This is a genomic window from Flavobacterium sp. (assembly GCF_029945805.1).
Classification (GTDB): Bacteria; Bacteroidota; Bacteroidia; order Flavobacteriales; family Flavobacteriaceae; genus Flavobacterium.
In genome coordinates this window covers 114,945-168,397 of the sequence record NZ_JAQSDH010000044.1, presented here as the reverse complement: position 1 = coordinate 168,397, position 53,453 = coordinate 114,945, and the positions used below count along the sequence as shown (strand labels likewise).

The window sequence follows — 53,453 nt, the reverse complement described above, 5'->3', positions numbered from 1 at the left end:
TTAAAATTAAGATTTTATTCTTAACTCCAACTGGAAGCTAAATTAGTATATCCAATTCCATTAGATAAACCAAAAAAATTAAATTTTATTGGTAGAATTTTTTATCATTTGAGTGACTATTTAGTACTTCACTATAAAGAAAATGCTTTCCAATTTATAAAATCAAAGTTTTTAATTGGTGAACTGCATGTTACAGATAGTTTTAAAAATAATCACATGAAGCCTAATTATAATAAAAATGATGATCCAGAATTAGTTACAGTAGATGACTTTTTTGAAAAACAGAAGAAAATATACCTTAAAATCTAAAACGCAATAAATAATTATTAGATTTTTTATAGATTTAATTACAATATAAATAATTAACTTATTGTTAGTCAATATATTGATATGTATCTAGTATAAGAATATATTAGATATTTAATATTCTAAAATTTAGAAGTGCTTGTAGATTTACATAATCAAAAACAAGCAAATCGACCTAAGTGCACAAGGTTAGTTTGCATAATTTAAAATTTAAAATTATGAAACTAGTTATTACAACTCCAGAAATGTTAGAAGATATTGTAAGATCTTCTCCAGACTCCGCTATCCAAGAATTCTATTCGAAAAAAGAATTAGCAAAAACAAAAAAGAAACATTATACCATCAAAGAAACTGCCTTAGAATTAAAGGTAAGTACCTTAACTGTTAGAAATTATATTGACAGAGGAATATTGAAAGCTTTCAAGATTGGAAATCGAATTTTAATTACCAACGAAAGCTTAGAGAAAGCCATGAACGAAGTTAAATCTTCACGTTATAAAAGGTAATTCAATTAATTATCTTTAATTTAAACGTAAAACTAACGTATAATTTACGCACCATGGACAACTATTTTTATTTCTGCCAATATTGCGGCAAAGATTATATTCCCAAAAGGAGAAACTTTCAAAAGTATTGCAGTAACAGTTGCAGAACAAATGCATTTATCAAAAGAAGCAAAGGTTCCAACTTGTCACTACCTGTAGTAAATGAAAAAGCAATAAGTAAATCTGAACCAACTAAGATCGATAAAATGAGTTTATCTGGTGTAGGAAATTCTGTCGCAGGAATTGCAATTGTTAAAATTGCTGAAAGTTTACTCACTCCCGAAATTAACAAACCAGCGACTAAAGGAGATTTAAAGAAATTGGAAGATAAAATTGTAAATAGGTATTATCCTGTAAATAATTTAGCGATGAATAATTTTGGTCAAAAGCCTTATTTTGATGCTCATCAAAATCGTATAGTTTATTTTTAATTAAATATTATGGAAAATTTATCTATAAAAAATGGCTTTGTAAAGCTGCCGAGAGCCATTTTAGAATGGGAATGGTATGACCACCCTGATGTTTTTCGAGTGTATATACATTTACTGATCAAAGTAAATTATGCTCCCGCAAAGTGGCGTGGAATAGAGATACTAGTGGATGAACATATCACTTCAGTTAATAAACTAAGTAATGAACTAATGATGTCCGAATTTAAAATTCGTGAATCGTTATCTAAACTAGAAAAAACTGGAATTTTAAAAAAGACTTCCACAAACAAATTCACAAAGTTGAAGTTAATAAATTTAGGGTTTCACGATAAAAGTATAGATCCAAACCTCAAACAAATTCAACATCCAATAGCAGACCAGTCGCAAACAAATCGAAAACAAACCACAACAAACAATAATAATAAAGAAAAAAAAGAAATTGAAGAAAGAATAGAAATTTTTAAAAACAAAGTTTTAGAATTTTCAAATAATTATTCTTTAGAACATTTAAATTCATTTATTGATTATTGGACGGTTGAAAGTATTCAAACTGGGCGGCTGCGATTTGAAGAGGAAAATTACTGGAACATTCAAATCAAAGTGAAAAACTGGAAAACCTTTGGATCTAAAATTGAAAAACAAAAATTAACTAAAAATAGACCATAATGGAAACGAACAACAATGATTCCGTTTCAAATTATTTGGAAAACCTAGCTAAAAATTATTTATTGAGATCTAATTTAAATCGAATTGATCCGAAACGCTTTCCAATGTTTGAGAAAACACTGATTGCTCCTGACTTTTGGAAATTGTTTTTGATTGAATATGAAGTTCTAAATCAAAAAAGATTTATAATCACAATTGAATCAAAAAGATTTGTTTTTACTCTACTATATTACTTTTTACGAGAGCCAAATTTTACAAATTCACCATGTATATATAAAGTTGATAAATGTAATAATTCATTAGATAAAGGTTTGCTAATCGTGGGAGGTTTTGGAGTAGGTAAAACAACGATTTTTAGAACAATAGTTTCGTTGATTAAAAAATTGAGTTTGAATTTTGATGGATGCCCAGTTAGAATGCATAACACTGCTGATATAGTTGAAGAATTTGAGAGCAGTTTGAATAATTTCAAAAGCGAAACTATAACTAAATATAGTAAGAGTTTTAGAATTTTCGATGATGTTAAAAATGAAAGAGTAGCATCAAATTTTGGGAAAGTCGATTTATTCAAAGAGATTCTTTATCAACGCTGCGAAAGTAAAAACTTTAGAACTTTAATTTTATGTAATTATGATTCTGATTACCCGAATGACATGAGTTCAGCAATAGAAAGCTTTGATCGTTACGGTGATAGAAATTACGACCGATTATTTGAAGCATTTAATTTTATTGAGTTTAAAGGAATGAGCAATAGAATGTAGTTAAATAAAATTGTTAAAGTCAATTTATTTCAATAGGTTTGGTAAGTTAACTAAGACTATTCTTTATTTATGAAAGAATAAAATAATAAGTAACTAATCTCATGCACTTCAACGAAGACTCTCGCGTAAAAATTCCAACTATACTTCATTTGATGCGTTTAGGATATACCTATCTTTCGTTGAAAGACGCTAAATGGGATGAGTCAACCAATATATTTACGGATATCTTTAATGAAAGTATTCAACAATTAAATCCTGAATTAAGTTCTAACGATATTTCACGTTTTTACAATGAAGTAGCTTTGACTTTAGAAAATGAAGATTTGGGAAAAGCATTTTATGAAAAACTTACAGACCAATCTGGAATTCGTTTACTTGACTTTGAAAATTTCGATAATAATTCATTTCATGTAGTAACGGAACTCAAGTATAAAAAAGATGACGATGAATTTCGGCCAGACGTAATCTTATTAATCAATGGAATGCCTTTGGTTTTTATAGAAGTTAAGAAACCAAATAATCTTGACGGAATTCAAGCCGAGCACAAGCGCATTGAAACTCGCTTTAAAAATAAAAAATTCCGTCAGTTTGTGAATATTACGCAATTGATGGTATTTTCTAATAATATGGAATATGATTCTGAATCAACATCTATATTGCAAGGCGCTTTTTATGCAACCGCACCCTATCAAAAACCTAGTTTTAATTTTTTTAGAGAAGAAGCTACTTTCGATTTACATCAATTGCTTTCTTCCGTAGATGATGAAACAGAAACAACTGTTTTAAAAGATAATAATTTAGTTGGAATTAAATACTCAGCTGAATTTATTACCAATAAAAACCCAACTTCTTCTCCAACCAATAGAATTTGTACTTCTTTATTACAAAGAGAGCGCTTGCAATTTGTATTGCAATACGGAATCGCTTATGTAAAAAGTAATTCAGGATTGCAGAAGCACATCATGCGTTATCCGCAACTGTTTGCCACCAAAGCCATTGCAAGTAAACTTGATGATGGAATAAAAAAAGGTATTATCTGGCATACGCAAGGAAGCGGAAAAACGGCCTTAGCCTATTATAACGTAAAATACTTGACAAATTATTTTCAACAGAAAAATATCATTCCAAAATTCTATTTTATTGTGGATCGTATTGATCTATTAATTCAATCAGCTAAAGAATTCAAAAGTAGAGGTTTGGTAGTGCATGAAATTAGTAGCAGAGAAGCTTTTGCAAAGGATATTAAATCAATTAGCGTAATTCATAACCATTCTGGTAAAGCAGAAATTACGGTTGTAAACATTCAAAAATTTCAAGACGATCCCGATGTGGTTCGCAATACCGATTATAATTTAAACATTCAACGTGTTTACTTTTTAGATGAAGTACATCGAAGTTATAATCCAAAAGGAAGTTTTTTAGCCAATCTAAATGAATCCGATCCTAACGCGATAAAAATTGGTTTGACAGGAACGCCACTTTTAGGAACCGATTACAATTCAAAATCATTATTTGGAGGTTATTTTCATAAATACTATTACAATTCGTCTATTGCTGACGGTTATACCTTGCGATTGATTCGGGAAGAAATCGAAACCAATTACCAACTTACTTTAAAAGCAGCTTTAGAAGAAATTGATATTCTAAAAGGCAACGGTGATAAAAAACTGGTTTATGCACACCACAAGTTTGTAGAACCAATGTTGGATTATATTGTTCAAGATTTTGAAAAAGCTCGAATTGCAATGAATGATAATTCTATAGGTGCAATGGTAGTTTGTGATTCTTCTGAACAGGCGAAAATGTTATTTGAAATTTTTCAATCTAAATATGCTTGCAATACTACTAGTGAAAATGGTTTGCTCATGGCAGCCGAACCACCAGAAAGTTATGGCAATAAAAAGAAAACAGAAAGTAAAGTAACAACTGCTGCTGTAATTTTACATGATATTGGAACTAAAGACGAACGTAAAAACCAAATCGATCAATTTAAAGATGGTAACATCGATTTATTGTTTGTTTTCAATATGTTATTGACTGGTTTTGATGCGCCACGATTGAAAAAACTATACATAGGTAGAGTGATTAAATCACATAACTTATTGCAAACGTTAACGCGTGTCAACCGAACATACAAAGATTTTAAATACGGTTATGTAGTTGATTTTGCTGATATTCAAAAAGAGTTTGATAAAACCAATCAAGACTATTTCAACGAATTGCAAGCGGAACTGGGTGATGAAATGGAACATTATTCCAACCTCTTCAAATCGAAAGAAGAAATCAATGCCGAGATTCAGGAAATAAAAGAAGTTTTATTTCATTTTAATACTCAAAATGCTGAAATCTTTTCGCAACAGATTACTCAAATTCAAGATCGAAATGTGATGTTGCAAATAGCAAAAGCGTTAAATAATGCCAAGAGTTTATATAATCTTATTCGTTTGTCTGGGAATTATGATTTGTTAGATAAATTGGATTTTCATAAACTAACTAAATTATCAACGGAAGCTAATAATCATCTAGCATTAATTAATACCAAAGAAGCCTTAGAGAGTAATGTAGATACTTCAAATTTGTTGAATATTGCACTAGAAGACGTGTTGTTTGCTTTTGTAAAAGTCAAAGAAGAAGAAATGGTTTTAGCTGACCAATTGAAAACTACCTTGCAAAAAACACGTGAAATGTTGGCAAGCAATTTCGATCAAAAAGATCTTGTTTTTATTTCGTTAAAAGAAGAATTGGAACGGTTGTTCAAAAAGAAAAATTTGAGTGAAGTTACCAAAGAAGAAATGGAAGCCAATATTTCTGCACTTGAAAAAATTTACCAAGAAGCGAAAGAGTTGGAACGTAAAAATCAATTGCTGCGTGCCAAATATGATAATGACGAAAAATACGCTCGTTTACACAAACGATTGATGGAAAAAGATCCACTAACCGATAGCGAAAGTAAACTTTTTGAAGCCTTGCAAGGATTGAAAAGAGAAGTTGATTTACAAATATTACAAAACTCAAAAATGTTAGAAAACGAGAGTTTTGTGGATAGAATGATGATGCGATTGGTAATTGATCAATTTAAGAATAAAAACAACATTCCGCTTGATGCTGCCACAACCAAACGAATTAACGGAATGATTGTAAAAGAATATATGAATGAATTTTATGGTAGAGTAGCATAATTATGGACACAGGAGAAATACTTATTTATCAAAACCCAGAAGGCAATATCAAAATTGATGTTCGCCTTGAAGAAGAAACTGTTTGGCTTACCCAAGCGCAAATGGCTTTGTTGTTTGGTAAAGCAAGAACCACAATAACAGAACACATTCAAAACATTTTTAAAGAAGGTGAATTAGATGAAAAAGTGGTATGTCGGGATTTCCGACTAACCAGTGCACACGGAGCAATACCTGATAAAAGTCAAGAAAGTAATGTAAAGTTATACAACCTCGACGTAATAATTTCAGTTGGTTATCGAGTAAAATCACTACAAGGAACTCAGTTTAGAATTTGGGCAACGCAAAGATTGAGAGAGTACATTGTAAAAGGATTTGCATTGAATGATGACCGATTCAAGTCGGGAACTTCTATGAATTATTTTAACGAATTGCAACAACGCATTCGTGAAATTCGACTGTCTGAAAAATTCTTCTATCAGAAAATCAAAGACATTTATACAACGAGTATTGACTATGATCCGAAGGATGTAAAAACAATTGAATTCTTCAAAATCGTACAAAATAAATTGCTTTGGGCTATTTCTCAAAATACTGCAGCCGAATTAGTATATCGCAGAGTTGATGCCTCATTACCACTTTTGGGAATGCAATCGTATGATAAAAAAGATACTAAATCAATTGCAAAGAATGAAGTCAGCATTGCTAAAAACTATCTCAATGAAGACGAAATGAAACTTTTGGGTTTACTTGTCGAACAATATTTAGCCTTTGCAGAAACCATGGCGCAACAACAAACGCCAATGTATATGAAAGATTGGACGGCACGATTAGACAGTATTTTGCAACTCAACGGAAGAGAATTGCTTACGCATGCAGGACAAATTTCACATCAAATGGCGTTAGATAAATCAAGTGATGAATTTCAAAAATATAAAAGCGTTTTAAAAACCAATGAAATCGAACAGAGTTTAAAAGAAATCGAAGCCGATATTAAAAAATTAAAGAAATAATAAGAATTAATTATGAAAGGTAGTACATCATTCAGCTCAGAAACTCTTGAAGTACTCAGACTGTTAGTTAAAAAATACAGTCAAGCAAATAGCGCAGCTGATCAAAAGGCTGTCAGAGTATTGATGCGAAAGCTTAATTTTTATGTATCCGATTTTGGAATAACAAGTATTACACCAAGTGTGTTTGAAGGTTTACTTGACAAAGGCTTTATTACTTGTAATGATAGTACTTCCTTAAGAAGAAAATTTGTTGTTCCTGTAGTTAAAAAAGAAACAACATCAACTATAACTAAAAACAGAAGTACAGGTTTAAAGGATACTGTTGAAAAACAATTAATTCATGGCGTTTTCAAAAAAGCAGAATTAATTACTAATTCAGTACCTGATCAAACAGGTTTTTATTGTATTAAGTTAATCAAAGGTTCTAAGTTGCCACCAAAATATCAAATGCATTTAAATCAAAGAGAACATCTAATTATTTACATTGGTAAAGCAGAAGGACAAACTTTAAAAAAACGATTTCTAGGACAAGAACTTAGAGCAAAAGGGCATGGTACTTTTTTTAGAAGTATTGGTGCCGTTTTAGGTTTTTTGCCTGAATTAGGTTCGTTAAAAGATGCTTTAAATAAAAATAATTATAAATTTAAAGTGCATGATGAACAAAAAATAATCCAATGGATTAATCGAAATCTTGAAGTTAATTGCTTAGTTTTTCAAGGCGATTTTTCAGTTGAATCTCAGTGGATAAAAAAACATTGTCCCTTGTTAAACGATACTCACAATCCGTTAAAGTTACAAGAGTTAAGAACAGATAAAGCGCATTGCAGAAAAATAGCAACACAATAAATCATGAAAACAAAACATCCATTTTATAAAATATCCATCTCCTACTTTAATTTAAATGAGAGTACTGAAGATAAAAGACACACTGAAAAAGTAATTATTTTCAAAGAAGATATACCGATAGAGTCGCGTAAAAAAGCAATTGATCATTTTCGTTCTCTTGAAGATGTTTTTATTCAAGCTAAAAAAAATGGAAATGTACTGACTACAATAACTGAAATTTTGGACAAACCAGTAACAGCTGAAATTATACCTTCACTAAACCTATATATATGTGAAAATGATAATTCTGATGATGATTTGGTTTTGTTTGGTTCTTTGCTTGAAACTTTAGAGGAAAGACTAATTGAGCTTGCAGATGAAAGCCTGTTATACCATGAAAATAATATAGATAACGAAGGATTCGATTTGATTACTGATTCTGAAGGTACAGTATATACCATTTTAAAAAATAGTTTGTTTAAAGACGAAGATAATAACATAATAAATAAATAATATAGTCGAATGACCACTACATTACAATTTGAAAAGCAAACCAAAACCTTAATCGACGACCTAAAAAGCGTTTGTGCCAATTACGGTTTGGGAAATGACGGAAACGAATTCAAGATTATCACCCAAGTATTTCTATACAAATTCCTGAACGACAAATTTGTTCATGAAGTAAAACAAATAGATTCAAAAATCGCTAACTCTAAAAATTGGGAAGAAACTCTTTCTAAATACAGTGCCGACGATTACGAAATGTTGTTAATGCAACTAAGCGAAAGCACGGCACGATTACAAACCAACCAATTCATCTCTAGTTTATTTGAACGTCAAAACGAACCTAAGTTTGCTGATATTTTTGATAACACGCTTTTAGACATTGCCAAAGAAAACAGCGACATCTTTTCGGTATTGACCGAAGGTGGCGAAAAGATTGTGTTGTTTGAAAACATCAGTAAGTATGTAACCGACAAACGCGATGAGTTTTGCAAAGCCATCATCAACAAATTAATCAACTTTAGTTTTGAAAATATCTTTCACGAAAAGTTTGATTTTTATGCTACGATTTTCGAATATTTAATCAAAGATTACAACACCAATAGTGGCGGAAAATATGCCGAATATTTCACACCTCATGCGGTTGCCAAAATTATGGCGCGTTGCTTGGTGCACGAAAACGTGACCAATGTAACCTGTTACGATCCTTCGGCTGGCTCGGGAACTTTGTTGATGAACTTGGCACACCAAATTGGTGAAGATAAATGTACGGTGTATTCACAAGACATTTCGCAAAAATCGTCTAACTTGTTGCGATTGAATTTGATTTTGAACGATTTGGTGCATTCGATTCCCAATATTGTAAAAGGAAATACCATACTCGAACCGTATCACAAAGACAATAACGGACGTTTGCAACAGTTTGATTATATCGTTTCCAATCCACCATTTAAATTGGATTTCTCCGATTTTAGTGCCGATTTAGACAGTAAAGAAAACCATGACCGCTTTTTTGCAGGAATTCCTAATATTCCGAAAGCCAAAAAAGAAAGCATGGCGATTTACTTGCTGTTTTTGCAACACATTATGTACACGCTAAAACCCAACGGAAAAGCAGCAATCGTTGTACCAACAGGTTTTATAACCGCACAAAGTGGCATTGATAGAAAAATTAGAGAACGTATGGTAGAAAGCAAAATGTTAGCAGGTGTCGTAAGTATGCCGAGTAATATTTTTGCTACGACTGGAACCAACGTTTCTATTTTGTTTTTAGACAAGCAAAACAAAGGCGATGTGGTTTTGATTGATGCTTCAAATTTAGGAACTACCGTAAAAGACGGCAAGAACCAAAAAACGGTGTTAAGCCACGATGAAGAAGACAAAATTATTGACACGTTTAATACCAAAACAGCTATAGATGATTTCTCGGTAGTAGTAAGCTATGATGAGATTAAAGCCAAAAACTACAGCTTGAGTGCAGGACAATATTTTGAAGTAAAAATTGAATATACAGATATTTCTGCTGCGGAATTTGATGCTAAAATGAAAAGTTTTACTTCTAATTTAGATGTTCTTTTTGCTGAAAGTAAAACGTTGGAATTGGAAATTCAGAATAATTTGAAAAGTATTAAAATATGAAAGAATACTTTTTAGAAGAATTACTTCAAATTAAAAATGGTCGAGATCATAAACATTTACCAGATGGAGAAATTCCTATTTATGGAAGTGGAGGTATTATGCGTTATGGAAATCAGTCAATTTATAATGAAGAAAGCATTCTATTACCAAGAAAAGGAACTTTAAGTAATATTCAATTTGTAAATGAACCTTTTTGGACAGTTGATACAATTTACTATTCAATCGTAAATAAAGAAAAAGCCAACCCACTATACTTATATCATTATTTAAAACAATTAGATTTAAGTTATTTAAATTCTGGAACTGGAGTTCCTAGTATGACTTTTGGAGCATATTATGGTGTGAAAGTAAATTTACCATCATTACATATTCAACAAAAAATCGCCAAAGTTCTTTCTGATTTAGATGCCAAAATCGAGCTCAACAACAAAATCAACAACGAGTTAGAAGCAATGGCAAAAACGCTTTATGATTATTGGTTTGTGCAGTTTGATTTTCCAGATGCAGATGGTAAACCTTACAAAACCAGTGGTGGTAAAATGGTTTGGAATGAAGAGTTGAAAAGAGAAATTCCTGAAGGGTGGGAAGTGAAAGAGTTAAAAAGAATTGCAAAAAATATTATGGGTCAATCTCCAAAGGGTGAATCTTATAATAAAGAAGGAATTGGAACCCCTTTATTAAATGGACCTGCGGATTATGAAAATAGTTCTTTACTTGGTAGAACTTATACAACTGAACCTACAAGACTTTGTAAAAAAGATGATATGGTTTTATGTATCAGAGCAACAATTGGAAACTTAACTTATGCAGAAAAGGAATTTTGTTTAGGACGAGGTGTTGCAGCAGTTAGACCAAATGAAAAAAGATTATCTGAATATTTGTTTTACTGTCTAATTCAAGAGATTGAAAGGTTTAAAAGACAAGCAACAGGAAGTATTATTGTTGGAATTACAAAAGATGACTTAACAGATTCAAAATGCTTGATTCCTAATGGGAATCTCATAGATAAATTTCACGAAATTGCAAATCCAATTTTTACAAAGCAAAGAATAAACAAGATAGAAAATCTAAAACTTTCGTCGTTACGTGATTGGTTATTGCCTATGTTGATGAATGGGCAGGTTAGGGTTGGTAATAATACAGAATATAAACAAGAAGACGACATTTTAAGAATGGCTGCAGAGCCTAATGCTCACTATAAAAAATAATACTATGCAAGTGTATAATAGAAGTGCCATAACAGTACGACCCAAACAACCATTTGTAGATTGGATTAATGCGTTAACTCCAGAATCGCCTTTGACCATGGATAAGTTTCAAGTATCGAACACCTATTTAACCAATCCCGATTTTGACAATCCCGACAAACACATCAAAAAATACTTTATAGAAATCTTTGAAGAACAACTAGAAGGCATGTGGACGGATGAAAATGATTGGCCTCAAACTATTGATTTTACTACTTTTTGTGAATGGTTTCATTACGAAATTAGTGATTGGGTGCAAGATTTAAGTAAGAAGAAATTGAAAAGCGATTTCTAATTGCCAATGTTGATGAATGGTCAGGTTAGAGTTGGTGAGGTTGAGGAATTGGGTATGGTTGCGGAGGAAAGAGAAAGTTACGGTAAATAAAATAAGAAATGAAAAATCAAGAGTATAAAGAAATTATAGTTGAGAGTTTTATAATTAATAATTCATCTGGTAAGCATGGTTTAATTCACATTAGACCTTTACCAAATCAATTTCCATTTGAAGAGCACATGCTTGTTGAATGTTCTAAAGTTTTGATTACTGATTTTCCTGTAGGAACGAAATTTAGTATTAAAGCAAAAATTACATCAAGAGAAGGAGGTAAAGAATTTATTTACAGTCATTATTCTTGGAGTTATAAAGTTTTAAAGGAATAAAAAAACATACTGTTTTCATAATATTTCAACACCAACTTTTGTCTTTTCGCGATTGGTTGTAACCAATGTTAATGAATGGTCAGGTTAGGGTTGGAGATGATGAGGAAGAGAAAATTATAAAAAGAAGTAGTTATGGAATTGCTATATTTGAAGATATTTGACACTAAAACCAATTATAATTTGGCATTTGCCAATAAAGATCTCAATTTTGGTGGCAGGCATTATTTCAGCTTTGATGAAAAATCAGGAAAAATAAAATATTCGGAAAACGAAAATTATAATCAACATTTATATGGTGAAAACACATTCGTAACAGGATTGATAGGAAGCAATGGTGTCGGGAAAACTACTTTTTTAAAATTTCTACAATACTTGATTGCAAAACTTGAGGATTTTGAGAAAAATCATCCTTATCAATATTTTGATAGTTGGGAATGGATGGCTATTGTAAATACTAAAGATGGCCTTGCAATAACTTATGGACAAGAATATAAAACTTTACCTGATGAATTTGAAAGGGAGTTTGATCCGATGAACTTCTCTCCGTTTATATTTGAGCCAATTTCTTTTGACAACTTGATTATAGAAAAAAATATCGGTTTATCAAGTTCCATTTTTTACTCTCCTCACATTGATTGGGAAGAACCAAATTTTGATTCTCCAGATTATATAAATGTTAGCTCCGATTTCATTCTTTACCAAGAAAATAGCGATAAAGAAGAGAATAATCAAAATGTTTCTCAAGTAATAAATTTCAGAAAAAGTGAAATTAAAAGACAAATTGCTTTTATGCAATTTGCAGAATCAAAGCAAAATGAGAATATTCAATTTTATAAATCATTCAATCGGGAAAAAATCAGTATCGAGTTTAATCAGTTTGTAAAGAAATTTGACTCCGAGCCCAGGTATATTGACTTTGAGGATGTCGAGTTATATAAAAACATAGATGAACAATTTCTAAAATATAGCAATGATTTAAATTACAGACTTAGAAGAAAAAAAAGCGGAACTGATGAAGAATTAGCTAAACTTTGGTTTTACAAAAGGTTATTTGAAATTTTATTTTATAACGTAGAATATAGAGGAGAAGCAGAAATTGATACTTCAAATTTCAGGGTTAAAATCACTAACAATTTTGAATTAGGTGATAGTGTCTATGAAACGTTAAGATTATTTTTAAGAAATCTTATTATTATCGAGGAAGGTGAAAATTTGAAACTTTTATTTATTTTAGATAAGGTCGAGGCAATTTTCGAAACAAATTTCGAATATGCTGAGGATAACAGAAGTTTTACTTGTCCTTTAGATGCTGCAAAGATGTTAATGACTCTTGAAAATCAAATATTAAATCTACTACCTTATAATTCAAAACTTCCTCTCTTTGTATTTGATTGGCAAGGTATGAGTACGGGTGAAAAAGCGTATTTAAACTTATTTTCAAGATTGCATCATGGCATTAACTTAATGTATAGTCATCCTAAAATTAAAGAGTCAAAAAAAATATATTTCCTAATTGACGAGCCTTCTACAGGTTTTCATCCTCAATGGCAAAAAGAATATTTAAGTAAATTACTTTCTTTTTTAGAAATAAGATATGAGGGCGAAAAACATTTAATTATTTCTTCTCACTCGCCTTTCTTAGTAAGTGATTTACAAAAAGAAGACGTTATTGCCTTATCGATTAAAAACAAGCTAAACTCTACTGCTGATAACACCTTTGGAGCTAATATCCATGAATTGCTAGCGGATAATTTCTTTTTACAAGATGGCTTTATGGGAGATTTTGCCAAAAACAAAATACAAGACCTAATTAAATATTTAAACTTTAATACTGAAGACCCAGAAACTGAAAAGAATATAAAGCCAAATGAAAATTGGTCTGAGGACTCTGCTTTAAAACTTATTTTAATTGTTGGAGAGCCACTCATTAAAGAAAGACTTTTAGAACTATTTGAAAAAAAATCTCCTTCTAAAATTAGAGAAGTAATTTATGCTCAGATAGATGAATTAAACAGAAAGTTAAAAAATATCGAAAAATGAGAAGGATATTAGTTGATATTGATTTAGAAAAAAAAGTTGCTCTATACTATACCAATTTGTTTAGCGGGCGAAATGCTAATTTCGTTAAACCATTAGATGGACTTAAAAATTTGTACAATAAGTTAGGAAAAATAAAACACAAAAAACACCGCGAATATATTGATACAATTATTACTAAATACGAGGATATTATTAAAGCAGATTCCACTAAAACGAAAGACTTAATCAAACTATTTGATAAGATTGGTGGTGGTGTTATATTGGATCAAAAAATAAATAAAAGTAAAGAAAAATTTTGGGAGCAAATTGTAAAAGCAATGAGATATGAGGATTTAAGATCTTCTGAGTTTCATCATTACATTGAAGCTTCCGGTATAAAGTCTTGTGTTTATTGCAACTCTCAGTTATGCGTGGTTGTTGACTTTACATATTATGATAAAAAGGAAAAGAAACTAAGGCCTAAGAGAATGTCAAAATTTGAATTAGATCATTATTATCCAAAATCAAAGTATCCATTTCTTTGTACATCGTTTTACAATCTTTACCCTGTTTGCGGAAATTGCAATAAAGCAAAAAGTAATAGTCCATTAGATTTTGAACTCTATACAGACGATAACAGTAAATTAGAAATATTTAAATTTTGGCTTGATAACAATTCAATACTAAATTACTGGATTACCTTAAATTTTAAAAACTTGAAAGTGCATTTTGAAAGTGTTGATGGTGATTTTGATTTTTTGAATTATTACAAAAAGATGTTTGCAATTCAAGGAATATATGATACACAAATTGATATAGCTGAGGAATTAGTCCATAAAGCTAAAGTTTATAGTTTAGCTTATAACAAAAGTTTAGTGGATAATTTCAAACTCTTATTCCCAGACAAATCAATTTTAGAAAGACTTATTGTTGGAAATTATGCAAGCGCGTCAGAAATTCATAAAAGACCAATGGCAAAATATTCCCAAGATATCGCTAGGCAATTAAAACTTATTAAGTAATACAGACTAGTCCACAAAAATAATTTGATGTTATGATTTTACAAAAGAAGACATGTATTATTAAGAATTTTAAAAATAACTAGTTTGTATAAAATAAATGCAATGAAATATGACTACGACATAAATAAATTATTTGAATTTTTTAAATATTGGAAAGATTACACACATCCAACAGAATTTTATAATGAAGGATGGCTACTGAAATTAGTAGTATTATCTGTTACTGATCATGCTGCAAATAAAGTAGAATTGCGAGGGCATCCTCTATTTGTAGATCATGAAAGTAAGTTTTTTAGTGAGGGTTTATTATTTAGTCCATTTTTAGCTAAACCTGGCAAAAAGCAATTTGCTGAAAGTCATACTCATGCTGATGGCGTAATAGGAGATTTTAGTATTGGAAACGATAAAAGCAAAGGTTCTGTTCATTTAAAGGGAAACAAATTAAATGTTTTCGAGGCAAAGATTAATTCTGAATTTTCAAAAGATGTTACAAACGCATCATTTTATAATCAAGCAGCAAGATATATTGCTTGTATTACAGAAACAATTGATAAAGCAGAGAAATTAGAAGTTTTAAATGATTTGACGATTGGCTTTTTTTTACTTGTCCCTAAAGATCAATATAAAGCAAAAAAGAGTTTCGAAAAGTTTTTAGACAAGAAGCATATTTTTGAAACTGTTAAAAAGAGAGTTGATCAATATGTGAAAGAAGATGATTATAAGGAAAGAAAGGAATGGTTTGATAAAAAATTTAGTCCAGTACTAGAAAAAATAGATATTGAGCCTACTTTTTATGAAGATATAATTTCTGATTTAAAAGACTATGAGTTTCATTATGAAATTAATAAATTTTATGAATCGTGTCTTCAATATAATAAATAACCATAAAGATATATGACAAATTTTCAAAGAATTGGAAGTAGTAGTAATGTGGTTGCTGGTAGAAATTTTGAGAATGCTTCAAAGATTTATGTAGAAAAACAACTAGGTCGGACACTTACATTTGGTAAAAAAATTGAAATTGGAATTTCAGACATAAAAAAGTCTCACAAGTTTGATATCGGTGATGATGAAACAATTATTGAATGTAAGACTCACAAATGGACAACCGGCGACCATGTTCCGAGTGCTAAATTGACGGTTTGGAATGAAGCAATGTATTACTTCAGTTTGGTTTCTAACAGTTTTACAAAAATATTTATTATAGAAAAACATTTGAGTGAAAAGAGAAATAATACTTTAGGACTATATTACATTAAGACATACGGTCATTTAATTCCAGAGGATGTTGAAATTTGGGAATTTGATGAAACAAATAATAGCCATGACATAATTAATAGCAAGAGACAATCCGCTCTGTGAAGTCTTCTGAATTAGTACATATAAAAATAAAAAAAAGCGTTACCAAATGATAAATTATAAAGATTACGAAGAGGAAGTATTTAATTGGTTAATATCTAAAAATGCAAATGATTTTACATTTACTTTTTCATTACGCCAAAAAGGATCAAAAGGAGCTGAAACCGATTATTTTATTGGAACTGAAAAATCTAATTATTTCTCTACTACTTTTTGGTATTTGCCTGTAGCGTTTCCAGGATCTTCTGGAGACTGTATGGGCTTGGTGTTTGAATATACTAAAACAGGTTATCATTATTTTTTTGAATTTACACAGACAAAAAAACCACATGATAATCAAAATAAAGCAGCATTAGAATTGGTCCAAAAATTGCAGAATGTACTTGAAAAACCAATTGGTTTTCAAAGGCAACCAACTGCTGAAAATAAAATGTTTACTCTGAGAACTAAAACTATCAAAGATAGTTACCAGAATGTTGACGAAATGTTCGTAGATATTCAAAAAGATATGGAAATCATTTTTCCTATTGTTGATGAATCAATTAGTGTAATAAAGAAGGAATATCCCGATTTTAAAGCCAATCGATTGAGTGTTGAAGAGTTTGAAGTGATGATACAAAAATTTGATGCACGTATCAAGCGTTTCGAAAATAGTGATATTTCGCATTTAGAGGATGAAATAGAAAGCATTACTGAAACAAAAGACATTATTAATAACGGAATTTCTACAAGGTTTCCTCTCAACCAAATACTATACGGTCCGCCTGGAACAGGGAAAACCTATAATACTGTTTTAGAAGCTGCCAAAATAGTTACTGGAAATGAAAATATTAATTATGATGATGCCTTGCAAGTGTTTAATGCAAATTTAAACAATCAAATTGAGTTCATTACGTTCCATCAAAACTATAGCTACGAAGACTTTATTCAAGGTTTACGACCAGATACAGAAAACGGAAATGCATTAACTTTTGAAAAAAAAGATGGCGTTTTTAAACGTATTGCGGATAGAGCCTATCTTAATTTAAAAGCATCAGAAAATAATCAAATTGCAAAACAATCTTTCAAAGAGGTGTTGAATAACTACATCAAATCTTTTATAGAAGGAGAAGTTGATGAAATTGAAGTCAAAATGATTAAAATGAGTTATTTCTTTACTGATATTTCAGAAAAGAATATCTCTTTTAGAAAGAACAGTGGCGGAACAGGACATACATTAAGTTTGACTACACTTGCAAAAATGTATAATGAGGAAAGTACAGGAGAAATTCAAGGTTTATCATCTTACTACGAACCATTATTAAAATTATTATTAGAAAAAGGGAAAGCCAATCAAAATAGCAAAATAATAAAACAAAACTATGTTATCATCATTGACGAAATCAACAGAGCCAATATTTCAAGAGTTTTTGGGGAGTTAATTACGCTAATAGAAGAAGATAAACGGTCACATGGAAAAATACCAATGCGTGTAACATTGCCTTCAGGAGATTCGTTTATTGTGCCTTCTAACTTGTATATCATTGGCACAATGAATACAGCTGACAAATCAATTGCCTTATTGGATATTGCATTGCGAAGACGTTTTGAGTTTGTACCAATGTATCCAGATGTAACTATAGATGCTGTTAATGATAAAGAAATTTTATCCGCCATAAACAAAGCCATTTTAGACAGGAAAAACCACGATTTTACTATTGGACATGCCTACTTTATGGGTGATGATTATTCGAGAGTGAAAACCATTAATAATAAAGTGATTCCGCTTTTACTGGAGTATTTTATGAATGATGAAAAAGAGGTAAAAGTCATTTTGCAATCGGCACAACTTACAGTTGATGGTTGGCCATTAAAATTGATTTCTTAAATGATAAATCTCTTTGAATACCAAAATAAAGCAGCTTTCCCGGTAAAGCATTTCGATAACCTCGAAGTGTTTCTCGATGCTATTTGGAATAAAAGAGAAAAGTCATCCTACTACAACGAAGAAGAAAACCGCGAAGAAGTACAGCATTTTATTCAGTTTCTGCACAAAAACAAAGAACTGAAGTCAAATAAGTTTGTTGGAGTTATTCATTATGAAGACCAAACGATTAATTTATTGCCAAAAATATTTTATGATGGAACTGAACCTAATGAGAATGATATAAAAATCATCAATTCACATGTTTTGTGGTGGTTGAGTTATTGTAGAAAGTTGAAATTTCCCAACTACTTATCGGGATTAAACGCACAACAAGCTGACTTCTTTGAAATTTTAATTTATCTGTTTAGTAAATACACTAAGGAATTATTAAACTCTTCTGTGTATCAAAAATATGTTGAGGTAGAAAATGAATTGTCTTTTGTAAAAGGTAGAATGAATTTTAACGAATACATTAATCAAAACTTAGCAAGAGGTCGTAATCATAAAGTAAACTGCATTTACGATTCCTTTGAGATGGACAATCCTTTCAATCAGTGTATCAAATATGTGTCAAGAATGCTATTATCAGCTTCTAAAGACCAACAAAATAAGCGAAATTTAAACGATATATTATTTATTTTAGATGAAGTTTCAGATACTTATATTTCATCGGAAGATTGCAAAAAAATAGAATTCAATCCAATGCTTTCGGACTTTGAAACCGTTAGGGATTATTGTGTTTTATTTTTAGAAAATAGCGTTTCGTTTAATTATAAAAACGATTTGAAATTATTTGCATTCCTTTTACCTATGGAATATGTTTTTGAAGATTTTATCTTTGGTTTTATAGATAAAGAAATTGAAGTAGTGAAAGCAAAAAGTCAAATTCAAAAATATTTAGATATAGAAGAGCATTTTAAAATGAAACCTGATTTATTCTTAGAAATTGGAACAAAGAAATATATTGTTGACACGAAATACAAATTGGTTTATAATGATACCGTTGATAGTAAAAAAGGAATTTCTCAAAATGATTTATATCAAATGGTAGCTTATGCAATCCGTTTTGAAGTTACAGACATAAAGTTGTTTTATCCTAATACCGTTAAAGAAACAGCAACTACAGAATTGAAAACTATTACCATTGTTGATGAATTAGCAGATGAAAAGAAAATTACAATAAAAGCACATCAAGTTCCTATTTTAGATAAGGCAATTAGTATTGAGGATTTGAATAAAATGAAGTTATCGGATTGTTTTTTAAATTTGAAAGAAGAATTGAAAATGAGGTTAGAAGAAATATTAGTTTAAATATTGTTTATGATTTTCAACAGGTAAAATAATTTTGATGATTAGGCAGTGTTTTTGAAGAGTTTATTTATTCGCAATATAGTGCATAGTCATATTGAGCACCATTTTTATGAGAGAAGTTAACTGCACATACAAAGAAGAAATTTATTCTGTAAGAGATGATGGAAAAGTACTCCGACATTCGATTGCAGGCAGAAGAACTCGCCCAACAGATAATCAGTGGACTTTTGGCAAACTTAATGTAAAAAATGGCTATAATGAAATTGCAACAGTTCGAGTGCATCGAATTGTAGCAACTGCATTCCATGGAATTCCACCAACCAAAGAGCATGTTGTTGACCATATAGACACAAATAAACAGAATAATAGACCAGAGAATCTTAGATGGGTTACGAGACTTGAAAACATATTGCTTAATCCTATTACAACAAAACGAATTATAGCAGCGTGTGGAAGTGTTGAAGCATTTCTTGCTAACCCTTCAAAATTTAAAGCTGAGTTTCCAGAACCAAATTATAGTTGGATGTGCTCCGTTAGCATAGAGGAAGCGCAAATTAGTTTGCAAAGATTATTATCTTGGGCAAAGAGTGATAGTCTAAGGTGTGAAGGAACTTTAGGCAGTTGGATATTTAATCGACCCATACTAAAAAACCAGCAAACAGAAATAGTTCCAGAAATTTCAGATTTGATAATGGCGAAGAATTTGAATGCAGTTCAGCGAAATTGGCGCATACCCTCAGAATTTCCTTGTTGTCCTCAAGAATACGCTATTAATCCCATCAAAGCCTATGCTGACAATCTAAAAATTGGTTTGCTATTTTGCGTTAATAATGTTTATTCTTCATTGGTATCAAAGATCGCAATCTCTGAAGACCAGCAAGAGCTTTATATACTATCTGAATCTAAAGAAAGAGAAAATGCGATTAAGCCTTGGGCACTTGCAAAAATTACTTACGAGAATGAGATGTTTGTACATATGAACCTTGGTGTATTCTTTACTCGTGAAGGCGCAGAAAAACAATATTGTCTTGCACAAGGCCTTGAATGGTCTGGGGGTGATTCGATTGATGATTACTGCTAAAAGTATTAACTACAAAGATAGTACGCATAAAGAGACAAGGTCTAGAGCTTGGGTACAAAAAATTTAATTATAGACAATAATATATGGAAAACCCATTTGAAATTATTCTTCAAAAATTAGAAAATATTGAAAAGTCTTTAGAAGATTTAAAAAATAAAGGAATTGAAACTCCTTCAAATAAACTGGATATTTTTAATACAGAAGAAGTAGCAGATTATATCAGATTAACTGTTCCTACAATTTATGGTTTGGTCCATCGGAATAAAATACCGTATTGTAAAAAAGGTAAAAAATTATATTTTGTAAAATCGGATATTGATAAGTGGATATTAGAAGGTCGAAATAAAACAACTTCAGAACTAAATTTGTTGGCTGATAAATATCTTATGAAACATCGATTATAAATATATTAACAAAATTACTGTCAACCAGATTGTCAACTAAAAAAATAAAACCCTGTAAATTAGCTATTTACAGGGTTAAAAGTGGAGTCGGGGAGAATCGAACTCCCGTCCAAACAAGCAACTAAAGAGCTTTCTACACGCTTATTTTCTGATTGAGTTTTCGATATTATGAAAGGCCAGAAACAGCCACACAATACTTATCTTCTAATTTTTTCGTAACAGCCCCGAAGCTTCACTGTTCTTAGGTTTATTTTTACGATTCACCTGTACCGACCGCCACAAACCAAAGCTATCGAGGTGAATCCTGCTTTCCTACCTAGTAGGAGCGTGGCTAATCTTACTATAATTCAGATTATGCAGCAAGAGCGTAGTTTCCTTCGCCGTTTGTGTTTTTGTAAATTTGGATTTACGAGCAAAAAATACAATGCTCGACGTGCTTACAATTCAATTCGACTTGCTGTCAAAACCAGTCGACCCCAAAATTGTGTGACAAAAGTAGTGTAAAATTATACAGCTTGAAAATAAGTTTGCTTAGAATTTGCCTAATAAGTAATAAACAATAATAAAAATAATAATCATTGAGATGCAACCACCGCCAAGTTTTTTAGCCGTAAATCCTGCAATAAGAGTTTTGAATAATCCGTTCATGATGTTAGGTTTTTAAAGTTATTGAATTACAAATATTTAAAAATTAATCCAAATCAAGTTATCAAATTAAATACTAAAATTACATAATTATAAGATGTCTTGATCCTATTTAAGTACTTTGAAACCAATTATTCATTTAACGTTGTACTTTATTTACACTTGATAATTCGCTAGAATAAAATTAGCCAATTGATAGTCTAATTCCGTAATTGCATTCTTATCGTGACTGTATAAAGTTATTTCTAGCTGAAAAGCTTTGTGAATGGTACAATCTGGATGATGGTGGATTTCATCTGCATACTGCGCCACTTTCAATAAAAATTGCGCTAATTCAGTTTGAGATTTAAACTCAAAATTCTTTACTAGTTTCCCGTCGTTAATTTTCCATTCCATACTATATTAGTATTTTCCGTTTAATAATTCGCCGCCAATAGCTGACTTTGCTTCTATTCCCAATTTTTTCATCATTTCATAAGTAGTACAAACCGCTGCCGATGTTACCGGAATTCCGATTTCAGCCTGAATCAAATCGATAGCTTCTAAGGATGGCATTTGTACACATGCAGAAGCCACCAAAACATCGACTCCAGTCAAATCCAACCGCTTGTAAATCTCCAATAAATTCATCGGGTTCTGAGCGGCCACTTCTAAGTTATCCGGAATCTCCAACGCAATGCTATCCACAACTTCAAAACCTTGATGTTCGATATAATCCACAACCATATCTGTTAACGGACGCATATACGGAGTAATAAGGGCTACTTTTTTCGCTCCCAAAACTCGCAATCCATTGATCAAAGCGCCAGCCGAAGTGACGATTGGCGTCGGAAAATCATTCGCAATCGTTTCCTGATGCAAATTCACCTCAGAAACACAATGATACCCGCGTCCCATACTCATAATGGCCACCAAACACGCATAACCCATCACATCAACGTGCGCATCCGAAAGTTCCTGAGCACATTTCAAACTCATCGCATCCATAGCTTCAAGTTCTTCTTTGGTTACCTTTTTCATCCGCATTCGGCTGGAATGGAACGTAAATCTTTCGGGTAAAATAGTTTCTCTAGAACGAAAAATCGCTGGAATTTCTGTTTCCATAGTAACGTTTGACGAAGGTACAATTTGACCTATTCTGTATTTTTTATCTTGTGCTGACTTCATTTAAGTAGCTAAATTTAGTTTATTTTTTTTGGCGTTCCCCTTCGGGTCGGGCTTTCCGTTACAATCTTTTATTAGAATTTCCCTTCCGCTGCGCTACAGGGCAATCTTTTAACATTTCCCTTCCGCTGCGTTACAGGGCAATCTTTTAACATTTCCCTTCCGCTGCGCTACAGGGCAATCCTAAAAAAGGATTTTCACTGCAATCCCTAACGCGTACATTTCTTTAATTTTAAATCTCCTTAATCGTATTCACAATGGTTCCAATGCCTTCAACGGTAGCTTCCATAACATCGCCATCTAATAACCATTCTTGAGGATTTCGTCCGGCACCAACTCCGGCCGGAGTTCCGGTCGCAATAATATCGCCAGGTTCTAACGTGAAAACGGTACTCAAATCTTCAATCAAAGCATTGATATTGAACAAAAGGAATTGGGTATTGGAATTTTGTTTTTCAACACCGTTAACTTTTAGTGATAAATTCAGATTATGTGGATTTTCGATTTCGTCTTTGGTAACCAAAATTGGTCCCATTGGCGCAAACGTATCTTGTCCTTTCGAAACGATCCATTGTCCTTCACGACGGCAATCCCGCGCCGAAATATCATTGATCACGGTATAACCAAAAACATAATCCATAGCATCAGCATTCGGAACGTATTTTCCTTTTTTGCCAATAACAACAGCCAATTCTACTTCCCAATCCAATTGTGAAGTCAGTTTGGTGTTTTTAATTACTTCAGTATTTGTTGCTATTACTGTTGTTGGCGGTTTTGAAAAGATGATTGGTTTTTGAGGTAATTTTCCTGTGGTGTCTAAGGTACGGGCACTTTCAGCAACGTGTTCGGTGTAATTCAAACCAATACCAATAATGTTTTTTCGCGGTTTCGGAACAGGAGCAAGGAAGATTATTTCGTCCATCGCATAAGCGATTTCATCAAAAAATACCGGTTCGGTTTGGGCAATCATGTCGGTTAATTCTTCAACCAATTCAAATCCCATATCAATTAATTCCAACATGGTGGTTGGCAGCGGAAAATTGGATATTTCACCAAAATCTTCCATATCAATAACCTGATTATTGTGGATAAATCCTAAGCGTTGCTCGTCGCTTTCTAATGTTTTATAGGTAAGTAGTTTCATCGCTATTGTTTTTCAATTTTTAGGGTTTTTATTTTGTTTTCTTTGGTTTTAATTTCTAGAGTATAGCTAAGTTTTTTTTGCCCTTCTCTTTTCAAACTTAAAATGTCACAAAAATTTAGTTCACTTATTTTTTGGGCATCCATACTTATTATTTCATCACCAAAATGCATCTCTTTTGCCAAATTTTCATCCCAAACTAATCCGATTATAAATTTATTGTCTAAAACGGTTGGTACATATTTCGGAATAGTATTTTCTAGCGTAATAGCTCCATTTGTTTCAAAATACGCCTGTTTGTTTTTGAAGTCAAGGATTAAATCGGAATAATTTAAAAAATCGATACCAATTCTCGAATTAGTATCATCAGTAGTATTGATGACTAAATTTTTGATGGTAGCATTATTTAATATCCCTTTTTCAACAGTGAATAAATGTTGTAACGTTGGTTTTGTAGTGCCAAAAAGTCCAACACTGTTTATTCCTTCTGATTTGCCCAAAATTTCAAAAATTTTATGTTCTTCAAAAATAGTAAAGGCTCTATTTGACATTTCATAATAGCCATCCATTCCGGTATCAATCAAAACCATGTCAGTGCCTTTTTCTTTGTTTGTTCCAACAAAATCGAACTCGATAAAAGGGGCCTTTTGGCTTCCAAATAATTTAATTTTTGAGGGTTTTACTTTTGGATTTATATTTTTAATGTTATCTGATAAAGTAATTTTTTTTTCAGACAAACTAATTTTAATAACAGAATTCCGCAATAAATTACTTCCGATAAATCCATCAATTTTAAAACAACCCAATAAGTTGTGGTTTTCTAAATCATAAATCAAAGCTGCCTGATTTTCAAAGCGTAAACTTCCAATTTCTAATTTTGGAATTTGAACAGCTTGCATGGTTTGATTGAGATTGTTAGCGTCATTGACATTTAAAGTTTTTGTTTTTTCTAAATTCAAGTCATCAAAAACCTTTTTTGAAATTACGTTAGGTGCTCCAGTATCTAATAAAAATTGATATTTTTTTCCGTTAATCACAACGGGTAAAACTATTTTATCGTAGACTAATTCAAAGTTAATTTCCTCAAAATATTTTTTCTCATTTATAGTGCCAATATCAAAATTCACCTCTTGCGAGAAGATAGTCGTGGTAATTAATACTATAAAATAGGATAAAAATTTAGTTTTCATTTTAGGCTTACAAGATGTTTTTTTTTAATAATTGATTGGGTTTTATCTAGGGTACTTGATGTCCATCATTGTCTTCTAATTCTCGTGATTGATATAATCCTAGCTTTTCAATTACGGGCAAATCATTGAATGAAAACAAACACGCATCTTCTGTATCCGAAGCATTGTGATGTTCATGCCAAGCCCAAGACGGAACACAAAAAATATCACGCTCCTTCCAGTCAAAACGTTGACCGTTGATTATAGAATATCCTTTTCCTTTCGCGCATTGGTGCACAAAAGAACCAGTATGTTTGTGTGCTTTGCCTTTGAATCCTGCCGGAAGCAATTGCATCGATGCGCCCATAGTTTGCATTACATGTCCACCCGTTAACGGATTGGAATAGTGCATCAAAATGCCATCAATAGGATTTACTTCGTTTACTTTTAAAGCTTCTGTCAAAGCAGGATAAACGGTTTTCCAGGAATATTTGAATAGAGGAGAATACGGTTTGTCCCAAACTTTATCTGCTGGAATCAATCCGGCACAACCATAAGTAATCGGAGAAAAATTGACTTCGTTTACCAAAGCTTGTTTTCCGTCATAAACCGCATAATCATTCGCTTCCAAAGCATTTACTAACGGAATGTCCAAACCATCTTGCCAAATACAGGTTTTACCATTCGCATCAACGCCGTGTTCATGCCAAGCGGAATTTGGTGTAATCACAAAATCATTAACTTCAAACGTAATCTTATTGCCATCCACGACAGTGTAACCGCCTTCGCCTTCCATAATAAAACGCAATGCCGAAGCCTTGTGTCGGTGCGCCGAAGTGCTTTCGCCCGGACGCGTAACCTGAATTCCGGTGTACAACCAGCCCACAGCTGCCGAAACGTCTTTTCGTTTGTCGTTTACCAAATAAACAACTCTTCGTCCTGCTTGTTCTGGTGTTACCAATTCGGATGATTTTAAAACTAAATCACGAAGGTTTTCATATTTCCAAAGCATTGGAACAGAGGAACTTCTCGGTTCCCATGGTTCAATATCGTTGGCAACGGTCCATAATGCACCAGCGCCTAAGGTTTCTAATTCTTTATAATACGCTTCGAGTTCTGGTGTGTCTTGAACTCTTGCGCGTCCTATAACATCGTCTGAATGTTTTGCTTCCATGATTTTAATTTTTCTTTGTGTTGCTCTGTGCTTCTGTGCGGAACTCTGTGTTATGGTTATATCACAAAGATTCGCAGAGCACCATGAGATTCGCAGAGTTTAAGATCGTTTATTAAACTCTTCGTGATTATCTATGAATGTAATTTTCCTTGTTGGAGCTGTATTCACTCTCAAATCAAAAATATCAAATCTATTGTAATGCCCCAAAATATCGTGCATTTGTTTGGGCTGAATGCATTTTTGCAAATCGATATCAGCGTAAACAATTCCTTCATCATCAATTAAAGGTTGGCCGACAACTGCGCCATTTGGGCCAATGATTCCAGAGAAAGCAGAGTTTTTTCGCGTTAGCAATTCTTCCACATTTGGAACATCAGGTTTCAAAGCCTCCATTATTTCTTTTGAGATTGTTGAACACGAAACTATCGTAAACAATTTTCCTTCAAATGAATGTGCGGCTGCTCGAATCTTAATCGCTTCCGCCATATCATAATCGGGCGGCGCAACGGGTAGTGAAATGTAATTGGCAATATGAATCAATTCGCCTTGCGATAATAAAGTAAAACGCGCCAAAGTATTCGTATTTTCACCACAAGCTAAAGTACCGATTGGACCAATTTCAGTGTTGTAAACTTTCAAAGATGAACCGTCGCCACTTGTCCAGGTTAGTTTTTCTGCCCATGTTGGAACTAGTTTTCGGTGTTTTCCAATTAGTTTTCCGTTGTTGTCAATGATTAGATTGGTGTTGTAAATTTCGCCATAACTAGCGCCACGTTCGTTGATTCCGATAACGATATGACAATTATGGTCTTTAGCTGCCTGAAATAAAGGTTGCATTTCAACATCATCCACTTTTACAGCTGATTTGTATAATTGTTCGTACCATTTGCTTCCTTGAATTGGAGTCATAATCCAGTTCCAATAAGGATATCCTGCGACGAAAACTTCTGGAAAAGCTACTAAATTGGCTCCGTTTGATGTTGCTTCTTTTACAAAGGAAATAGCTTTATCAATCGTTTTTTCTACGTTTAGAAAAACGGGTGAGGTTTGTATGGCTGCGGCTTTGAATTTTGGGAATGTCATAGTTTTATAATTTATAGCACACGGATAAAATGGATTTTACTGATATATACGGATTTTTTAATTCGTAATTTATAATTTATAATTCGTGATTTTTTCTTTCATATCGTCATTAAACGGTTCGGCTTTGATAGTATTTCTGTCTTCGGTGATTGCCACGTTTACTAAGGTTACTTCGCCTTCCAAGCACGTTTTTCCTTGTTCATCTTCAAAACGGAATCCGCAATTTACGGAAGATCCGCCAAGATGGATTACCCAAAGTTTTTTGGTTAGGATTTCTCCTAAACGCGCTGCTTTTTTGAATTGCACTTTCAAATCTACGGTTGGAATTCCATTCGTTTCGTGGATTTTTGAAAAAGGGCGGTCTAAAGCTTCTTCAAACCAATCTTCAACTAAATCGTTTAGCATTTCTAAGAATCTTGGATAGAAAACGATTCCGGCATAGTCCACATGCTTAAATCGAATTTTTTCTTGTTTTGTAAAGTAGTTGTTCATTTATTATGTTTTTAAACACAGATTGCACAAATTATCACCGATTTTAAATTATTACTTTCGTTACCTGATAGTTTAGCCCCGATAGTAGTGGAAATCCTTTTTATTGCTTTAAATAAATACCTTTCTCCCGAGAATTCGGGATGCACTCAAGGTAACAAAGCACTAAAAAGATTGCAACGAATAGCGGGAAATTGCTCCTGAAATAAACGCTAAAATTTTTCTGCAGCTGCCTTCCTCCAAAAGTACAAAAAATCTAGTGGAACAGTTCCTTCATTTAGTAAACAGCCTTTTTCTAGTTTTGGGTAAATTTCGTAGAACGTTTTGACATGTGTTCTGTCAATTCTGGTACTTACAACGGTTCGGTCCACCTCATCGGGATGCAATATGCCTGCCGAAGCCATCAAATCCATGGCACTTTTTACGGTTTCTTTTTGGAAACGGGCTACACGAATACTTTTTTGTTCAGGAACCAATCCTTTCATCAGTGTTGGATCTTGCGTGGCAACGCCGGTTGGACAAGTATTGGCGTGACATTCCAATGCTTGAATGCAACCCAAAGCGAACATCATTCCGCGAGCCGAATTGCATAAATCGGCACCAATCGAAAGATTTTTAATAATATCGAAACCGGTAATTATTTTGCCGCTGCATATAATTTTGATCTGGTCTTTGATTCCGAAACCGTTGAGTGCATCGTAAACAAAAGCTAAAGCTTCGCGTAATGGCATTCCAACGTGGTCTGAATATTCTTGTGGTGCCGCTCCAGTTCCACCTTCGCCACCATCAACAGTAATAAAATCTAAATACGTTTTGGTTGCTACCATCGCTTTACAAATGGATAAGAATTCCGATTTGTTCCCGATACAGATTTTCATACCGATTGGTTTTCCGCCAGAACCTTTTCGGAGTAATGTTATGAAATCCATTAACTCTAGAGGCGTTGAAAAGGCCGAATGCGTTGGTGGTGAAACAATGTCGTGACCTTTGGAAACTAAACGTATTGCTGCAATTTCATCGGTTACTTTCTCTTTTGGTAAAATGCCGCCGTGACCTGGTTTTGCTCCTTGCGAGAACTTAATTTCAATCATTTTTACGTTATCTAAAGTAGCTCTTTCTACAAATTTTGGATAAGAAAATCTTCCCTCTTCATCTCGACAACTGAAATATCCAGTTCCGATATTCCAAACCACATCGCCACCTTGTAAGTGATAAGGCGACAATCCACCTTCACCGGTATTATGGTAAAATTTGCCCATTTTAGCACCTTCATTTAACGCGATAATAGCATTTTTACTCAAGGAGCCAAAACTCATGGCGCTGATGTTAAATAAACTGGCATCATAAGGTTGCTCGCATTGAGAAGAACCAATTCTAACACGCGGATTGTCGTTTACATTCGAAAATGAAATGGCTCTGATGCTGTGGTTTATCCATTCATAACCTTCATCATAAACATTTAATTGCGTCCCGAACGGCATGGTGTCATTTTCTTTTTTACTTCTTTGATAGACCAGACTGCGTTGCAAGCGGTTAAAAGGTTTTCCTTCCAAATCAGTTTCTACAAAATACTGCCGCATTTCAGGACCAACACCTTCTAGTAAATATCGCATTCTTCCCAATAATGGAAAGTTTCTGCGAATGCTTTTTTTAGATTGGAACATATCGTAGAATCCCATTAATAGTAACGGAATAAAAATCAATAATAAAAAGGTGAATTTTATATTCACATACATCAATAAACCAATGATGGCGATTGAAGTTATGGCAACTAGGACGAATGCTTTTCTCATTTTTTTTTAATTAACTGTAAAGTTCGCTACGATTTCAGCAAAGTTTTCATAAGTTTTATTCGCAATACAGGCTCTATTCTCAATTCTTATTTAAGTTTAAAACGCTGTATTTTTCCAGTTTCGGTTTTTGGTAATGTTGCTGCAAAATAAATTACTCTCGGATATTTATAGGGCGCCGCTACTTCTTTGAACCAGTGTTGAATATGATTCTTCATATTGTCAGTCGCTTTATGTTTTTCTTTCAAAACAATATGCGCGCAAACCAGCATTCCACGTTCTTCATCGGGCAAACCGACTACCGCACATTCCAAAATATCTTCGTGAGTTAAAAGTACGCTTTCTACTTCAATTGCTGCGATATTATATCCTGAAGAAATGATCATATCATCGCCCCGAGCCACAAACCAAAAATGTCCATCTGCATCTTGACGGAAAATATCTCCAGTAAGATTCCACCCATTTTCAACGTATTCTTTCTGTTTGTCAATTCGGTTGAGATATTTGCATCCTGTGATTCCGCGAACCGCCAATCTTCCGGGTTCATTGGTTGCGATTTCATTTCCATTGGTATCGATAATCTTAGCTTCATAGCCTGTAATTGCAACGCCTGTCGCGCCAGGTTTCATGTTGTCTTCATTGGATGATATGAAAATATGCAGCATTTCGGTAGCGCCAATTCCGTCGATAATTTTTAATCCAGTGGCATCATACCAATCTTGCCAAACCTTTAATGGTAAGGTTTCTCCAGCCGAAACACATTTACGCAAGCTGGAAATATTGAAATTATCTAATTTTGAAGTGATCACCCGCCAAGCTGTTGGTGCAGTAAAACAAATGGTAATTTTATATTCTTGAATGGCTTGCAACAGCATTTCGGGTGTTGGTTTTTCAATTAAAAAAGTAGCTGCACCGAAATACATTGGGAACAAAACCAATCCACCAAGACCAAAAGTAAAACCCAGTGGTGGACTTCCTGTAAAAATATCGTTTGGTGTTGGTTGTAGTGAATATCTTGGAAACGCTTCGCAAATGTTTAAAATATCTTTGTGATAATGCGAAGTCATTTTTGGCAAACCTGTTGTTCCAGAGGTGAATCCGATTAAGGCTATGCTGTCTGATTTCGAGTGATAATTAGCGAATGTCTTTGGTTTAGATTGCATCAGATTTTCCAGCTCATCAAAGAAAGAAGTTCGTTTCAGAAAATTGGATTTAACCAAATTCATCTCGTCATGCAAAGTCTTGTCGCACAAGGCATGTGAAATTTCGGCGCAATCAATTATTGTTGTTAATTCTTTTGAACGAAGTAATGGCATTGTGGCAACAACGATTCCGCCAGCTTTTAAAACAGCAAACCAACACGCTACCATCATCGGGTTATTTGCAGAACGAATTAGTACACGATTTCCAGATTGCAATCCTAAATCATCAATTAAAACATGCGCAATTTGATTTGATTTTTCATATAAATCTTGATACGTCCAAGTTTCGTCAAAAGTTCGAATGCACGGATTAGTTCCGCAACCTTCTTTGATGTGATTGTCCAATAATTTGTCCACACAATTCAGTATTTCTGGATGTTGAAACTGCGGTAAATCCGTGAAAACGTAATCTGGCTGCAAGTCTAGACTTGGTAAATTATCGTGAGCGAAATTGTCGGTGTAATGTTTCATACTATTTTATTTCTCGCGAAGACGCGAAGGCGCAAAGTTTTATGTTAAATTTTTTATTTTTTAATATTACTTTTTGTTGCTCTTCGGTTTCAAGGCTTTTTTCATTCCTTCAGTCTGTTTTCTTTCAGAAGCCTTTAGCGGATACAGATGTGAACTTCCCATTTTGTATTGATTCGGAATATCAGTTGCTTCAAACTGTTCATACGCTTGAGCGTTTCTAACAAAATTAGCATCGGCTAATAATGGTCTGCCAAGTGCCACCAAATCTGCTTTTCCGTTTAGTATGATAGTATTGATTTGGTCTATGTCTTGGATGTAACCCGCTATGATTGTTGGAACATGAGCTGTATTTCGAACCAAATCAGAGAATGGAGTTTGCCACATTCTTCCCGTTTGTGGTTTTTGATTGGCAACAGTATTTCCTGTTGAAACATTGATGATATCGGCTCCAGCGTTTTTGAAAGCTTTTGCAATAGTTACAACATCATCTTCTGAAATTCCGTTTTCATCCCAATCAGTAGCGGAAATTCGAACCGACATTGGTTTATTTTTCGGAAATACTTTGCGCATTTCGTTGAAGACTTGTATTGGAAATTTTAATCGATTTTCTATGCTTCCGCCAAATTCGTCTGTTCTGATATTCGTCAATGGTGATAAGAAAGAAGCTAATAAGAATCCGTGATGCGCTTGTAATTCGATTAAGTCAAATCCGGCTTCGTCTGCATTTTTTGTAGCTTGGATAAATTGAGTTGTAACCAAATCCATATCAGTTATAGTCATAGCTCTTGGAGAAGCAAAACTATCGTTAAACGCTATGGAAGATGCTGAAGTCAATTCCCATGGATTTTGAATCGGTTCCGTTTCCCAAGGTTTTTTAGCAGCGCCTTTTCGACCCGAATGACCTAATTGAATTCCAATTTTTGTTTGGGTATTTTGATGGATAAATTCTGTAATCGATTTCCATTTAACTACTTGTTCCTGAGTGTATATTCCGGCACAACCTAAAGTGATACGACCCGTTGCTGAAACGGCTGTCATTTCGGCAATAATCAATCCAACGCCGCCAGTGGCGCGACTTCCATAATGCACCAAATGCCAGTCATTAACCAAACCATCTACAGCCGAATATTGTCCCATGGCAGCCATAACAATTCGGTTAAGCAAAGTCATTTCGCGCAAAGAAAATGGAGTAAAAGCAGCGGGCACTAATTCATTTTTGTTAGTGTTATTGACATTGAATTCACTTAAAACTTTATCGGTAAAGGATTTGTCGCGCAGACGTAGGTTTTCAAAAGTTACTTTTTTGGATCGCGTCATGCATCCAAAAGCAAACTGATAAAATGGATGCTGGTTGTTTCTATCCATATTTTCAAACCAATCTAACGAAACTAGTGCTGCATGCTGAATCATTTCGACTGTATTTCTCCGTGTTTTGTCATATTGCTCAAAAGCCGCTAGAACATTGTTTGGATTTGCAAGTATAGCATCGGACAAACCAATAGCTGAGTCCATGGCTAATTTAGTTCCCGAACCTATAGAGTAGTGGGCTGTAGCTTTGGCATCGCCTAAAAGAACGATGTTGTTATGAAACCATTTTTCATTAGTAACGTGCGGAAATTGACGCCAATGCGATTTGTTGGAAATTAATCCGTGACCGTCCAATTCGTCTTTGAATATTTCAGCTATTTTAGTGATTGTATCGTGTTCATTGGTAACTTCAAAACCCTGTTTTATCCAAGTTTCATCACTACATTCAAAAATCCAGGTGCTCATGCCTTCTTCGTACTGGTAGGAATGGGCCACGATAACTCCATGCGGCGTTGTTCTAAAGAAATAGGTAAAAGCATCTAAAGGTTTGGTTGAGCCTAACCAGACAAAACGATTCTTTTTTAGTGAAACTTTTGTACCAAAATCGGTTGCGAATTGTGTTCTGATAGCGCTTCCAATTCCGTCACAGGCCACAATAATATCAGCATCCTTAAACTGATTTAAGTCGTCTACATTTTGTTCGAAATGAAGATTTACACCTTCTTCGGCACAACGTTGCTGCAATAATTCTAACAATTTTTTTCGAGAGCAGCCGCAGAATCCGTTTCCGGCGATGTTTACTGTTTGTCCGTCACGGGCGATAATGATATCGTCCCAATAGGCAAAATTACTTCTGATTAACTCATAGGATTTTAAATCTCTAGAAAGAAATTCACCCAAGGTTTCATCTGAAAACACGACTCCGAATCCGAAACTGTCATCCGGTTTGTTGCGTTCATATACATCAATTTGGCAATTGGGCATTGCTTTTTTTGTTAGTATTGAAAAGTACAATCCGCCTGGACCACCACCTATAACTGCTATTTTCATTTAATTTCTTTTTACAGAGAAGAGCTCTCCGATTTTTGCATAATTAGAACCTGCCAATCTTGAAACGGGTTTGTATTGGTCCAAATTTATTTTGTGATTCTCCAGAAGAACTTCGTCGCTGAAGTGCATCATTACAATCCGACCAATCAATACACAAGCTCCACCATTCTTATGATTTTCTAAAAAATAATGATGAACGAGTTCGCATTCGAAATGTATTGGACTTTCCTTCACACGCATTGGTTTTATCTTTTCGGATGGAATTGGAGTAACGCCAGCCAATTCAAATTCGTCAACATCAGCATGAACCGATTGGGCTGTGGTATTCATTTGTTCGGTTAGTTCTTCCGTAACCATATTAACCACAAATTGTTTGTTTGCCAAAATATTATTCAGTGTATCTTTATTGGTATTGTTGCCTCTACCTGTCGAAAACATCACATGTGGTGGATCATCACCAACCGCATTAAAGTAAGAGAAAGGAGCAAGGTTATTGATGCCGTTTTCACTGATAGTTGAAACCCAGGCTATAGGTCTTGGTATAATTGCACCAGTCAGGAGTTTATAAACCGCCGAGTATTCTAGTTCGTTGGGGTCGAATTGCATTGCTATAATTTATTCCGTTGCACTGTATACTGTTTGTCTGTGCCTCGGGTGTTTGTTTGTATACAAATTAACGAAAAAAAGAGCAATTAGTATACTGGAATTTTTAACTATATTTGGGTTCTAAAATTTAAAATATGAAAAAAGCAAGTCTATTACTAATCCTTGTACTACTTAGTTTTTCTTGTAAAAAGGAACCTAAAGATCCTCAAGTCTTCAACAGCCAATTTGACAATTATAAAAATAATTTTGTTGAAAAATTATGGAAAGTATATCCAGATTGGGCAACAAATCAAGGATTTCATAAATATGATTCGGTTATCAAAGTACCAAATGCGGACTATAGAAAAGAGCAAGTCGCTTTTGCAGAAAGTAATTTGGATTCGCTTAAAACATATGCAATAGAACAACTTTCGGATAATAATGTGACCGATTATTATATGATTAAAAACTTTTTGGAAGGAGCAGTTTATTCGGTTAATGAATTAAAATCGTACGAATGGGATCCGTCATCTTATAACGTTTGTGGTTCTTTTGCAGAGATTTTAAATGGAAATTATGATTCATTAGAAAACCGACTTAAGAGTTTCAATCTTAAGATGGATAATGTTCCCGCTTTTTATGAAGCGGCTAAAGCGAATGTGAAAAATCCAACGATAGAACATACGCAATTAGCAATCGACCAAAATAGTGGTGGCGCATCCGTTTTTACAGTTGATTTAGTAAAGTTCGTTGGAGAAAGTAAATTATCGGATACCGAAAAGAAAGCTATTTTAGAAAAATCAAAAAAGACCGTTGTTGCCATTACTGATTATGTGGATTGGTTGAAAAAACTGGATAATAAAACGCCGCGCTCTTTTAGATTAGGTAAAGAGTTGTTTGATAAGAAGTTTAAATACGAGATTCAATCCGGTTACACTCCAGACGAAATTTATAAAAAAGCAGTTGATCATAAAACGGAATTGCATGCGAAAATGTTTGAATTGGCTGATAAATTATGGCCGAAATACTGTGCTACTGAAATTAAACCAACAGATAAATTGAAGGTAATAAAAATGGTAATTGATAAAATTTCATTACAACACACTACACCAGAAAAATTTCAATCGGAAATAGAAAAGCAGATTCCGGAATTGGTGGCTTATGTAAAAGCTAAAGAGTTGTTGTATATCGATCCGTCAAAACCTTTGGTTGTTCGTAAAGAGCCGGATTATATGGCTGGAGTTGCTGGAGCCTCAATTTCGTCGCCTGGGCCATATGATAAAAATGCGAATACCTATTATAATGTTGGAAGTATGTCGGGTTGGGATGCAGCGCGTTCAGAAAGTTATTTAAGAGAGTACAACGATTATATTCTTCAAATTTTGAACATTCACGAAGCGGTTCCGGGACATTACACGCAATTGGTTTACAGTAATCAGGCGCCAAGTATTATCAAATCTATTTTTGGTAATGGCGCTATGATTGAAGGTTGGGCGGTTTATACGGAACGAATGATGTTGGAAAGCGGTTATAAAAACTCAGATGAAATGTGGTTGATGTACTATAAATGGAATCTAAGAGCTACGTATAATACTATTTTAGATTATAGCATCCATACCAAAAATATGAGTAAGGAAACAGCAATTAGTTTAATGATCAATGAAGCCTTTCAGCAACAAGCTGAAGCTGATGGCAAATGGAAGCGCGCCACTTTATCTCAAGTGCAGTTGTGTTCTTATTTTACAGGTTATACTGAAATTTATGAATTTAGAGAAGCGCTAAAAAAAGAGCAAGGAGATAAATTTAACTTAAAAAAGTTTCATGAAGAATTTCTAAGTTATGGAAGCGCTCCTGTTAAGTATATAAAAGAGTTGATGACGAAAAAGAAAGCAAAATAAAATCAAACAAAAAGCCTACTAGAAAAATTTCAGCAGGCTTTTTTTATGCGATGAATTTCAAACTAGTAACGGTGATAAACAAATTCTTTATTGGACGTATGATAAGTATTCCAATCAATTGACAGCACATAATTGATGGCTTTTTTCAGGTCTTGGACTGATGTTGGTTTTCTTATATAAAGGTCTACACCAAGATTTTTACACAGTTCAATGTCGGACGGATTGCTAGAAGTTGTCAAAATCACAACTGGAATATTTCCGATTGCAGGTGTAGCTTTTATTTCTTGAAGTACTTCAAAACCCGATTTTATTGGCATGTTTAAATCTAGGAATATAACTGAAGCTTGTGGTGGTGGATTGTGAAGTTGTTGAAGTAATTTTTCTCCTTCTTCAAATAAAGACACAGCTTGGTTAATTTCAGTTGTAACTTCTTTAAAAAAATCTAAATCATCAACATCGTCGTCTGCGTAAAAAATTGAGGTGAATGCTTTTTCTTCCATTTTCAGAATAGTACTTTTTTTGTGTGAAGATAGCTATTTAAATAATACGAATTGAAAGAAATTAACAGTTGTTTAAGTAGTGTGGTTTTAAGGGTTAAATTTTGACAATTAGCTATTTACGGGAAAATAAATATCGAATGTAGCTCCTTTATTAGGTTCGCCAGATGCTGTAATAAAGCCTTTGTGATTGTCAATTATTTTTTTGACTATCGCTAAACCAATTCCGGTTCCTTGATATACTTCTCTACCATGCAATCGTTGGAATACTTCAAATATTTTATCGCTATACTGTTGGTCAAAACCAATTCCGTTGTCAGAAAATCGGATATGGCAGTACTTTGTTTCTTTGTCTAATGCAGCATTATTTAATTTTTCACCTTTATTTATATTACACTTTATTTTTATAATTGGCGGAAAATTTTCGAGTGAAAACTTAAGTGAATTGCTCAGAAGGTTAAAAAGTAGTTGGTGTATTTGAAAAGGAACGATAAAAACATCCGATTCCACTTGTTCTATTTCTATTGTAGCCTTTTTTTCTTGAATTTCTTCTTGTAGATCTTCAATAACGTCTTTAATAATTATATTGAGATCTGTTTTTGTCAATACTACATCTTGAGTATTCGTCCTAGAATAAGCAAGTAAATCGTTTATAAGGGTCTGCATTCTTTGTGCAGCATTTTGCATCCGCTTGAATCTGTCTTTACCATTTTCGGATAAGTTATCAAATTCTTTTTCAATGATCTGATTGGAAAACGTTTGTATTTTACGGAGTGGTTCTTGCAAATCATGGCTCGAGATATAAGCGAAGGACTGAAGCTCCTTGTTCATTTCTTCTAGTTCGAGATTTTTTTGTTTGAGTTCTATTGCATTTAATTTTAATTTATCGTCAGCATCTTTTTTAGCCGTCAAGTCGTGTGTAACTTTAGAAAAACCAATAACTTCATCAATTTCATTATGAATAGCGGTGATGACAACATTAGCCCAAAAAAGACTACCATCTTTTCGAACACGCCAACCTTCTTGCCCATATCGACCATGTTTGGATGCTTGATCTAATAAAAATTGAGGTAAATTATTTTGTCTATCCTCGGCAGTGTAAAAGTTCGAAAAACTTTTTCCAACAATTTCTTCTGTCCGATACCCTTTTATGCGTTCGGCGCCTTTGTTCCAGTTTTCTATGATTCCCTGTTTGCTTAAATATAAAATAGCGTAATCTTGAACTTCTCCGACCATTAAATGATAGCGTTCTTCACTTTCTTTCAGAATTTCGTTTAACAGATTCAGCTCTTTAGTACGTTCTTTAACTTGCTTTTCAAGTAAAATGCTAAACGTTTTTTGATCTTGAATATCGGTGCTGCTTCCAACCCACATTTGGATTTTTCCATCTTCATCTCTTTGCGGAATCGCGCGACTTAACTGCCAGCGGTATTCACCATCATATCTGCGGAACCGATGTTCAATTAAAAAATCTTGACGGGTTGTAATTGAATGTGCCCATTTTTTGATGTTTTCATCTTTATCATCGGGATGCACAATATCCAACCAACTCTTTTCGTATAAATCCTTAAGCGATAATCCAGAATATTCGAATACCGATTTATTGTAGTAATTTAAATTGCCTTCTGTATCGGAAGTCCAGATTTGTTGTGGCATAGAATCAGAGAGCAATCTAAATTTGCGTTCGTTTTCAATCAAGAGCATCTGATTATTCCGTTCTCTTGTTGTGTCGCGTATTGTACCAATCATTTTTTCTGCTTGACCAGTAACATCGTAAAAAACCTTTCCTTTTCCTTCCATCCAATGAATGGAACCGTCTTTCCAAATCACCCGCGCTTCATAGGACAAATACCCATTATTTATCGCATTACTAAAAGCTTTTTTCCTGATTTCCAAATCATCTGGATGAAGATGTGCTAGTAAATGTTCATGTGTTAATTTGATTGGCTCTTTATATCCACCGATAATTTCTAAATACCTGTCGGAATAAGTAGCGTCCATAGTTTTTAAATCCAATTCCCATGTTCCTAATTCACTAGCGTCTATAATAATGTTTAATTTATCCTCATATTTTTTATATTCCTGATTACTTTTATGCAATTCTTTTAACACATTTACTTTTTCAGTCGTTTCAAAACAAGTTGTAAAAACTCCAGCTGGTTTACCAGATTCGTCATGTACCGGACTGTAACTAAATGTCCAATAAATGTCTTCCATTTTTCCATTGCGATAAAACGGTAAAAGTAGGTCTTCATTCCAGGTAGATTCGCCTTTTTCTAAAACTTGATTTAATAAGGGTTTGATGTCTTTCCAGATTTCTTTCCAATGTATCTCTGCTCTTCCACCCAACATTGCAGGATGTTTTCCATCATTTCCCAGACTTGGAAGATAAGCATCGTTATAAAAGCAAATTAGTTCGGGTCCCCAAAAAAGAAACATTGGAAATTTAGAATTCAGTATGATGCTGAGTGTTGTTCGTAAACTCTGTGGCCAAGTATCGGGAGTTCCTAACTTATTTTTGCTCCAATCTTTTTCACGAATGAGTTTCCCCATTTCACCGCCGCCAGCCAGAAATTGTAAGAAAGAATTGGTACTTTTTGAATGCATTTGTGATTTATTCGGATGACGAAGTTAAGAAAATTATTTTGGTTTAACAATCGAGCTATCATAGCTATAGACTTTCAGATTTGTAAAATAAATATTATCGAATGCCGAAAATAGCATTTGTGTATTAAAGTGTATACAATGCAAAAAAAACCTATTAAAATTGCATACTATTTAAATAATCGATCAAAAAAATCAAGATAATGCTTTTGTATTGTTGCTAAAATGATATATTTATGCAAAATATATATATATGGAGATTTTAGCATGTCCTAAATGTCAAAGTAATACTATAGTCAAAAGTGGTATCATCAAAGACAGGCAAAGGTATTTATGCAAAAAGTGTAATTACTTTTTCACGGTGAATAAAATGGGTAAAAAGATAGACAGTTACTATGTGACGAAAGCGTTGCAACTCTACCTTGAGGGCTTAAGCTTTAGAGAAATTGAACGTATTATCGGCGTTTCACATGTAACAGTTAGCAATTGGGTAAAGGAGTTTAAAATCACTAAACCCAATCATACCGATTATCATCCCACTTATAAGATATACAATCACTTGGAACTAATAGAATTCCTAAAAAATAAAGAAGTTTTAAAAGGGGCAGGGATGATTATTACTGAACTTGGTGATAAGTTTATGCTAATAAAATGGGAGCGTTTCAAAGATTAACTATATAGATTTACACTTATATATATTATAATTTTTTTCATTGAACAAAATGTTGAATTTGGTCTCGTTAAATCAACCAAACCATATTATAAATTATGAAAAAAATAGTTTTATTAACTGCTGTACTTTTTTCAGCATTGTCTTTCGGACAAGGATCGCCTGATTATGGCGGAGGAATGAAATTCAATCTCAATCCAGAAGGAACCAAATACATGCGATTTATTGCATGGAATCAGATTTGGATGCGGGCTACCGATTTAAATCCAGGCTCTCTAGTAGGAGGAGAACCCGCAACAAAGCAAGAAGACATCGGATTAAGACGATTGCGTATTTTAGCTTATTCTCAAATTTCACCGCGTTACATGATTGTTACGCATATTGGAATCAACAACCAAACATTTACCAATGGTGGCGCTTCAGGATCTACAGGAACTGGTGGCTATGGCGCTGGAAAAAAACCGGGAGTTTTCTTTCACGATGCATGGAATGAATATGCTATTGCTTTACCCAGAGAAAACAAGCCTTTTAGCCTTTCTATTGGTGCTGGATTGCATTATTATATGGGATTATCGAGAATGACCATGTCGTCTACTCTAAATTACATGACCATTGATGCTCCTATATTTAATTGGCCTTTAATTGAAAATTCAGATCAGTTTGCCCGTCAAATTGGCGTTTTTGCAAAAGGAAAATACAATAAATTGGAATATCGATTCAGTTTGAATAAACCATTTGCTACCAATCAAGTTCCAACAGATGCTACATCAAATGCAACTGCCGTTGCGGTTGATAATAGTGCTAATACCAAGTGGTCAAAAGCAGGATATGTAGAATATCAATTTTTTGATAAAGAATCCAATTTTTTACCTTACAAAGTAGGTTGTTATTTAGGAACTAAGCGAATGTTTAACATTGGTGCCGGTTTTTATACTGCGCCAAGCGGAACTAAAACAGCTGTAAATGGTGTAATCGAAAAACATTCAATAAATTTATTCGCTGCTGATGCTTTCTTAGATCTACCAATTGGAAAAAAGGAGCAAAAAATGGCCATTACTGTTTATAGCGTTTTGTATGATTATGATTTTGGTCCAAACTACGTTAGAAATTTAGGAATTATGAATGTTGGAGTTTCTGACACTAATTTCACAGGAACTCCGGGACTTGCCGGAGCAGGAAATTTGCAACCCGTGATTGGCACAGGCACAATTTGGTATACACAAGCCGGATTCTTATTACCCAACAAAAATGAAAAACCTAAAGTTAGAGTCCAACCTTTCGGAGCATATACTTACAAGAAATTTGACGCTTTTGAACAAGCAAGCAATCAGTTCGATATTGGAACCAACTTGTTTTTAGATGGTCATCATGCAAAGCTAACAGCACAATATTCAACTCGTCCAGTGTATACTGCCAAAGATAATTTGGATACTTACAAAAGCGAATTTTTGCTACAACTTCAAATTTATTTATAAAAAAAACCAAACCAAAAACAATAAAATATGAGCGATAAATCAACAAAAGGAATCTGGAAGGTAATCTCTGCTTCCTCAATGGGTACCATGATTGAGTGGTATGACTTTTACATCTTCGGTAGTTTGGCCGTAGTAATTTCGACTAAATTCTTTCCGTCCGAAAATCCAACTGCAGCCTTCTTATCAACTCTAGCTACGTTTGCAGCCGGATTTGTAGTAAGACCTTTCGGAGCATTATTCTTCGGACGTTTGGGCGACCTAATCGGAAGAAAATACACCTTTATGGTCACCCTTTTATTAATGGGTGGTGCCACTTTCTTGATTGGATGTATTCCAAGTTATGAAACTATAGGTTTTATGGCGCCAGTACTTGTTTTACTACTGCGTTTGTTACAAGGTTTAGCTCTTGGAGGAGAATATGGTGGCGCTGCAACTTATGTAGCAGAACACGCTCCAAAAGGACAAAAAGGCTATTGGACTTCCTGGATTCAAACTACAGCAACAGTAGGATTGTTTATTTCATTAATGGTAATCTTGATTACAAGAAATCTGTTATCCAAAGAAGCCTTTGACGAATGGGGATGGAGAGTACCATTCTGGGTGTCTATTATAATGGTTATGGTATCTTATTTCATTCGGAAAAACATGCACGAATCACCTGTTTTTGCCAAAGCCAAAGCAGAAGGTAAAACCAGTACGAATCCTTTAAAAGAAAGTTTCGGAAATAAATACAACTTAAAATTTGTTTTGTTAGCGTTATTTGGAGCTACTATGGGACAAGGAGTTGTGTGGTATACTGGACAATTCTACGCCATGAACTTTATGAAAACGGTTCAGTGTATCGATTCTTCACAAGTAGATACCTTACTCGGAATTGCCTTGCTGATTGGAACGCCCTTCTTTATTTTCTTCGGATGGTTGAGCGATAAAGTAGGTAGAAAATACATTATGATGGGTGGAATGTTATTAGCCATCTTGGCTTACCGTCCAATATACAAAGCGATGTATCAAACGACCGATTTGACTTTGAAAACTGAATTGGTAGACAAAACAACTATAGTGCCTTCTATTAAAGAAATAGACGGAACCAAATTGGATTCTATTTACACAACCAACAAAGCCTATGCTGATGGTACTACTGTTGAAGAAATCAAAACCAAACATTTCGAAAGCGGGAAGTTACTGCAAGACGACAAGGGCAAAGATAAAATTGAAACTAAAGTCACTAAAACCATCACAAATAATGATCGGATGATGTTGATTTTCTTAGTGTTTCTTCAAGTCATTTTTGTAACAATGGTTTATGGACCGATTGCAGCATTTTTAGTCGAAATGTTCCCAACGAAGATTCGATATACTTCGATGTCATTGCCTTACCATGTTGGTAACGGAATATTCGGTGGATTACTACCGGCCATATCTACCTATTTCGTAACTTCGGCAAAAGATGCGGGTGACCCACAATTCTATTTGGAAGGACTATGGTATCCTATTGGAATAGCCGCCGTCTGTTTTGTCATAGGAATGATTTACATCGATAGAAAAATTAATACTCTTCACGAATAATATAAAGCAATTATGAACACAGTAAAAAAATATTTAGGATTTATATGGATAGTTCTAGCAATAGCAGTAGCCTATTACAGTATCGGTATTTTCGGAAGTAAACTTACTTCTGGTAAACAAGAAGATTTAGTTTTTGGGATTATCATTTTCTTTATCTTGTTACCGCTCATCGTAACCGGATTGGCATTGTTTGGTTATTATTGTGTAACCGACGAATATGATGAAGATTACGATTAATGTTATAATTTGTTAGTTATCCAAAGGCTCTTATTCAATAAGAGCTTTTGGTAATTTAAATAAGATGAAAAAAAGACACCAACAAAAATTAGTTATTTTATCTATGGCATTGCTAATAGGGCTTAACATTCCTATTGTATTGCTATTTGATTCAGCTAAGTCATTGTTGGGATTTCCAATTATCTATATTTATATCTTTTCTATTTGGGCGTTTTCAGTGTTATTATCATTCATAATAATTAAACGATACGATGAATAGTGCTGTTTTACTTCTGATTCTCTCAGTCTACTTGGCCATGCTCTTTTTCATGGCACATTGGGCAGAAAAAAAAGGCAACAGCAAATGGACAGTCAATCCGTATGTATATTCGCTTTCACTGGCTGTATACTGCACTGCTTGGACGTATTATGGTAGCATCGGCTTGGCTGCAGAAAGTGGTTTGAGTTACATTAGTATTTACTTGGGCCCAATAATTATTATTCCGTCGTGGATCGTAATTCTAAAAAAAATTATTCGCATATCTAGAGTTAACAAAATCTCTAGTATAGCCGATTTTATCTCACTTCGCTACGGCAACAGCCGATTCTTAGGAGCCATAGTTACCGTAATTTGTTTAACTGGGATTTTACCTTATATCGCCTTGCAATTAAAAGCGATTGCTGAGACCTTTCATGTGGTGACCAAGACGAAAACGAGTCATTATATTTTTGATGATACCACTACTTATGTGGCGGTCGCATTAGCATTATTTGCCTCTTACTACGGAACCCGTTATGTTGATGCTTCTGAAAAGCGAAAAGGAATTGTAACGGCAGTAGCAATGGAAAGCGTTTTAAAATTGGTCTTCTTTGTCATCATCGGAGTATATGTTACTTTCTTTGTCTTTGATGGTTTTGATGATATTTACCAAAAAGCCTCCGTTTTAGAACATTTCAAAGAAAAGAACACTATTGGCGGTTTGCCACAAGTAATTAACTGGTTTTTGCTTTGTGTATTGTCAATGTTTGCAATCTTTTTATTACCAAGACAATTTCAGGTTGCTGTAATAGAAAACAATAAGGAAAACCACGTGAATAAAGCCATTTGGTTGTTTCCTCTGTATCTTTTGATTTTCAATATTTTTGTGTATCCAATAGCTTGGGGCGGGAATATCTTATTCCAAAACCAAAATGTGAATTCCGATTTTTATTCCCTTTTAATTCCGCAATTATTTAATAATACTACACTGACGGTTTTAGTATTTTTAGGTGGATTTTCGGCAGCTATTTCTATGATTGTAGTTTCCTCTATTGGTTTGTCAACTATGATTACTAATAACATATTGATTCCATACAACTTACTAGGAAAACTGAAAAGTAAAGAACAAACTATTAGTAGTAAAACCATCGTCAACAGCCGAAAAATTGGTATTTTTAGTTTGATTATTTTGGCCTATCTCATTTACCGTTTCTTTGGGTTAGATTACAGTTTGGTTTCCATCGGATTGATTGCTTTTGTGATTATTGCCCAATTGGCACCTGCTTTTTTCGGAGCTTTGTTTTGGCGAAGGGGTTCCCGTCTTGGTGCTGTCTATGGCATTATTATCGGATTCCTAATTTGCATTTATACGTTGTTAGCGCCATATTCTATTGGGATTAGCAATGAAAACAGCACTTTCATATCGGAAGGTTTTATGGGCTTTTATTTGCTAAAACCGTTCCAATTGTTTGGATTGGATTACTTGCAGCCAGTCCAACATGCTTTGTTTTGGAGCCTACTGTTTAATAGTGTGGTTTATTTTTCAGTGTCTGTTAGTTTTAAAGGTAATTATCGCGAGCGCAATTATGCTGAGATGTTTATCGACATCAACAAATACATCACCAATCATGAGAATGCTTTTGTGTGGAAAGGAACCGCATATACTAGTGATATTGAGAAAGTATTGATTCGATTCCTAGGCGAAGAACGAACCAAGCGTGCTTTGACTATTTTCAACTTGAAATACAATGTCGCTAAAGACCAGAAACTAGCGGATGCGCGTTTGGTTAAGTTTTCAGAAAATTTACTGACAGGTCATATCGGAACGGCTTCGGCGCGAATTCTGATTGCCAGTGTGGTAAAAGAAGAGAAAATTACTTTGCCTGAAGTATTGAAAATTTTGGAGGAATCTAAAGAAAACATCATCATTAATAAGAAACTGACTGAGACTTCTAACGAGCTAAAAAAAATCAGTGCCAAATTGCAACTAGCCAATCAATCGTTGGTAACCAAAGACCAACAAAAAGATGAATTTTTAGACACGGTAACACATGAATTACGCACGCCAATAACCGCTATTCGTGCTGCCAGCGAAATCCTTCACGATGACGATGATATTCCGGATGAACTAAGAAAACAATTTCTGCAAAACATCATTTCGGAATCAGACCGATTGAACCGATTGATTGATAAGATTCTCGATTTAGAAAAATTTGAAACGGGTAAGCAAACTATTTATCCAGCGAAACACAATTTGATCAAAACTATCGAAAACGCCGTAGAGCCATTGCAGCATCTTATCCGAAACAAAAAAATAACAATTCATACCGAATCTAAAGATAAAGTAACCGCTTTTTATGATGAAGACCGAATCGTGCAAGTAATGACGAATTTAATTTCGAATGCGATAAAATTCTGTCCCGAAAACGAAGGACTAATTACCATTCAAGTAGTTGAAAAAGAAAATTTCATCCAAACTAGTGTGCACGATAACGGTAAAGGAATCACCCCGAACGATTATGAAATTATTTTTGATAAGTTTTATCAATCCATGAATCAAAATATTAAAAAACCGGTTGGCAGCGGATTGGGATTAGCCATTTGCAAACAAATTGTAGAGCATCACGGGGGAAAAATAGAGGTTATGCCTGCTGTTAAAGGAGCCTGTATAGCGTTTACCTTGCTCAAAAAAACCGAATAAATTCAGTAGTTATGAAGAAAATATTAATTGTAGACGATGAACCAAATATTGTTATGTCTTTGGAATACACCTTTAAGAAAAACAATTTTGAAGTATTTATTGCCCGCGACGGTCAGGAAGCCTTAGATATCCTGAAATCCACGTATCCAGATGTAATCATACTTGATGTTATGATGCCTATGGTAGATGGGTACGCTACTCTGGAACAGATTAAGAAAGACACCAATTTTAAGCATACCAAAGTCATTTTCCTATCGGCCAAAAACAAAGAGAGCGACATCCAAAAAGGATTAAGTCTCGGTGCCGATGCGTATTTAACCAAACCATTCTCGGTCAAAAAAATTGTCGAGCAGGTCAACGAATTATTATAATCGAGTAAACAACAACACACAATGAACTACGAAGAATTTTATAAAAAGAGTATTGAAAATCCGGTCCAATTTTGGGCAGAGCAAGCCGATGCAATTGATTGGTATCAAAAACCCACTACCATACTTTCTCAAGATGCCAATGATTATCCACTTTGGTATCAGGACGGCCTGCTCAATTGTTGCTATTTGGCTGTAGACAAACACATCCAGGATGGTTATGGCGACCAAATTGCCTACATTTATGATTCGCCAGTAACCCAAACTATTAAGAAATATACTTACAGCGAAGTCAAATCAGAAGTTGCTAAATTGGCAGGTGGTTTACTTTCTTTAGGATTAAAAAAAGGAGAAACCGCTATTATCTATATGCCAATGATTCCACAAGCGGCTTTTGCGATGTTGGCTTGTGCCCGAATTGGAGTTACACATTCCGTAGTTTTTGGAGGCTTTGCTCCACATGAGTTGGCAATTCGAATTGACGATTGTAAACCTCGGGTTATACTCACAGCTTCCTCTGGTATTGAAATCGACCGGCTAATTGCTTATAAACCCCTAGTTGACGAAGCCATTGCACAAGCTACTCACAAACCTAAAAAAGTGGTGGTCTTAAATCGCAAACTTGGCGCTAGAATTCCGTTTAAAAAATACGATGTCGATTATGATGCCTTAGTATACGGTTCTGAGGAAACGCCTTGTGTTCCGGTTGAGTCTACACATCCACTTTATGTCTTGTATACTTCGGGCACTACAGGAAAACCAAAAGGGATTTTACGAGACACAGGCGGCTATGCCACAGCACTTAAATTTTCAATGCAAAAGATTTACGGCGTGAACGAAGGAGAAGTTTTTTGGGCTGCTTCAGATGTGGGCTGGGTCGTTGGCCACAGTTTTATCGTTTACGGTCCATTGATTAATCGAAATACTTCCGTCATATTTGAAGGAAAACCTATTAGAACTCCGGATGCTAGTACGTTTTGGCGGATCATCGAAGAACATAAAGTTTGTGCTATGTTTACCGCGCCAACAGCAATAAGAGCGATCAAGAAAGAAGACCCTAATGGAGAATTCATAAAGCAATATGATTTGAGTTCGTTACGAACCCAATTTTTAGCGGGTGAACGTTGTGACGTGGCTACTTTAGAATGGTATAGAGCACACATTCCGATTCCTGCTATTGATCATTGGTGGCAAACGGAATCCGGCTGGCCGATGATTGCCAACATGATGGGCGTGGAGTACTTGCCAATCAAACCCGGTTCTACCGGAAAAGCAGTCTGTGGTTATGATATTCAAATAGTAGGTGAAAACGGTCTGGAACTTGAGCCAAACGAGGAAGGGTATTTGGTCATTAAATTGCCTTTGCCTCCCGGAACATTACTCGATATCTGGAAAGATCATCCAAGTTTTCAATCAAGTTATTTAAATCGGTTTCCAGGCTATTATTTTTCAGGCGATGGCGGTTATAAAGATGCAGATGGATACATTTATGTTACGGGTAGAGTGGACGATGTTATTAATGTGGCCGGTCACCGACTTTCTACAGCTGAAATGGAAGAAATAGTGGCTTCACATCATTCGGTTGCAGAATGCGCCGTGATTGGAATTAATGACGAGTTAAAAGGACAAATTCCATTGGCATTAGTAGTAACTAAATTAGGAGAAGAGATAGAACATTTTCAACTACAATACGAAATTGTTCAGTTAGTCAGAGAACAAATTGGTGCCGTGGCTGCTTTGCGCGATGTGATTGTAGTACAACGTTTACCAAAGACGCGCTCCGGAAAAATATTACGCAAGCTATTGCGAAGTATTGTTGATGGTGAAAATTTTCAAGTACCATCCACTATAGATGATGAAGCGATTATTGCCGAGATTCAAGAAGAACTGGCAAAAACCAAAATTGGAAGCTATAAATGAGCTATAGTAATTTAGCAAAAAAAATAATTGGTACATACTTAGAATAAGTATATTTACCTTAATAAAACGAATATTAAATTAGATTTACAATGAGTTATTACAAAATAGATAATCTGGAACATTATTTTAAAATGTATAAGAAATCGGTTCGAGAACCCCGAAAATTTTGGGATAAGATTGCCGATGAGAATTTTACTTGGTACCAAAAATGGGAAAAGGTTTTTGAAGTTAATTTTGAAGAAGCGAAGTTTAAATGGTTCGTTGATGCCAAGGTAAATATCACTAAAAATTGTATCGACAGACATTTAGCAAGACGAGGAGATAAAACTGCGATCATTTTCGAACCTAATAATCCCGATGAAGATGCTCTTCATATAACCTACAACGAACTTTATGATCGAGTAGCTCGAATGGCTAATGTGCTTCGCGATCAAGGTGTAAAAAAGGGAGATCGAGTTTGTATTTATTTACCAATGATTCCCGAATTGGCTATTGCTACTTTGGCTTGCGCCCGAATTGGAGCGGTACATTCGGTTGTCTTTGCAGGATTTTCAGCTTCAGCGGTTGCGGCTCGAATTAATGACTGCGATTGTAAAATGGTTATCACTTCTGATGGAAGTTATCGTGGAGAAAAAACCATTGATTTGAAAGTTATTATCGATGAAGCTATTGAAAAAACGCCGTGTGTAGAGAAAGTTTTAGTTGTTAAAAGAACTGATACTAAAGTTACGATGAAAGAAGGACGCGATATTTGGTTACAGCCTTTGTTGGATGCAGCTATTCCTAACAATGTTGCCGAAATCATGGACGCAGAAGATCCTTTATTTATACTTTATACATCAGGTTCGACGGGAAAACCAAAAGGAATGGTTCATTCTACTGCTGGTTATATGGTATATACTGCCTATACTTTTAAAAATGTTTTTGCTTACGAAGAAAATGATATTTTTTGGTGTACTGCCGATATTGGTTGGATTACAGGGCATTCCTATATACTTTACGGACCCCTTTTGAATGGAGCAACTACAGTAATTTTTGAGGGTGTACCTTCTTATCCAGATTACAGTCGTTTTTGGGAAGTAATAGAAAAGCATAACGTGACACAATTCTATACAGCTCCCACCGCAATTCGAGCTTTGGCGAAAGAAAATCTCGATTATGTACAGCGTTTTCCTTTAAAATCATTGAAAGTGATTGGATCCGTTGGAGAACCTATAAATGAAGAAGCATGGCATTGGTATAATGATCATGTAGGCGGAAAACGGTGTCCACTAGTAGATACTTGGTGGCAAACCGAAACAGGTGGAATTATGATTTCACCAATTCCGTTTGTAACCCCAACAAAACCAACTTACGCTTCGTTACCATTACCTGGAATTCAACCTGTTTTAATGGACGAATTACGCAACGAAATTGAAGGCAATCAGGTTACGGGAAGTTTGTGTATAAAATTCCCTTGGCCCGCCATAGCGCGAACGATCTGGAATGATCACCAACGTTATAAAGAAACCTACTTTACCGCTTTTCCAGGTAAATATTTCACTGGGGATGGGGCTTTACGAGATGAAGTTGGGTATTACCGAATCACTGGAAGAGTAGATGATGTAATCATCGTTTCGGGACACAATTTAGGAACGGCACCAATTGAAGATGCTATCAATGAGCATCCAGCAGTTGCAGAAAGTGCCATCGTAGGTTTTCCACATGACATAAAAGGAAATGCTTTATACGGTTTTATTATTTTAAAAGAAGTAGGTGAAAGTCGCGATAAAGTTAATTTGGCTAAAGAGATTAACCAATTAGTTTCGGATCAAATTGGACCAATTTCTAAACTTGATAAAATTCAGTTTGTTTCAGGCTTACCAAAAACACGATCTGGAAAAATTATGCGTAGAATATTGCGGAAGATAGCTGAAGGTGATTTTAGTAATTTTGGAGATACTTCAACATTGCTAAATCCTGAAATAGTGGACGAAATAAAAGATGGGAAAATATAGATTTAGAATCTAAAACAGAGAAGAGAATCTGAAATAAGTTCAGAGCAAATAAAAAACCCGAACCATTGGCTCGGGTTTTTTGCAGCACTAAAAAACTAAGTTTATAGGTTTATCGCAGTCGATCCACAGATTTTACGAGATCTTCGTCCTTTTTAATGGCTTTGTTGGCCAAAACCAAAAATACGATAGAAATAATAGGTAAGAACATCCCAACACCCTTCTCAGAAATAGCTGTTTCTCCAGATGCAGTTAGTGTTCGATACACAAATAATCCTAATAAAATTAAATTCAATATCATATTCAATCTGCCCATGACAAATTGTTGTTGTCTTTTTTTATGTGAAAAAATGCTAAGTAAAGTTAGGGTGTTACTAAGTCCGAAAAGCGTGACGTACACTGTATCGGCCATAAAATAAAAAGGTTTTCCGGCTGCATCTTTCCATAATGGAAATACAAAAGGTAAAACGCTAGTTACTACTAAGCAAATAATCAAATAATAGGTTTGTGGTCTAAACATTTTTTTTTTCGAATAATTAGATGCAAAAATAAAGTTTCTTTTTAAAAAAATACTATTGCATGATAAAATATTATTTGTATTATTGCAGTGTAAATCCGCAAAATCTTCCAAAAATCGGATTTATTTACGAATTGAATCTACACTCATTTTCCTTGTATTCCAAATTAAATCAATTTACGATATAAATATTATTTATGTTTGATATTTCTGCCCTTAAAGAAATGAAGCTTTCTGAGCTTCAAGAAATTGCCAAATTAACCAAAACCATTAAGGTTAACGGCGTCAAAAAAGACACACTTATTACCCAGATTCTGGAACAACAAAGTAACGCTTCGGCGGAACAAGTTGCTGTTGATAAGCCTGCCGAAAGCAAAGCCAAACGAATGCGAATTGCACCCGAAACAAAGTCTACTGCTGAACCGCTTCAGAACGATTTGTTTGCCGCTGAACCAAAAGTAGAACCGACGGAAGAAAAAGTACAAGGTACCACCGATGAAAAGACAGAGGAAAAACCAGTATTTCAAAGCAAAAATCCTAAGTTTAAAAAACCGGTTTTCGAGAAAAAGAATAACACTAATCCAAAAATAGAATCTCAGGAACCAAGTGTATCTGAAGCAGAAATTGTAGAAAAACCTACCACGGAAGAAGCAGAAGGAAATCCAAACCAAAACAATAGCAACGGCAACGGCAACAGAGAACACAACGCTAAACAGCCGAGCAAAGCACCAAATGCTAATGCCAACAATAATAACCCAAATTTTAAAGGGAAGAAACAAAACAACTTCAGAGATGCTGATTTTGAATTTGACGGAATAATAGAAAGTGAAGGCGTTCTTGAAATGATACCTGATGGGTATGGTTTCCTGCGCTCATCCGATTATAATTATTTGGCTTCACCAGATGATATTTATCTTTCAACTTCCCAAATCAGATTATTTGGATTAAAAACGGGCGATACCGTAAAAGGTGTAGTTCGTCCTCCTAAAGAAGGAGAGAAGTTTTTTCCATTAGTAAAAGTGCTTAAAATAAATGGGCATGATCCACAAGTGGTTCGTGACCGAGTTTCATTTGAACATTTAACGCCAATATTTCCACAAGAAAAATTCAATATAGCGGATAAGCATGCTAGCGTTTCGACACGAGTAATCGACTTGTTTTCTCCAATTGGAAAAGGACAACGTGGTATGATCGTGGCCCAACCAAAAACGGGTAAGACCATGTTGTTAAAAGACATTGCAAATGCTATTGCGGCTAACCATCCAGAAGTTTACCTAATTGTTTTATTGATAGATGAACGTCCAGAAGAGGTTACCGATATGCAACGTAGTGTTCGTGGTGAAGTTATTGCTTCAACATTCGATCGAGAACCAATGGAGCACGTAAAAATCGCCAACATTGTTCTTGAAAAAGCCAAGCGTTTGGTAGAATGTGGTCATGATGTTGTGATTTTGTTGGATTCGATTACACGTTTGGCTAGAGCTTACAATACGGTTCAACCAGCCTCTGGAAAAGTACTTTCGGGTGGAGTAGATGCTAATGCATTACAAAAACCAAAACGATTCTTTGGTGCGGCTCGTAATGTAGAGAATGGTGGATCTTTGAGTATCATCGCCACAGCCTTAACCGAAACAGGTTCTAAAATGGACGAAGTCATCTTCGAAGAATTTAAAGGAACGGGTAACATGGAATTACAATTGGACAGAAAAATTGCCAATCGAAGAATTTTCCCGGCTATCGATTTGACTTCTTCAAGTACGCGTCGTGACGATTTATTGTTAGATCAAAACACGTTGAAACGAATGTGGATCCTCCGGAAATTCCTAGCCGATATGAATCCGGTGGAAGCTATGGATACTATAAACGATAAAATCAAGAAAACCCGAAACAACGAGGAATTCCTTATTTCGATGAATGATTAAATAATTAATCCCAGCTTAACGGTTGGGATTTTTTTTGAGTAGTAACCGCGGTTACTTTTATAATTTTAAAATATACGTCTTGAAAAAGTAGCTATTTGTGACTTTCTTAGTTTAGACTATCAATCAATTCAGCGACCAATCTCCCTGATTTCATGGCTGCATTTATAGAACCGTTCATTAAATGATCCCCACAAATAAATAAGTTTTTATCTAATTGTAATTCTGTGTTTAAAACTTCATTAGTAACTTTTTCTTGATTTGGCAAAGCATACTGGATGCGATAGGTTTTTATCATTTTCCAATCATTCACTTGATTTCCATACCAATTTTTCAGTTCCAACTTCATGTTTTTAGCTACTGTCTCATCGTCAATTGTAGGGTTTCCATTTAATGAAACTGAAATTAATATTCGGTCGTCAGGAGCGTATTTTTTAGAAACGTTGGTGATTACAGTCAAGTTAGTGACCCATTTTTTGTTTGCTGCAGCATTTAAAACTACCACTGCTTTTTTGGTAGGAGCAATTTTAGCTTCAAAATAAACATTGGTAACTTGATGGAAATTTTGTTTGCTTTTTGGAATATAGTTGCTTGCAAAACCTATCGCTTCTGTTGCAATAATGATTGTATCGGTTTCAACTAGTTTTCCATTTTCACAACTGATTTTGTTGTTTTCAATTGCATTTACTTTCACATTATATTGA

45 protein-coding genes and 1 other RNA gene (1 of these 46 only partly in view) are annotated in these 53,453 nt (G+C 34.2%); 30 read left to right on the top strand and 16 right to left on the bottom strand.

Features of this window, described 5'->3' with window-relative positions; all coding sequences use genetic code 11:
* Nucleotides 1-524 precede the first annotated feature (524 nt).
* From PSU83_RS12425 to PSU83_RS12330, 20 genes are all read left to right on the top strand, one after another.
* On the top strand, nt 525-812 hold the full coding sequence (locus tag PSU83_RS12425) for a helix-turn-helix domain-containing protein (RefSeq protein ID WP_300589820.1): 288 nt from the start codon (nt 525-527) through the stop codon (nt 810-812).
* A 182-nt stretch (nt 813-994) separates the two neighbouring features.
* Nucleotides 995-1,282: a hypothetical protein gene (locus tag PSU83_RS12420; RefSeq protein ID WP_300589819.1), complete on the top strand. Its 288-nt coding sequence runs from the start codon at nt 995-997 to the stop codon at nt 1,280-1,282.
* 9 nt (nt 1,283-1,291) lie between these two features.
* Complete coding sequence (locus PSU83_RS12415; RefSeq protein ID WP_300589817.1) at nt 1,292-1,948, top strand: hypothetical protein; 657 nt, start codon at nt 1,292-1,294, stop codon at nt 1,946-1,948.
* Nucleotides 1,948-2,709, top strand: coding sequence for a hypothetical protein (locus tag PSU83_RS12410; RefSeq protein ID WP_300589815.1), 762 nt, complete (start codon nt 1,948-1,950; stop codon nt 2,707-2,709). Before PSU83_RS12415 ends, PSU83_RS12410 begins: the two co-directional genes overlap by 1 nt.
* A 101-nt stretch (nt 2,710-2,810) precedes the next feature.
* On the top strand, nt 2,811-5,888 hold the full coding sequence (locus tag PSU83_RS12405) for a type I restriction endonuclease (protein WP_300589814.1): 3,078 nt from the start codon (nt 2,811-2,813) through the stop codon (nt 5,886-5,888).
* A 2-nt stretch (nt 5,889-5,890) separates the two neighbouring features.
* On the top strand, nt 5,891-6,898 hold the full coding sequence (gene rhuM / locus PSU83_RS12400) for a RhuM family protein (protein WP_300589813.1): 1,008 nt from the start codon (nt 5,891-5,893) through the stop codon (nt 6,896-6,898).
* 12 nt (nt 6,899-6,910) lie between these two features.
* The gene (locus PSU83_RS12395; protein ID WP_300589811.1) at nt 6,911-7,744 is read left to right on the top strand and encodes a GIY-YIG nuclease family protein; all 834 of its coding nucleotides are present in this window, start codon (nt 6,911-6,913) and stop codon (nt 7,742-7,744) included.
* A gap of 3 nt (nt 7,745-7,747) precedes the next feature.
* Nucleotides 7,748-8,236, top strand: a complete 489-nt coding sequence (locus PSU83_RS12390; RefSeq protein WP_300589810.1) for a hypothetical protein — start codon at nt 7,748-7,750, stop codon at nt 8,234-8,236.
* Nucleotides 8,237-8,245: 9 nt separating this feature from the next.
* Nucleotides 8,246-9,865, top strand: a complete 1,620-nt coding sequence (locus PSU83_RS12385; protein ID WP_300589809.1) for a class I SAM-dependent DNA methyltransferase — start codon at nt 8,246-8,248, stop codon at nt 9,863-9,865.
* Complete coding sequence (locus PSU83_RS12380) at nt 9,862-11,073, top strand: restriction endonuclease subunit S (RefSeq protein WP_300589808.1); 1,212 nt, start codon at nt 9,862-9,864, stop codon at nt 11,071-11,073. The genes PSU83_RS12385 and PSU83_RS12380 overlap by 4 nt, the downstream gene beginning before the upstream one ends.
* 4 nt (nt 11,074-11,077) lie before the next feature.
* Nucleotides 11,078-11,407 carry a hypothetical protein gene (locus PSU83_RS12375; protein ID WP_300589806.1) on the top strand — a complete coding sequence of 110 codons (330 nt, stop codon included), beginning with the start codon at nt 11,078-11,080 and terminating at the stop codon, nt 11,405-11,407.
* A 98-nt stretch (nt 11,408-11,505) separates the two neighbouring features.
* Entirely contained in the window at nt 11,506-11,772 is a 267-nt protein-coding gene (locus tag PSU83_RS12370) for a hypothetical protein (protein ID WP_300589805.1), read from the top strand.
* Between the two features lie 132 nt (nt 11,773-11,904).
* On the top strand, nt 11,905-13,812 hold the full coding sequence (locus PSU83_RS12365; RefSeq protein WP_300589804.1) for an AAA family ATPase: 1,908 nt from the start codon (nt 11,905-11,907) through the stop codon (nt 13,810-13,812).
* The gene (locus tag PSU83_RS12360; RefSeq protein WP_300589803.1) at nt 13,809-14,813 is read left to right on the top strand and encodes a hypothetical protein; all 1,005 of its coding nucleotides are present in this window, start codon (nt 13,809-13,811) and stop codon (nt 14,811-14,813) included. The genes PSU83_RS12365 and PSU83_RS12360 overlap by 4 nt, the downstream gene beginning before the upstream one ends.
* Before the next feature lie 102 nt (nt 14,814-14,915).
* The gene (locus PSU83_RS12355) at nt 14,916-15,695 is read left to right on the top strand and encodes a hypothetical protein (protein ID WP_300589801.1); all 780 of its coding nucleotides are present in this window, start codon (nt 14,916-14,918) and stop codon (nt 15,693-15,695) included.
* Between the two features lie 12 nt (nt 15,696-15,707).
* Nucleotides 15,708-16,175 carry a hypothetical protein gene (locus tag PSU83_RS12350; RefSeq protein WP_300589800.1) on the top strand — a complete coding sequence of 156 codons (468 nt, stop codon included), beginning with the start codon at nt 15,708-15,710 and terminating at the stop codon, nt 16,173-16,175.
* Nucleotides 16,176-16,221: 46 nt separating this feature from the next.
* On the top strand, nt 16,222-18,039 hold the full coding sequence (locus tag PSU83_RS12345; RefSeq protein ID WP_300589799.1) for an AAA family ATPase: 1,818 nt from the start codon (nt 16,222-16,224) through the stop codon (nt 18,037-18,039).
* A complete protein-coding gene (locus tag PSU83_RS12340) occupies nt 18,040-19,389 on the top strand; it encodes a hypothetical protein (RefSeq protein ID WP_300589797.1) in 1,350 nt (449 codons plus the stop codon).
* A 109-nt stretch (nt 19,390-19,498) separates the two neighbouring features.
* Nucleotides 19,499-20,470 carry an HNH endonuclease signature motif containing protein gene (locus tag PSU83_RS12335; RefSeq protein ID WP_300589796.1) on the top strand — a complete coding sequence of 324 codons (972 nt, stop codon included), beginning with the start codon at nt 19,499-19,501 and terminating at the stop codon, nt 20,468-20,470.
* Nucleotides 20,471-20,553: 83 nt separating this feature from the next.
* Nucleotides 20,554-20,874 (top strand): helix-turn-helix domain-containing protein, encoded by a 321-nt coding sequence (locus PSU83_RS12330; protein WP_300589794.1) that lies wholly within the window; start codon nt 20,554-20,556, stop codon nt 20,872-20,874.
* Between the two features lie 79 nt (nt 20,875-20,953).
* Here PSU83_RS12330 and ssrA read toward each other — a convergent pair.
* The 12 genes from ssrA to PSU83_RS12270 all read right to left on the bottom strand — a co-directional run bounded on the left by ssrA (nt 20,954) and on the right by PSU83_RS12270 (nt 34,166).
* Nucleotides 20,954-21,352: a transfer-messenger RNA gene (gene ssrA / locus PSU83_RS12325) on the bottom strand.
* A gap of 323 nt (nt 21,353-21,675) precedes the next feature.
* Nucleotides 21,676-21,915: a 4a-hydroxytetrahydrobiopterin dehydratase gene (locus tag PSU83_RS12320; protein WP_300589793.1), complete on the bottom strand. Its 240-nt coding sequence runs from the start codon at nt 21,913-21,915 to the stop codon at nt 21,676-21,678.
* Between the two features lie 6 nt (nt 21,916-21,921).
* The gene (locus PSU83_RS12315; protein WP_300589792.1) at nt 21,922-22,686 is read right to left on the bottom strand and encodes an Asp/Glu racemase; all 765 of its coding nucleotides are present in this window, start codon (nt 22,684-22,686) and stop codon (nt 21,922-21,924) included.
* Nucleotides 22,687-22,915: 229 nt separating this feature from the next.
* Nucleotides 22,916-23,827 (bottom strand): fumarylacetoacetate hydrolase family protein, encoded by a 912-nt coding sequence (locus tag PSU83_RS12310; protein WP_300589791.1) that lies wholly within the window; start codon nt 23,825-23,827, stop codon nt 22,916-22,918.
* A gap of 2 nt (nt 23,828-23,829) precedes the next feature.
* Entirely contained in the window at nt 23,830-25,014 is a 1,185-nt protein-coding gene (locus PSU83_RS12305; protein ID WP_300589790.1) for a retropepsin-like aspartic protease, read from the bottom strand.
* Between the two features lie 46 nt (nt 25,015-25,060).
* Nucleotides 25,061-26,167 (bottom strand): cupin domain-containing protein, encoded by a 1,107-nt coding sequence (locus tag PSU83_RS12300; protein WP_300589789.1) that lies wholly within the window; start codon nt 26,165-26,167, stop codon nt 25,061-25,063.
* Between the two features lie 99 nt (nt 26,168-26,266).
* Nucleotides 26,267-27,250 carry a carbon-nitrogen hydrolase family protein gene (locus PSU83_RS12295; protein ID WP_300589788.1) on the bottom strand — a complete coding sequence of 328 codons (984 nt, stop codon included), beginning with the start codon at nt 27,248-27,250 and terminating at the stop codon, nt 26,267-26,269.
* A 69-nt stretch (nt 27,251-27,319) separates the two neighbouring features.
* Entirely contained in the window at nt 27,320-27,742 is a 423-nt protein-coding gene (locus tag PSU83_RS12290) for a thioesterase family protein (RefSeq protein ID WP_300589786.1), read from the bottom strand.
* Between the two features lie 209 nt (nt 27,743-27,951).
* Entirely contained in the window at nt 27,952-29,532 is a 1,581-nt protein-coding gene (locus PSU83_RS12285) for an FMN-binding glutamate synthase family protein (protein ID WP_300589784.1), read from the bottom strand.
* An 86-nt stretch (nt 29,533-29,618) separates the two neighbouring features.
* On the bottom strand, nt 29,619-31,202 hold the full coding sequence (locus PSU83_RS12280; RefSeq protein ID WP_300589783.1) for an AMP-binding protein: 1,584 nt from the start codon (nt 31,200-31,202) through the stop codon (nt 29,619-29,621).
* A gap of 66 nt (nt 31,203-31,268) precedes the next feature.
* Nucleotides 31,269-33,560: an FAD-dependent monooxygenase gene (locus PSU83_RS12275; protein ID WP_300589782.1), complete on the bottom strand. Its 2,292-nt coding sequence runs from the start codon at nt 33,558-33,560 to the stop codon at nt 31,269-31,271.
* Nucleotides 33,561-34,166: a flavin reductase family protein gene (locus tag PSU83_RS12270; RefSeq protein ID WP_300589781.1), complete on the bottom strand. Its 606-nt coding sequence runs from the start codon at nt 34,164-34,166 to the stop codon at nt 33,561-33,563.
* 134 nt (nt 34,167-34,300) lie between these two features.
* Between PSU83_RS12270 and PSU83_RS12265 the strand changes: the two genes are divergently transcribed.
* A complete protein-coding gene (locus tag PSU83_RS12265) occupies nt 34,301-36,043 on the top strand; it encodes a DUF885 domain-containing protein (protein ID WP_300589780.1) in 1,743 nt (580 codons plus the stop codon).
* A gap of 62 nt (nt 36,044-36,105) precedes the next feature.
* On the opposite strand, the gene PSU83_RS12260 is transcribed toward PSU83_RS12265, so the two are convergent.
* A complete protein-coding gene (locus tag PSU83_RS12260) occupies nt 36,106-36,543 on the bottom strand; it encodes a response regulator (protein ID WP_300589779.1) in 438 nt (145 codons plus the stop codon).
* A 108-nt stretch (nt 36,544-36,651) separates the two neighbouring features.
* Nucleotides 36,652-39,147, bottom strand: coding sequence for a PAS domain S-box protein (locus PSU83_RS12255; protein WP_300589778.1), 2,496 nt, complete (start codon nt 39,145-39,147; stop codon nt 36,652-36,654).
* A 250-nt stretch (nt 39,148-39,397) separates the two neighbouring features.
* Here PSU83_RS12255 and PSU83_RS12250 point away from each other — a divergent pair, with 250 nt between their 5' ends.
* From PSU83_RS12250 to acs, 8 genes are all read left to right on the top strand, one after another.
* Nucleotides 39,398-39,817 carry a helix-turn-helix domain-containing protein gene (locus tag PSU83_RS12250; protein WP_300589776.1) on the top strand — a complete coding sequence of 140 codons (420 nt, stop codon included), beginning with the start codon at nt 39,398-39,400 and terminating at the stop codon, nt 39,815-39,817.
* Between the two features lie 95 nt (nt 39,818-39,912).
* Entirely contained in the window at nt 39,913-41,289 is a 1,377-nt protein-coding gene (locus PSU83_RS12245) for a porin (protein WP_300589775.1), read from the top strand.
* Between the two features lie 27 nt (nt 41,290-41,316).
* Nucleotides 41,317-42,855, top strand: a complete 1,539-nt coding sequence (locus PSU83_RS12240; RefSeq protein ID WP_300589774.1) for an MFS transporter — start codon at nt 41,317-41,319, stop codon at nt 42,853-42,855.
* 12 nt (nt 42,856-42,867) lie between these two features.
* Nucleotides 42,868-43,092, top strand: a complete 225-nt coding sequence (locus PSU83_RS12235; RefSeq protein ID WP_300589773.1) for a DUF6814 family protein — start codon at nt 42,868-42,870, stop codon at nt 43,090-43,092.
* 251 nt (nt 43,093-43,343) lie between these two features.
* The gene (locus PSU83_RS12225) at nt 43,344-46,031 is read left to right on the top strand and encodes an ATP-binding protein (protein WP_300589771.1); all 2,688 of its coding nucleotides are present in this window, start codon (nt 43,344-43,346) and stop codon (nt 46,029-46,031) included.
* A gap of 11 nt (nt 46,032-46,042) precedes the next feature.
* Nucleotides 46,043-46,402, top strand: a complete 360-nt coding sequence (locus PSU83_RS12220) for a response regulator (protein ID WP_300589770.1) — start codon at nt 46,043-46,045, stop codon at nt 46,400-46,402.
* Between the two features lie 21 nt (nt 46,403-46,423).
* Nucleotides 46,424-48,319 (top strand): acetate--CoA ligase, encoded by a 1,896-nt coding sequence (locus tag PSU83_RS12215; protein WP_300589768.1) that lies wholly within the window; start codon nt 46,424-46,426, stop codon nt 48,317-48,319.
* 89 nt (nt 48,320-48,408) lie between these two features.
* On the top strand, nt 48,409-50,316 hold the full coding sequence (gene acs / locus PSU83_RS12210; protein ID WP_300589767.1) for an acetate--CoA ligase: 1,908 nt from the start codon (nt 48,409-48,411) through the stop codon (nt 50,314-50,316).
* Nucleotides 50,317-50,425: 109 nt separating this feature from the next.
* Here acs and PSU83_RS12205 read toward each other — a convergent pair whose 3' ends face one another.
* Nucleotides 50,426-50,833 (bottom strand): DUF4293 family protein, encoded by a 408-nt coding sequence (locus tag PSU83_RS12205; RefSeq protein WP_300589766.1) that lies wholly within the window; start codon nt 50,831-50,833, stop codon nt 50,426-50,428.
* Nucleotides 50,834-51,027: 194 nt separating this feature from the next.
* Here PSU83_RS12205 and rho point away from each other — a divergent pair, with 194 nt between their 5' ends.
* Nucleotides 51,028-52,752 carry a transcription termination factor Rho gene (gene rho / locus PSU83_RS12200; protein WP_300589764.1) on the top strand — a complete coding sequence of 575 codons (1,725 nt, stop codon included), beginning with the start codon at nt 51,028-51,030 and terminating at the stop codon, nt 52,750-52,752.
* Nucleotides 52,753-52,858: 106 nt separating this feature from the next.
* Here rho and PSU83_RS12195 read toward each other — a convergent pair whose 3' ends face one another.
* Nucleotides 52,859-53,453, bottom strand: partial view of an NAD(P)/FAD-dependent oxidoreductase gene (locus PSU83_RS12195; protein WP_300589763.1) — the 3' portion only. Its footprint extends 650 nt past the window's final position; the window shows 595 of its 1,245 coding nt (coding positions 651-1,245); the start codon falls outside the window, past its right edge — the gene reads right to left on this strand; the stop codon is at nt 52,859-52,861.

Excerpts from the sequence above, each read along its gene's own strand:
- PSU83_RS12425 (WP_300589820.1), top strand. The coding sequence starts at position 525 with ATGAAACTAGTTATTACAACTCCAGAAATGTTAGAAGATATTGTAAGA.
- PSU83_RS12415 (WP_300589817.1), top strand. The coding sequence starts at position 1,292 with ATGGAAAATTTATCTATAAAAAATGGCTTTGTAAAGCTGCCGAGAGCC.
- PSU83_RS12410 (WP_300589815.1), top strand. The coding sequence starts at position 1,948 with ATGGAAACGAACAACAATGATTCCGTTTCAAATTATTTGGAAAACCTA.
- PSU83_RS12405 (WP_300589814.1), top strand. The coding sequence starts at position 2,811 with ATGCACTTCAACGAAGACTCTCGCGTAAAAATTCCAACTATACTTCAT.
- rhuM (WP_300589813.1), top strand. The coding sequence starts at position 5,891 with ATGGACACAGGAGAAATACTTATTTATCAAAACCCAGAAGGCAATATC.
- PSU83_RS12395 (WP_300589811.1), top strand. The coding sequence starts at position 6,911 with ATGAAAGGTAGTACATCATTCAGCTCAGAAACTCTTGAAGTACTCAGA.
- PSU83_RS12390 (WP_300589810.1), top strand. The coding sequence starts at position 7,748 with ATGAAAACAAAACATCCATTTTATAAAATATCCATCTCCTACTTTAAT.
- PSU83_RS12385 (WP_300589809.1), top strand. The coding sequence starts at position 8,246 with ATGACCACTACATTACAATTTGAAAAGCAAACCAAAACCTTAATCGAC.
- PSU83_RS12380 (WP_300589808.1), top strand. The coding sequence starts at position 9,862 with ATGAAAGAATACTTTTTAGAAGAATTACTTCAAATTAAAAATGGTCGA.
- PSU83_RS12375 (WP_300589806.1), top strand. The coding sequence starts at position 11,078 with ATGCAAGTGTATAATAGAAGTGCCATAACAGTACGACCCAAACAACCA.
- PSU83_RS12370 (WP_300589805.1), top strand. The coding sequence starts at position 11,506 with ATGAAAAATCAAGAGTATAAAGAAATTATAGTTGAGAGTTTTATAATT.
- PSU83_RS12365 (WP_300589804.1), top strand. The coding sequence starts at position 11,905 with ATGGAATTGCTATATTTGAAGATATTTGACACTAAAACCAATTATAAT.
- PSU83_RS12360 (WP_300589803.1), top strand. The coding sequence starts at position 13,809 with ATGAGAAGGATATTAGTTGATATTGATTTAGAAAAAAAAGTTGCTCTA.
- PSU83_RS12355 (WP_300589801.1), top strand. The coding sequence starts at position 14,916 with ATGAAATATGACTACGACATAAATAAATTATTTGAATTTTTTAAATAT.
- PSU83_RS12350 (WP_300589800.1), top strand. The coding sequence starts at position 15,708 with ATGACAAATTTTCAAAGAATTGGAAGTAGTAGTAATGTGGTTGCTGGT.
- PSU83_RS12345 (WP_300589799.1), top strand. The coding sequence starts at position 16,222 with ATGATAAATTATAAAGATTACGAAGAGGAAGTATTTAATTGGTTAATA.
- PSU83_RS12340 (WP_300589797.1), top strand. The coding sequence starts at position 18,040 with ATGATAAATCTCTTTGAATACCAAAATAAAGCAGCTTTCCCGGTAAAG.
- PSU83_RS12335 (WP_300589796.1), top strand. The coding sequence starts at position 19,499 with ATGAGAGAAGTTAACTGCACATACAAAGAAGAAATTTATTCTGTAAGA.
- PSU83_RS12330 (WP_300589794.1), top strand. The coding sequence starts at position 20,554 with ATGGAAAACCCATTTGAAATTATTCTTCAAAAATTAGAAAATATTGAA.
- PSU83_RS12320 (WP_300589793.1), bottom strand. The coding sequence starts at position 21,915 with ATGGAATGGAAAATTAACGACGGGAAACTAGTAAAGAATTTTGAGTTT.
- PSU83_RS12315 (WP_300589792.1), bottom strand. The coding sequence starts at position 22,686 with ATGAAGTCAGCACAAGATAAAAAATACAGAATAGGTCAAATTGTACCT.
- PSU83_RS12310 (WP_300589791.1), bottom strand. The coding sequence starts at position 23,827 with ATGAAACTACTTACCTATAAAACATTAGAAAGCGACGAGCAACGCTTA.
- PSU83_RS12305 (WP_300589790.1), bottom strand. The coding sequence starts at position 25,014 with ATGAAAACTAAATTTTTATCCTATTTTATAGTATTAATTACCACGACT.
- PSU83_RS12300 (WP_300589789.1), bottom strand. The coding sequence starts at position 26,167 with ATGGAAGCAAAACATTCAGACGATGTTATAGGACGCGCAAGAGTTCAA.
- PSU83_RS12295 (WP_300589788.1), bottom strand. The coding sequence starts at position 27,250 with ATGACATTCCCAAAATTCAAAGCCGCAGCCATACAAACCTCACCCGTT.
- PSU83_RS12290 (WP_300589786.1), bottom strand. The coding sequence starts at position 27,742 with ATGAACAACTACTTTACAAAACAAGAAAAAATTCGATTTAAGCATGTG.
- PSU83_RS12285 (WP_300589784.1), bottom strand. The coding sequence starts at position 29,532 with ATGAGAAAAGCATTCGTCCTAGTTGCCATAACTTCAATCGCCATCATT.
- PSU83_RS12280 (WP_300589783.1), bottom strand. The coding sequence starts at position 31,202 with ATGAAACATTACACCGACAATTTCGCTCACGATAATTTACCAAGTCTA.
- PSU83_RS12275 (WP_300589782.1), bottom strand. The coding sequence starts at position 33,560 with ATGAAAATAGCAGTTATAGGTGGTGGTCCAGGCGGATTGTACTTTTCA.
- PSU83_RS12270 (WP_300589781.1), bottom strand. The coding sequence starts at position 34,166 with ATGCAATTCGACCCCAACGAACTAGAATACTCGGCGGTTTATAAACTC.
- PSU83_RS12265 (WP_300589780.1), top strand. The coding sequence starts at position 34,301 with ATGAAAAAAGCAAGTCTATTACTAATCCTTGTACTACTTAGTTTTTCT.
- PSU83_RS12260 (WP_300589779.1), bottom strand. The coding sequence starts at position 36,543 with ATGGAAGAAAAAGCATTCACCTCAATTTTTTACGCAGACGACGATGTT.
- PSU83_RS12255 (WP_300589778.1), bottom strand. The coding sequence starts at position 39,147 with ATGCATTCAAAAAGTACCAATTCTTTCTTACAATTTCTGGCTGGCGGC.
- PSU83_RS12250 (WP_300589776.1), top strand. The coding sequence starts at position 39,398 with ATGGAGATTTTAGCATGTCCTAAATGTCAAAGTAATACTATAGTCAAA.
- PSU83_RS12245 (WP_300589775.1), top strand. The coding sequence starts at position 39,913 with ATGAAAAAAATAGTTTTATTAACTGCTGTACTTTTTTCAGCATTGTCT.
- PSU83_RS12240 (WP_300589774.1), top strand. The coding sequence starts at position 41,317 with ATGAGCGATAAATCAACAAAAGGAATCTGGAAGGTAATCTCTGCTTCC.
- PSU83_RS12235 (WP_300589773.1), top strand. The coding sequence starts at position 42,868 with ATGAACACAGTAAAAAAATATTTAGGATTTATATGGATAGTTCTAGCA.
- PSU83_RS12225 (WP_300589771.1), top strand. The coding sequence starts at position 43,344 with ATGAATAGTGCTGTTTTACTTCTGATTCTCTCAGTCTACTTGGCCATG.
- PSU83_RS12220 (WP_300589770.1), top strand. The coding sequence starts at position 46,043 with ATGAAGAAAATATTAATTGTAGACGATGAACCAAATATTGTTATGTCT.
- PSU83_RS12215 (WP_300589768.1), top strand. The coding sequence starts at position 46,424 with ATGAACTACGAAGAATTTTATAAAAAGAGTATTGAAAATCCGGTCCAA.
- acs (WP_300589767.1), top strand. The coding sequence starts at position 48,409 with ATGAGTTATTACAAAATAGATAATCTGGAACATTATTTTAAAATGTAT.
- PSU83_RS12205 (WP_300589766.1), bottom strand. The coding sequence starts at position 50,833 with ATGTTTAGACCACAAACCTATTATTTGATTATTTGCTTAGTAGTAACT.
- rho (WP_300589764.1), top strand. The coding sequence starts at position 51,028 with ATGTTTGATATTTCTGCCCTTAAAGAAATGAAGCTTTCTGAGCTTCAA.